Raw genomic sequence first — 57297 nt, 5'->3', positions numbered from 1 at the left:
CAGTTCGCCGTACGTCGCGGTCTTGCCGTTCGGCGCGGTCACGACGCCGCCCTTGACGATGAACCGTTCCGCGGTCCCGCCGAGCAGGATGGCCGCCGCTTCGAGCAGCTGCTGCTTGGCGATCGCGGCGGCGACGCGGATCGGCGTGTAGGTCGAGACCGTGGTGTTCGACCCGCCGGTGAGCTGGTTGAACAGCAGTTCCGGACGCGCCGGCGCGAGCGTGACGTGCACCTTCTCGACCGGGAGGTCCAGTTCCTCGGCGATGATCATCGCGGTCGAGGTGGTGATGCCCTGGCCGACCTCGGCGCGCGGGATCTCGAACGAGGCGCTGCCGTCCTTGTTGATGGTCACGGTGATGAGCTGCGACGTCGGGAGCGCCGCGTCGGTGAGCGCGTCGTTGAGGTCGTACAGCTCGGGCGGCTGCGGAGCGGAGGGCACGGCGGCGGACGCGGAGGAGGCGAGCCCGACGTCCGCGGCCACGACGAGGGTCCCGGCCGCGACGACGTACCCGAGGAAACCGCGCCGGGAAACGCCCGGGCGCTCCTTCCCGGTGTCCGGCTCGGAGTGACTGAGAGTCACGCTGATTCCCCTTTCGAGGTAAGGACCGCGTGCCGGATGGCAACACGTGCACGCGGGTGGTGGTGATGGACCACCTTGCCGGGTGAATCGGGGCTTGAGTGTTCAAGTTCTGTACAGCGTCAGCGGAGAGCGATGGTTATCCTGCTGCGCGTCACCAACGAAGGTGGAGATCGCGTGAGCTCGATGACGTCCTCGCGCAGCGTGGTGCTGCGGGAACCGATCGCCCAGTCCTGGCGGCGCGCCTCGCTCGCCGGTGTGCGCCCCGAAACCGCGCTGCTCGACCTGCGGTTCGACGAGGTCGACCCGGCCAGCAGGCTCCTGTCGGCGGCGGCGCCGGTGCTGGAGGACCTCGACGAGCGTCTCGCCGGGACCGCGATGTCCACTGTGCTCGTCGACCACGACGGCAGGCTCGTGCACCGCTGGAGCGCCGACCGCGCCGTCGAAGACTGCCTGGACCAGCTGGGCATCGGCGTCGGCACCTGCCTGCTGGAGGACGAGGTCGGGACCACCGGCCCGGGCACCGCGCTGGAAACCCGGTCGAGCATCGTGGTGCACGGGGAGGAGCACTACGCCGAGGCGCTGCGCGGGTTCAGCTGTTACGGGCACCCGATTTTCCACCCGGTCACGCGCAGGCTGGAGGGCGCGCTCGACATCACGCTGCTGGCCGCCGAGGCGAATCCGCTGCTCGCGCCGCTGGTCGCGAAGGCGGTGGAGGAGATCGAACGGCAGCTGCTGGAAGGCAGCCGGGTGTCGGAGCGGTCGCTGCTCGCCGCGTTCCAGTCGGCGTCCCGCCCGACCCGGCCGGTGGTCGCGATCGGCCCGGACCTGTTGCTGTGCAACCAAGCCGCCGCGGACCTGCTGGAAGGCGCGGACGTCGCGCTGCTGTGGAACCTGGCGGGCGAGGCGGCCGGACCGTCCGAAATGGAGACCGAACTGCGCTCCGGCCAGCGCGCCAGGGTCCGGGCCGAGCCGGTGCCCGGCGCCCGGGGCGGGATGCTGGTCGAGATCCGCCCGCTGAGCCCGTCCGAGGCCCGGCGGACGCGCCGCCGTGGTGCTGTCGCGCCCGGTCCGGTGGCCGGACACGTGCACATCTCGGGCCCGCCCGGGACCGGCCGCACCACTGAAGCCCGGCTGCGCGTGCCCGAGGAACCGTGCACCACGTTGACCGGCTCGGAAGCCGTGCTCGGCGGATCCGCAGCCTGGGCCGCGAGGTTCACCGCTGCGGTCGAGACCGGCTCCGGCAGCATTTGCGTGGACGGTGCGGATCTCTTGCCCGCTGAACTGGTCGACCTCGTCGCTAGGCATGCCGCTCGCGGTGTCGGCCCGCACCTCGTGCTGACGACCGGCCCGCGCGAGGGGCTGACCGGTCCGGAGCGGGCGCTGATCGCGTCGTGCGGGGAGAACGTCGAGCTCCTGCCGCTGGCGCACCGGCCGGACTTTCCCGAGGTCGCGGCCCGGATGCTGGCCGAACTCGGGGCCGCGCGCACGCACAACATCACGCCGGGCGCGCTGCGCATCCTCGGCTCGTACGACTGGCCGGGGAACCTGCCTGAACTGCGCGGCGTGCTGAGCCAGGCGATCCGCAAACGGTCGGTGGGCGCGATCGGCCCGGGGGATCTGCCGCCCGCGCTGGTGGCGGACGCTTCGGGGCACGAGCTGGCACCGATCGAACGGGCGGAACGGAACGCGATCGTCGCGGCGTTGCGGTCGGCCGGCGGGAACAAGGTGCGGGCGGCGAGCACGCTCGGGATTTCGCGGACGACGTTGTACGCGCGGATGCGGGCGTTGAAGGTGCCGGGTTAGCGGAAGTCTCCGGGCGATCGCCCGGTCCACCGGCGAAACGCTCGCCGGAAGGCGCTGGCTTCGGAGAAACCCAGTCGCTGCGCCAATTTCTCGATGGGTTCGTCGCCGCGGCCGAGACTGGCTATCGCGGCGTCCCGGCGGACCGCGTCCCGGATTTCGCTGATGGACGTTTTCTCCGCGCGCAACAACCGCCGCAGGTGCTGGGCGCTGATCCCGAGCCGTCCGGCGATGTCGTCCGGCGCGGTAGTGCCCTGCTCGACGACGGCGCGGACCTGGTCCGCGTGGGCCGAGCCGTAGTCGCGGGTGGCGAGCGAGGCGTCCGGCTGGTCGTCCAGGAACGCGGCCAGTTCGGCTTCGCCGCGGATCACCGGGGCGGACAGGAGCCCGCGGTCGAAGACGAGGACCAGCGAGTCCGCGTCGAACCGCGGATGGCGGCCGAAAACCGCCTCGTAGTGCGGCGCGTGGTCCGGTTCCGGCCACGGCAGCCGAAGTTCGCGCAGGGCGATGCGCTGTCCGGTGAGCCAGCTCAGCAGCCGGTGGACGACGATGGCGACCAGTTCCGCCGCGACGTGCTCCGGGTCGTCGAGCCCTCGGACGTCGATGTCCACCTCGACCAGCGGATCTGCCGCCCGAACCGCCACCGCGGGCATCCCGGGCAGGACCTCGGCGGCTTCCTCCAGGCGACGCAGCGCGGTGCGCAGGTCGGGTGCGGGGGCGACGGATCGGACCACCAGCCGGAACAGTCCGCGCGGGGCTCGCGGGCCGAGGGCGAAGAGTTCGTCGTCGGTCTGGAGCCACAGCTCGCGGGTGAGTTCCGAGACCTGCTGGCGGGTGACGCCGGTGCGGTCCGGCCGGATCCCGAGCCGGTGCAGCAGCGCGGGGACGTCGAGGTTCCGGCGTTCGCCGATCCGCGCCAGCCGCCGGGCCAAGGTGTCGAGAACGGCCGGGTCGTCCACGGTTCAAGGCTAGCGGGCGGTTAACGGGCGATTTTCTACCCGATCGGGTGACGGGGCTCGGTCGTGAATCGCGCGCCGAGCAGCCGTTCGGTCTCCGTCCACAGCCACGCGCCCAGCTCCGGATCCCGGCTCGTCGGCACCGGCTGCTGCACCTCCGCGGCGGCGCTCCGATGCGGACCGAGGTACTCGCCGCCGCGCAGGCCCGGCGAAGCGACAGCGGCCACGACCGGTCGAGCCGCCTGATCTTTTCCCAGCACGATCCCTCGGGCCACCGCGCGCAGCACCCGCGCGCCGGGCCGTCCCGGCGTGAGCGCCTCGATCGCCGAGCCGGGGTGGACCACAATCGACTGCGCTGAGATCTCAGCCAGCCGCCGCTGGGATTCGAACCCGAAGATCTCCACCGCGTGCTTGGACATCGCGTACGCGACCCGCGCCCGGTAATCCCTTTCGGACAGCCAATTCTCGCGGTCGAAGGGGATCTTGCGGGTCAGCGCGCTCCCGAGACTGACCACTCGCCGGACCGCGGGCAGCGCGCGGCGCAGCAGTTCCGCGTGCGCGAGATGGTTGATCCCGACGATCTCCTCCACGCCGAACGCCCCGATCCGGTGCGCTGGTCCCGGACTGAACGCTCCGGCGACGACACCCGCGTTCAGCACGAGCGCGTCCAGCCGCGGCAACGCGCCGAGCCGGTCGCCGGCCCGGCCGATCGACGTGCGGTCGGCGAGATCCAGCGGGACGAACTCGTGCAGTTGCGGGTCGGGGAGCGCGGAAACCGCCGCGCGGCCCCGGGTTTCCGACCGCCCGAGCACCAGCACTCGCGCGCCCAGTTCGGCGAGCTGCGCGGCAGCGAAGAAACCGATCCCGGAGGTGGCCCCGGTGATCGCGACGACCTGGCCGTCGATCCGTTCGGGTTGAGCTATTTTCGACACAGCCGCGACGTTAGGTTCGCCGCTGGTGTCCGCACCAGGACCGGGGTTCGCAGGTTTCGGGACCGTTCCGCGCATTCCACGCTCGTCACGGCCGTCCGGCGAGCGCGGCCAGCCGGTCGGCGATGCGGTCGATGTCGGCTTCGGTGGTGCGGTAGTTCGCGACGCACGCGCGGATCGCAGTCTGCCCGCGCAGCCGCGCCGGGCCCAGCAGTGCAGTACCTTCGTCGGCGAGCTGGGCCAGCAGTTCCGCGTATTCCTCGTCGCGACGGCCATCGATACGCACGCAGACGGCGGTCAGCGCGACCGGGTTCAGCAGCTCCAAACCGGGCTCGGCGGCGACGCGTTCCCCGAGTCGCGCGGCCAGTCGCAGGCAGCGTTCGGCGGCTTCGCGGAAGGCGTCAACGCCGAAGGTCCGCAGTGCGGCCCACACCTTCAATGCCTTGAAACTACGGGAAAGCTGCGGGCCGTAGTCCATGAAGTCGAGCATCAGGTCGTCCTCGGCGACGGTGAGATACGACGACGAGAACGCGAAGGCCGCCCGCAGTTTCGCAGCGTCTTTCACCACCAGCGCCCCGGCTTCGAGCGGCGTGAACAGCATCTTGTGCGGATCCAGCGCGATGGAATCCGCGCGGGACAGCGGGGCGAACGTCTCCCGCGCGGAGTCGGCGAGGACGAACAGCGCGCCGTACGCGCCATCCACGTGCAGCCAAAGGTTTTCTCGCTCGCACAGGTCGGCAATGGGGACGATGGGATCGATCGAGCCGCTGGTGACCGTGCCAGCGGTGGCGACGACGCAGAACGGCTCGAGCCCAGCGGCCCGGTCCGCGGCGATCGCGTCGGCGAGGAGGTCGACTCGCAGCCGGAATTCGTCGTCAGTCGGGATGTGCCGGACGTGGTCCAGTCCGATGCCGAGAGTGGCGGCAGCCTTGTCGACGCAGCGGTGCGCCTCCTCCGAGGTGTACAACACCAGCGGCGGAGCACCGGATTGCAGGCCGCGCTCGCGGAAATCCGGCCGGCGGTCGGTGAGGGCGGTGGTGATCGCGTCCTTGGTCGCGCCGGAACCGCCGTTCGTGAGAATGCCGCCCGCGCTGGGGCCGAGGTGGAAAAGACCGGCGAGCCACTGCACCACCGACCGTTCGACAACGCTCGCCGCGGGGGAGAGTTGCCAGAAGTTGCAGTTTTGGTTGAGCACCGCGGAAATCGCGTCGGCGTAGGGCGCGATCCCGTTGGGCGGACCCTGCACGTACGCGAGGAACCGCGGGTGCGCGATGGTGGTCGAGTTGGGCACGATGCGGTCGCGAAGGTCGGCGAAAAAACCTTCCACGCCAATGCCTTCCGCGGGAAACGGCTCGGCAAGAAGCTTCGCCAGAGTGTCGCGGTCGACGTCCGGCAGGATCGGCCTCGTGGGCAGGGATTCCTCGTAGCTGTCGACGAACCGGGCCAGTGCGTCGGCGGCTTGCGCGCGTTCCGCGGGGGAGAGGACGAGAGGGTGCACGGTGCTGCCTTCCGGGAGATCGAGTGCCGGAATCGACGGTAGTTCGGACAGCTGGGCAGCCGATGCTGAATATTGCGTTTTCTGGCGGTCTGATTAGCATCCTGTGCCATGGATAAGACTGATCACGCAATCGTCCGCCAGCTGATGGCCGACGGCCGGCTACCGAACAACGAACTCGCCGACCGCGTCGGACTGTCCCCGTCGCCGTGCCTCCGCCGGGTCCGCGCCCTCGAAGCGGCCGGGGTGATCACCGGGTACCACGCGTCAGTCGACCCAGCCGCGCTCGGCCGCGGGCTTGGAGTGCTGCTGCATGTCGAGATGGCGGATCAGCGCAGCGAGGTCATCGAGGCTTTCGAGAACACCGCTCTGGGGCTGGACGACGTGGTGTCGTGCCGCCGGATGTTCGGTGCGCCGGACTATCTGATGCAGATCGCGGTGCCTGATATGGCAGCGTATGAGCAGCTGTATATGACGGAGTTGACCCGGATGCCGGGCGTGGCGAGGACGAATTCGCAGTTCGCGATGAAGACGGTGAAGACGACGCCAGGTCATCATTGGTGATCCGCGGCCGACGCCGACCGCTCGGGCGCTGCTTTGACGACCGCCACCATGCCCGGCCCGAATCTCTGGGCTCTCGTCCAGGGCTGCCGCGATCCGGCCGGAACCGGGCCGTGGCAGGAGACCGCCGTCCACCTCATCGCCGCGACCCGAGCCGTCCGCCGTCGGTGAACGCCGAGAAGTCGTTCACCAGCCGAGCTGGTCCCCGAGCCGCAACCGCAGCCACAGCACCAGCCGCTCGTCCGGATCCGCCAGATCGAACCCGAAGATTTCCTCCGCCCGCGAAAGCCGGTACCGGATCGTGTTCGGGTGCACCGACAACCGCGTCGACGCGGCCGCGATGTCGCCGTTGGTGTCGAGGTAAGCGAGGATCGTCGGCGCGTACGTGGTCCCGTGCTCGACGTCGTGCGCCCGCACCGCCGGGCCCAAACGCCGCGGCAAAGACGTGTCACCGGCCAGCAACTGCGCCAGCACGGACAACGTCGCCCCGGCCCACACCTCCTCGATGGCCGCCACCTGGCACGGTTCCGGCGCGGTGCGCTGTTCCACCAGTGTCCGCAGGACGAGGTCCGCGTCGGCCCGCGAGGAAGCGATCGACCGGAGCCCGGGGACCGTCGACCCGAGCCCGGCCTGCACCGGCATCCGCAGCGCGCCGTGGGCTCGGCGGGCGATGTCGGCGACCAGTTCGCGGTGTGCGGGGCCCTTGGGGAGCAGCGCGTAGACCGTCCCGTCGATCAGCGCGCAGCCGTGCCTGCCGTAGTGCGCCTCGCAGTGCAGGCTCACCAAATCGGCCAGCCGCGTTGCCGCGTGGGCGGCCAGGACGTCTTCTGGATCGGCGACGGTGAACGCGGCGACCGCGACGGGCGCGTCCGGGTCCAAACCGAGCTGCGGGGCGACGGCGGTGACGCTGCTCGGGTCGGCGAGCAGGCGTTGCAGCAGGTCAGCGCGCCGCCGACGGACCACGTCGACCGCGGTGCGCGCGGCCAGCAGGTGCAGTGCGGCGATCTCGGCGGCGTCGAACAGGGCTTGCTCGGCGGTCTCGTCGAGGCTGTCGTCGGCGTCGACCATCCAGATCGACCCGAGCATCTCGCTGCCCGCCCGCACCGCGACGCCGAGCCGGGGCAGCCCGCCCGGCAGCGACGGGAACCGGCAGGTCCGGCGTGTCCGCGCGAGTTCGCGGTACTGGTCGTCGTAGAACACCGGCCCCTCCGGCACCTGCAGGCCGAGGATGCCCTGGCGGCGGCCGTCGTCGATGGGCTGGCCGGGCAGCGTCGAATACGCCAGGATCCGCCGGTTGGGGTCCTCGATCGTGGTCGCCCCGCCGACCATCCCGGCGATCGCGTTGGCCAGCGCGAACAGATCGCCGGCCGCGGGTGCGCCGGGCGTGCGCACGGCGGGCGCGAGCGCCGAGGAGATCATCGCTTCGAGGTGGTGCCACGGCACGGCCTCGTCGGCGGCGAGCAGCACCACCCCGGCGTCCTGCGCGGCGTCCGAAAGCTCGGTGAGGGGTTCGCCGAAGCTTTTCACCACCAGCGCCGCATATCCCACCTCCGCGTGGATGAGATCTTTCGCCTCGGCCGGATCCGCCCCGACCGCGAGCAGGATCGTGTCCTGCCCCGGCGGCGCACCGCCGCGGCGCTCGTGGATGAGCACGCCGGACACCGGCACCGGCCGGTCCGGCAGCGGGGTGACCGGCCGCAGCAGCGAAGCGCCGAGCGCGGCGAGGACCTGCCCGAGATCGGGCGCCACCGGATCGAGCATCGTCACCTCTTTAGCCAGACGCACAAAACATCCGCGGAATCTCTGGACCAGCACTGCACGCACCCGGACGATCCGGCCGCGAGGCTGTCAGCATGCACGTTCCACCAGGCGCACCAGCGACCGTACTCCCTCCGGCCCCGGACACAGCCGTCTCGACCGCCCTGCGCGCCGCGAACCGGGCGGGCGTCCGGGTCCGGCTCGCCGACGACGTCCGGACGCTCGAAGCGGTGTCGCGATTCCTCGCCCAGGTCTGGCAGACGCCGGAATCCCACGCCCCGTTCGGCGCGGACGCCCTGCGCGCCGTCGTCCACGCGGGCGGTGCGGTGCATTACGCGGCGGACGACGACGGCATTGTCGCCGCCTCCGGGCTGATTTTCTGCCCGCCGGTGACCCGCGCGGTCTACTCCCTGATCGCCGCCGCGCGCGCGAGCGACCGCGGCGTGGGTTTCGCGTTGAAGCAGGCGCAGCGGGTGTGGGCGCTCGATCAGGGTGCGGAAACCATGGTCTGGACCTTCGACCCGCTGGTGAGCCGCAACGCGCACTTCAACCTGGCGAAACTCGGCGCACGCGGAACCGAGTACACAGTGGACTTCTACGGCAAGATCGAAGACGGCGTCAACGCCGCGGACGAAACCGACCGCTTCACCGCGGTGTGGCCGCTGCGGGACCCGAATCCGGCCCAGCTTCCGGGTCCGGACTTGACCACTGTGGACGTCGACCCGCGCCGCGCCCCCGACGGCGAACCGTTCCTGGCCCGCGACGGTTCCGGCTATTGGTGCCGGGTCCCGTCCGACATCGTGGGCCTCCGCCGGTTGAACGCGCGCCTCGGCGCGGAGTGGCGCTACGCGATCCGCGAGGCGCTCGTCCCATTGTTCGCCGACGGTTACACAGCCACCGGGTTCAGCCGTTCCGGGTGGTACCACCTGACCGAAGGGAAGCGGGCGTGAAAATCGAACGGATCGATCTGATCGAAGTCAGCCTCCCCCTCGTCCGTCCATTCCGGACTTCGTGCTCAGTGGACACCGAACGCAACACACTCCTGCTGCACGTGGTGACCGACGTCAGCGAGGGCTGGGCAGAATTCGGCGGCGACCCGGAACCGGTGTACAGCCCGGAGTTCGCCGCTGGAGCCGAACAGATCCTGCGCGATCATCTCGTCCCGCGCGTCACCGCCCTGCCGCAGCTGACCGCCGCCCGGGTCGCGGGTGCGATGGCCCCGGTCAAGGGAAACCCGCTGGCGAAAGCCCTGCTCGAAACCGCCATCCTCGACGCGGAATGCCGCGCCTACGCGATGCCGTTGTCGACCTACCTCGGCGGCGTGCGCGACCGGATCCCGGCCGGAGTTTCCGTCGGAATCACCGACACCGTGCCGGAATTGATCGACACCGTCGCCGGTTATCTGGCCGAGGGATACGTCCGGATCAAGCTGAAGATCGAACCCGGCTGGGACCTCGAACCAATACGCGCCGTCCGCGCCGAGTTCGGCCCAGACCTGCTGCTGCAGGCCGACGCGAACACCGCCTACTCCCTGTCCGACGCGGACCATCTGCGCCGCCTGGACGAGTTCAGCCTGGTCCAGCTAGAACAACCACTCGCCGCGGACGACCTCGGCGGACACGTCGAACTCGCGAAACTCCTGCGGACCCCGATCTGCCTGGACGAGTCGATCTGCTCCGCCCGCGACGCCGCGTTCGCGATCCGGTTGGGAGCGTGCCGGATCATCAACATCAAACCCAGCCGCGTCGGCGGATACCTCGAAGCACGACGAATCCACGACGTGTGTGCCGCACACGGAATCCCGGTGTGGTGCGGCGGAATGCTGGAAACCGGCATCGGCCGCGCGCAGAACCTCGCCCTAGCCGCACTGCCGGGTTTCGTGCTGCCGAACGATATCTCAGCGTCGAGCCGTTACTACGCCACCGATCTCACTGCGCCGTTCGAGCTAGAAGACGGCTGTCTGTCCATTCCAGACGGCCCGGGCGGCGGCGTCGCTGTCGATCTGCTCGCGCTGCGCAAGCACACCGTGGCTTCGCAAACCCTCTTCGCAGGCTGACGATTCCAGCAGAAGGAGACGACATGCGAGCTTGGACCGCAACCTTGGCGGAGCACCCACCGCATCCGCCGCCGCGTGCTCCGCCAAACCCATCCAATCCCGCAAGATCACCATCCGGCGACTGCTGCAGCGAAACCACCAGCGGCCACGACTTCCGCAGCGCAGTGACGGAAAACGCTCGGTCATCGTGTTCAGTGACACAGCAGAATATTCGGCGGCCCAGTCAGACCGGATGGACGCGATCGTGGGCGCACTGGTCCGCGACCTCCGCTAGACCTCCGGGCGGTTGCGGCGTCCCCTGCGCGGCAACCGCCCGGACCCATCCGCCGAGCCTTGTCCCGCCTATCCGACCCCCGGCGCCGTAGCGCGTCGTTCGGTGGACCGGCGCTCAATCGCATCCGCAACGCCGTCGATCGCCTGGCGGATCATCGCGCCGTATCCGTCGTCGGCCAGTGCGTCCTGACATGCTCGCGCTGCGGCGAGCTGTTCCGCCGCTGCGGAGAACGAGCCCAGGCGGCGGAAGTTGTCGGCCAAGTTCAGGTGCAGTGACGGGTAGAAGCCCGCGATCCGGAGCCCGGCGTCGTGGGATTGGACGTGCTCGTCGGTGACCGTCGCGGCGGCGTCCAGGGCTCTGACATCCCAGACCAGTGCCTCTGCCGGGTCAGCGAACAGATCTGCTTGGTAGTGCGCGAGAACGCAGCGGTAGAACGGATCGCCGCCCGGGCCGAGTTCGTCCCACAGTTCCTGCAGACGCGCCCGCGCGGCATCCGGCGCGCCCGCTCGGCCTTGCGTGACTGCGGCGGTGATCTCGGCCATCGTGTCCGTCATTCGGCAGGTCCTTTCACTGGCATGGCGAGGGTGGTCAGGTCGCCGTCGTCGGCGGAGCGCACGACGACTGGCAGGTGCGAGCCCGCGACGTCCAGCATCACGTCCGGGCCGACGGCGGTGCTGATCGCCGGGTGCAGCGTGCTCACGGCGAACGAGAGCGAGATCGGCGGGCCGGTGACGTCCGCGGGGATTGCTTCGGTGCCGACTGTGACGGCGGTGGCGGAGAGGTCCAGTTGGATCTGCGGGGTGCATTGGCGCTCTAGACATGCCACGAGCGGGTTGCGAGATATCACCGCCCTCGTAAGGACTTCTGGCAATGACGCGAGCATCAGGCGGTAGTCGGGGAAGTCGTCGGTGAGCGTGCGGCACGTTCGTACGGCGTCGCCCTGGAAGGAGATCTCGTCGGCGTGGAGGCTCAGGTGGAGTTCGTGTTGCCGGCGCGTCCACGGCATTGCTACCCGCAGGTCGTCGGCGTCGACGGTCGCGGTCCAGGTGGAGGTGCTTGGTTCGGCTGGGACGAGGGTGCGGGTCGAGAGGCGGTACCGGTCGGTGGCGGTGAGCACGATCGCCTCTGGGGAGACCTCCAGGTGCACGCCATTCAGCACGGGGAGGTCCTGCGTCGTCGCGGTCAGCACCTGCTCGACGGCGGCGGTGAAGACCGGGCCGGTGAGCCGGACCGACGGTGCCGGTGCCGGGGTGCACAGCGTCGCCTTTACCGCCGCGGCGGTTTCCCGGGCCTGGTGCACCTGAGATACCAACCCGGCGACGTGGTCGTCGATGATCCGCGACGCTTCGGCCGGGTCGGCGGCGAGGACCGCGCTGACTCGCTCCAGCGGCAGGCCGATCTCCCGCAACCGCCGGACGAGCAGGGCGGCCGAGACCTGGCCGGGGGAGTAGTAGCGATAGCCGGATTCCTCGTCGACCCGGATCGGGCGCACGAGTCCGGAATCGGCGTAGAAGCGCAGCGCGCTGGCGGTGAGGCCGCAGCGGCGGGCGAACGCTCCGATGGTCAGCAGGTCGGGCACCCGCCCATCATCGGGGTTCAAGCAGCTTGAAGGTCAACCGCAGCACGGTGACCACGGGATCGTCCTAGTGCAGACGGGTGACTGGCCCGATCGAGGAGGCGGCGCTGTCCGGTGGGCGCGGTTACTCGGTCTGGCTGCTCGGCGACCAGCCAGCACAGGCTGAGGGGATGCCTGGCCGGATCGGCGTAGTCCTGGGTGGGTTTCCTTCGGCCTCCTTCAGCACGGTGGCGCCGATCGCGCTCAGACCCGGTCCAGAAGCTCGCGCAGCCGCACGATGTCCTCGGTTCGCGTGCGCCAACTGATGACGCACACCCGCAACGCCGGTCGTCCCGCGACGCGGACTGGGCTCACCCACGCGGAGCCGGTGGCGTTGACCCGGTCCGCGAGGTCGCTGTGCCACTGCCAGGATTCCGTCGGATCGGCGGGTGCGTCCGCGCGCGTCACGCAGACGATCGGCAGCGGAGTGTCGTTGATGGCGAGCCAACCCGCGCCCGTGAGCTGATCCCGCAACTCCTGCCCGAGCGCCGCGTCGTGTTCGATCTGGGTGCCGTAGCCGGAAACTCCGTATGCCAGCAGACTCAGCCACAGCTTCAGTCCGATGAACCGCCGCGACCATTGATTGCTCGTCGTGTACGGGTCGGCAGTGTCGTCGACTTGGCCCGGCATATACGAGGTCGACACGGTGAACGACGAATTCAGCTCGGCTCGGTCGCGGGTGAAGAACATCCCCGCGCCCATCGGCACTGACAGCCACTTATGCGCGTCGACGGTGATCGTGTCCGCGCGTTCGATGCCGGTCAGCACGCCGCGCAGCCGATCCGACAGGCAGACGGCTCCGCCCCAGGCCGCGTCTACATGGAACCGCAGCCCGGCGTCGTGTGCGAGATCGGCGATGCGCGGCAGCGGGTCGATCATTCCCGCCCCGGTGGTCCCGGCCGTGGCGACGACGAGGAACGGCGCCTTGCCGTCCCGCCGGTCTTCGGCGAGCAAGGCTTCGAGTGCGGCGACGTCCATCCGGCCGCTTGCGTCGGACGGCACCAGTCGGCACGCGTCGCGGCCGAGACCGGCGGCGTGGGCGATTTTCAGCCAGGCCAGATGGGAATCCGCACCGGCGTAGAACACTGGCGCGGCGTCGAGGGCACGCAGGCCGCCGGTGCTGTACTGGGGAAACGCGTGGGTGAGCGCGGTCAGCACCGCGGTCGCGTTGGCCTCCGCGCCGCCGCTCGTGAAATGGCCGCCCGCGGTGGCCGGGAGGCCGAGCCGCGCGGAGAACAGGTCGATGCACCGCTGTTCCGCCTCGACCGCGAACGGTGCGTGGCTCCACGCGGCAAGCTGCGGATTCACCGCCGCGGTGATGAGATCTCCGGTGACTGCTGCCCAGGTCGCGGACGGGTTGAACAGCCCGAAATACCCCGGGTGATCGGTGTGCACGGTCCAGCGATCGAGCGCGGCGAGCACCTCCGGGACGGCCTGTTCAAGGTCTTCCGGCCTCTCGAGCGGGTACTTGTCGAGCCAGGCGCGGATCTCCGCGGCGTCGGCGGTCACCGGGCTCGCCGGGTGCTTCGGCCGCGTGCGCCACCCCTCGACCAGCTGATCTACGACACCGTGCAGCAGCTTCGCCGCCGATTCCGCGTCCGTCGCCACCCCGCCGCGGTCCTGCTCGCTCGTCATCAGCCCTCTCCCCAGATTGTGCTAGCACGTAACAGGTTCTGTACTAGCTTGAGACGAGGCTAAGTGGACTCGAACGGTGCCGCAAGGAAGTAAATCCGGCCATTGCTGGCCCGATTCGTGCGCTAGGCCAGGGTGAGTGCGTCGTCGATGGTGGCGTCCAGGAACGCGAGCGTGTCGCGTCGCCGGGCCAGGGGGTTCCGGTAGCTTCGTCGACCTTCCGCACCACCAGTGCGCAGGCTCAAGCTCTCGGCGATGATGCGCTGCCAGCGAGGGTCGAGTTGCCTTGCTGCATAACGTCCTGCGCCAGTTTTGGAAGTCAGCTCCCCGGTGGCGACGAGATGGTGCAGACGGCTCACCCCGAGCACCGCCCACACCGGGAACAGCGGGCTCATCCCGAGCGCGAGCGACAACGCACTGGTGCGCCGGTTCTTCTCCCACCACGGCCGCCAGTAGCTGCTCAGGTTGTCGACAGTGAACGCGCGCAAGGCATCCTGATCCGCCCAAACGTCCACATCGGACGGCTCCGGTCCGCGCAGCGCGATCCCGCGCCTGGCGAGTTCGCAGAACGTCACCGGGTTGAGACCGTCTCGTCCCGCCTCGGTGAAACGGCTTTCCTGTGCGCACGGAACGTCCGGGCAGTCGTCGGGCCCGGCGGCGAGATCGGCCCAGGTGAGCACGGAGCCGTCGAAATGCGGCTTCGGAAACCGGGTGACTGTCGTGGCATGAGCCTGCGCCAGCGCTGAAATCTCAACCCGATCCGGACGTCGATCAGTGACCGCGACGAAATCGATGTCGCTGGCGGTGCTCAGCCGTCCGCGCCCGGCGCCGCGGGCGTGGAAGTCGCCGAAGCAGACCGAACCGACCAGGTAAAAACCCGTCACCAACCCGGGCGCGGCTAAGTCCACTGTGGACAGAAACAGTGTGGTGCTTCGGCGGACTTCCTCAGGTATCTCACTCGGCACGCCTGCCACGTTACCGAGTTACGCGAGTTCGGCGGCGGCCCTCGCCAGGTCGTCGACGCTGCCGGACATGACCGTGCGGACGTGCTTGGTGAGGTGGTCCAACGGCCAGTCCCACCACGCGATCGCCAACAGTCGTTCGACGTCCTCGTCGCGATACCGGCGGCGGATCAGCTTGGCCGGGTTGCCGCCGACGATGCCGTAGTCGGGCACGTCGTCGACCACGACCGCCCCGGACGCGACGATCGCGCCGTGTCCGATGCGGACGCCCGGCATGACCATCGCCCGGTAGCCGAGCCAGACGTCGTTGCCCAGCAGCGTGTCGCCGCGGCCGGGCAGGCCGGTGATGGCGTCGAAGTGCTCGGCCCAGTCGCCGCCCATGATCGGGAACGGGAACGTCGACGGCCCGTCCATCCGGTGGTTCGCGCCGTTCATGATGAACCGCACGCCCTCGCCGAGCGCGCAGTACTTGCCGATCACGAGCCTCTCCGGCCCGTAGTGGTACAGCACGTTGCGAGTCTCGAAGGCGGTCGGCTCGTCCGGGTCGTCGTAGTAGGAGAACTCGCCGACGTCAATCAGCGGCGACGTGACCAGCGGTTTCAGCAGCACCACTCGCGGCTGCTCGGGCATCGGGTGCAGGACGTTCGGATCGGGGGAAATGGGTTCTCTCCTCGCGGTGACAGGCTCGGCGGCGGGTTCAACGGCGGGCTCGGCAGGGGGCGGCGGGTTCAGCCGCGAGCGATGGCGGGTTCGGCGCTGGGCGGTGGGCTGGCTTAGCGGCGAGCAACGGCGGATTCAACGGCGGACAGCGGCAGATTCGGCAGCGGACGGTGGTGGATTCGGCGGTGGGCGGCGGGTTCAGCGGCGGACGGTGAGGGGCTCGGCAGTGGGCGGCGGCCCCGGCGGCGGGCGGTGGGCGGTGGCAGGTTCGACGGCGCGCTTAGCGGCGAACGGCGACGGGGTTCGGCGGTGGGCTGGCTTAGCTGCGAGCAGCGGCGGATTCATCGGCGGACGGTGGCAGGTTCGGCAGCGCGCGGTGACGGGTTCAGCGGCGAACAGCGGTGGGTTCGGCGGCGGACGGTGAGGGGCTCGGCGGTGGGCGGCGGGTTAGGCGTGGGCGGTGACAGGCTGAGATCGGCGGGTTCAGCGGCGAACAGCAGTGGGTTCGGCGGTGGACGATGGGTTCAGCGGCGGACGCTGCGAGGCTCGGCGGAGGGCTTAGCAGCGAACAGCGGTGGGTTCGGCGGAAGGCTCGGCAAGAGGCAACGGGCTCAGCAACGGGCGGCAGCAGACCCGAAACCCAGCCACGTGTGCCGGTTGCCCCACCAGCACCAGCCGACCTTCGGGGCGTTGCGGCGTTCGCTGCCGTCGCGGCCGGTGCCGTTGCTGATCCACAGTGCCGGCGTGCGGGCGTCGAATTTGCCGTTCTCCTTGCGCAGCCGGGAGCCGATGGTCATGAAGCAATGGTTGCGCTCGAGCGCCGACGGTTGCTGCAGCACCCAGTGAATCCCCTCGGTGAGCAGCAGTGGACTGCGCCCGGCCTTGGTGATCGCGGGCAGGGCTTCCTCGGGGCTCCAGTTGGCCATCTCGTCGCCGCGGTCGAGGCCGGTGACGAGGTACAGCGGTGCGTCGGGCAGGTCGATGTCGCGCGGCGCGAACTGGTCGACGTCCGGCATGTCGGTGACGACGAATCCGGCCTTTCCTTCGCGCCGGAGCAGCGGCGAGAGCGCCGACGCGGGTGCCCGGTCCGGGTGGACCGCCAGCAGCGCGCCGTCGGCGACGTGGTGCTCCGCGGCGAAAGCACGCAAGTCGTCGGCGGAAAGCTGGGCGATCTCGGGCACTCCCAGCGCGATGAGGTGGTCTGCCTGGTCCGCGAGCGACGGGAGGGCAGCGATCGACAAGTGGTTCTCCTTCGGGCTATATTTACGTCGGTAGTAAAAGTATGCCGAGTCTCCACATGGGTGTCAAGGTAAATTTACGTCGGAGGTAAGTTTTCGATGGATGTGGGCCTGCGGGAAGCCAAGAAGCAGGAGACGCGCCAGCTGATCTCCGACCACGCGACGCGGCTGTTCCTGGAGCAGGGCTTCGAGGAGACGACGATCGCGCAGGTCGCGGCGGCCGCGCGGGTCGCGAAGAAGACGGTGACCAACTACTTCGCCCGCAAGGAAGACCTGGTCCTCGACCATCAGGACGAGTTCGTCGCGACCCTGGCGGCGGCGGTGTGGGCGCGCGAACCGGGGGAGTCGGCGCTCGCGGCGCTGCGGCGGGCGTTCGAGGCGGCGGTCGCGACGAGGGACCCGGTCGTCGGGTTCGCCGGGCTGGAGTTCAGCCGGATGATCGCCGAGAGCCCGACGCTGTCCGCCTGCCTGCGCGGCCTGCACGAACAGCGGGAACGGGCGCTGGCCCAGGCACTGGCCGACGCAGTCGGCAGCCCCCGGACGGACATCACCGTCCGCACGGCAGCCGCGGTGCTGGGGGCCGTGCACCACAGCCTGTTCCAGCGGATCGAGGAGCTGACGCTGGCCGGACGGCCCGCCGACGAGGTCGCGGAGACGGTCGCGGCGGAGGCGGCGCGGGCGTTCGACCTGCTGGAACCTGCGCTGGGGGACTACGCGGTGGCCTGATCCGGGGAGCCTCCGCAGACAGTGTTCGAGCAGCCGCCTCCCCGCCGTCCGAAGAAGTTTTCCCGGTGATGTCGATCCGCGTGCACCCCGATCGTCGCTTCAGTGAGACGACTGGAAAGACACGCAGGGGAGACAGAAATGAGCGCCGGACGACGCGAGTGGCTGGGCCTGGCAGTACTGGCCTTGCCGACCGTGCTGTTGTCGCTGGACATGAGCGTGCTGCACCTCGCGGTTCCGCACCTCGCCGCGGATCTGCGGCCGTCCAGCACGCAATTGCTGTGGATCATCGATATTTACGGCTTCATGATCGCCGGATTCCTCGTCACGATGGGCACGCTCGGCGACCGGATCGGCAGGCGGAAGCTGCTGATGATCGGCGGCGGCGCATTCGGGCTCGCGTCGGTCGCGGCGGCGTTCTCGACCACTCCGGAGATGCTGATCGCGGCGCGGGCCGTGCTCGGGATCGCCGGGGCGACGCTCATGCCGTCGACGCTCGCGTTGATCAGCAACATGTTCCCGAACCCCAAACAGCGCGGCACCGCGATCGCGGTGTGGATGAGCTGTTTCATGGGCGGCATGGTGGTCGGCCCGGTCGCGGGCGGGTTCCTGCTGGAGCATTTCCGCTGGGGTTCGGTGTTCCTGATGGGCGTGCCGGTGATGGTCCTGCTGCTCGCGACCGCGCCGAAGCTGGTTCCCGAATACCGCGACAACGCCGCCGGGCGCCTCGACCTCGCCAGCGTCGCCCTGTCGCTCGCCGCGATCCTGCCGGTCATCTACGCGCTCAAGGAAATCGCCAAGAACGGCTTGTCCCTGACCGAAATCGTCGTGCTCGTCGCGGGGCTCGCGGTCGGCGTGGTGTTCGTCCGGCGGCAGCGGCGGCTCGAGCATCCGCTGCTGGACCTGCAGTTGTTCCGGGTGCGCGCGTTCAGTGCGGCGGTGGCGATCATGCTCGTCGGCGCGGTCACCATGGGCGGCGTGTTCATGCTGGTCAGCCAGTATCTGCAGATGGTCGCCGGGCTGAGCACGGTCGACGCGGGGCTGCTGCTGGTTCCGCAGGCGCTCGCGGTGGTCGCCGGGTCGATGATCGCGCCGCGGCTGGCGCGCCGGTTCCGGCCGGAATTCGTACTGGGCTTCGGAATGCTGATCGCGGCGGGCGGAATCCTGTTGTTCACGCTCGCCAATGGGGCAGGCGGGGTGGCTTTCGTGGTGCTGGGCATGTCGGTCGCCAGCTTCGGCATGGGGCCGCAGGGCGTGCTGTGCACCGAAATGGTGGTCGGCTCGGTCCCGCCGCAGCGGGCCGGCGCGGCTTCGGCGATGTCGGAGACCAGCGCGGAATTCGGGATCGCCATGGGGATCGCGGTGTTCGGCAGCGTCGCGACGGCGGTGTACCGCGACCAGATCGCGGTACCAGCCCACGTGCCCGCCGCGGCGGCCGCCCAGGCGACCGACAGCATGGCCGGTGCGATGGAGGCGTCGGCGACGCTGCCCGGCGCGACCGGCGAACAGCTGCTGGCCACGGCACGCGACGCGTTCAGCTCGGGACTGCACACGGTCGCCGGGATCGGCGCGGCGATCGTGGTGGTGTTCGCGGTGGTGGGGATGGTCGCGCTGCGGCGTTCGCCGGCGGCGGCGAAGGCAGCGGAACCGGTGCCGGTCGCGTCTTAACCTGTTGTGCGGTAACGGGTTTACCTGTGACAAGAGGGCCGGTGGTCCAGCCGAGCGTTCAGCCCGGCCGGACCACCGGCCCGCAGTCGTAAGATCTCAGGGTTTCCGCGCGACCCCGACCGCCACGATCCGCTGGGCGACCGTCGGCTCGCTGAGCAGCGGGCCGTCCGGCCACCATTCGACCACCGGCACGATTTCCGCGGGCTTGTTCGGCCCGCTCGGGATCAGTTCCATGCCGTGGAACAGTTCCTTGATCTCGGCGCGGGTGCGGGACGAGACGTCCTTCATCGACCCGTTGTGGATCGATTCGATGATGCCCTGCACGGCTTCGTCGTCCTCGGAACCGTCGTGCGGGTCGAGCAGGTGCGAGATCGCCACGTACGAACCGGACGGGAGCCGGTCGATGAATTCCTTCGTCACCTTCGCCGGGACCTCGCGGTCGCCGGTCTGGTGGTGCAGGGCGAGCAGGAACAGCACCGCGATCGGCTGGTTCCAGTCGAGGTGCTCGGTGACCGTCGGATGGTCGAGAATGCTCGGCGGGTCGAAGAAATCCGCCTGGATGTATTCGGTGAATTCGTTCTCGTCGAGCAGCGCTCGCCCGTGGCTGGCCACCACCGGGTCGTAGTCGACGTAGACGACCTTCGCGCCCGAATCCCCGCGCTGGACGATCTGGTGCACGTTTTCCGAGGTCGGCATGCCGGAACCGCAGTCGATGTACTGGCGGATGCCGGCGTGGAAGGCGAGGAACCGGCAGATCCGGGTCAGCAGGTGCCGGTTGACCCGCGCGGTTTCCGCAACGTCCGGCATCACCCGGGCGATTTCCCTGGCGACCTGCCGGTCGATCTCGTAATTGTCTTTCCCGCCCAGCAGATAGTCGTACACGCGGGCGGCGCTCGACTGGTTCGGGTTGACCCCCGGCGGTGCGTTGACAGCGTCGGTCACGACGCGTACCTCCCGCGTGTTGACACGGTGATAGATGCCACACCGAGAGTAGCGGACTTCGGGGACGCCGCGAAACCGGTGCGGCTAAGACTCCAGCAGGGCTCGTTTCAGCGCGCTGACCAGCTCCTCCAGCACGGGTTCCGGCGCGCCGAAGGTGAGCCGGACGTGCGTGTCCGGAGCATGCAGGTCGGCGCCGCGGATCGCGGTGACTCCGTTGCGCAGCAAGGCTCGGTCGATGTCTTCCGGGGCAGCGCCGAGCCGGCCGCAATCGGCGAGCAGGAACGCGCCGCCGCCGGGGCGCACTGGTGCGGGGAGCCCGCTGGCCGCGATGCCGTCGCACACGAGGTCGCGCTTCCGCTGGTACGTCACGAGTTCGCGGTCGAGCCACTCGCGCGGTCCGGTGAGGGCGGCGGCCGCCGCGTGCTGTGCGACCGCGCCGCAGCAGACGGCTTCCCATTGCAGGCGGCGTTCCATCGCGTCGATGATTTCCGGCGGGGCCAGCACATAGCCGATCCGCCAGGTCGCCAGCGCGTAGTACTTGCTGAGGCTGGTGACGGTGATCAGGTGCGGCCACTCCCCGGCCGCTCCCTCGATCGGATGGTGTTCGTTCCGGTCATAGGCGAAGTGCCGCCACGAATCGTCGGAGATCACGACAAGGCCGTGGCGGGCGGCGAGGCCGACCACCGCGGCGATGGTTGCGGCATTGGGGAGGTAGCCGGTGGGATTGACCGGATTGCACAGGAGAATGGCGCGGCTGCGCGGGGTGACCGCGGCGGCCATGCGGTCGAGATCGAAGGTCCAGTCCTCTCGGGAGGGGACGTACGCGGGCACGGCGCCGGATTCGCGGATCGCCCCGTCGAAGAAGTACGCCGGGGTCGGCACGATCACCTCGTCGCCCGGCTCGAGGACGGTGCGCAGCACAAGGGAAAGCCCGTGCTGCGCGCCGTGTGTCACCAGCAGCCTTCGTTCGGGATCGATGCCGGGACCGAGTTCCGCGGCGATGGCCGACCGGAGTTCGGGAAGGCCCCGGCTGTCGCGCGGGTCGGGTTTGTCCATCGCCAGCCGGACGGCCTCGCGGACGTGTTCGGGCATCGGCAGGACCGGGGCTCCCACGAGCGGGAGCATCCGGACGCCGGTGCGGCGGGCCCGGTCGCGAGCGCTCAGCGCGCCCAGTGCCGGGACATCGCGAGAGGCGGGGAGAGTCCAGGAGGTCGAACTGCTTCGCGGCATACGAGCAGCTTCGCACATTGAGATATCAGTATCAACGGTAGATATCTTTGGAGGTCTCTGAAGATGTACCCGTGCCATATCAACCAGCAATACTGGTATTCTGAGTGGGTGTCCGACATCCACGACGTTCTCACCGGCACGCCGCACATCCCCGCGCTGCTGCTGGTCGGCCAGGACGAATCCGGCCTCGACCGGACCAGCCAGGCGTACCGGGCGATCCGCCGGCAGATCATCGATCTGACGCTGCGTCCCGGCAGCAGTTTCACCGAGACCTCGCTCGCGCAGCAGTGGCAGATCAGCAAGACGCCGGTGCGCGAGGCGCTGGCCCGGCTGCGCCGAGACGGTCTGGTCAGCGCGCTTCCGCGCGCGGGCTACCTCGTCAGCTCGATCACGTTGCAGGACACCGACGATCTCTGCGGCCTGCGTACGCTGCTGGCCGCAGAGGCGGCTGCCGAAGCGGCCCGCAACGGCATCTCGGTGCCCGCGATCGAGCGGCTCGAAGTGCTGTCGAAAATCGCATCGGACTACGTCCCGGGCGAGACGGCGCTCGACGACTGGCTGCCGGTCGGGATCGAATTCGAGGCCATCATGGCCCACTTCAGCGGCAACAGCCGGCTCGTCAAATCGCTCGTCGACGTCCTCGACGAACTGGAACGGGTGCTGCGGATGGTGTTGATGATCGCTCCGGACGTCGCGAGCCCGCCGGGTGAACTGCACGCGATTTTCGAGAGCCTGCGCGACCGTGACGCGGAGGGTGCGCGCTTCTCGATGCGGGCCCGGTGCGAGCGGGTGCGCCGTGACGTGCTCCAAGTGCTGACCAAGAGCACTTCGGTCAGCAGGGCGAACATCGAAATACCGCTGAATTGACCGGTGCGGTCCGGGGAGCACGGTCTCCCCGGACCGCTCCGCTCAGACCGCGGTCGGGAAGTGCAGGCTCGCCTCCTCTGGCGCCTCCGGCCAGCGGCTGGTCACCGCCTTGGCGCGGGTGTAGAAGGCGACGCCCTCGGGGCCGTGCATGTGGTGCGCGCCGAACAGGGACTGTTTCCAGCCGCCGAACGAGTAGAACGCCATCGGCACAGGGATCGGGACGTTCACGCCGATCATCCCGACCTGCACCGACCGCTGGAACTGCCGCGCCGCCCGGCCGCTGCCGGTGAAAATCGCGGTGCCGTTGGCCCAGTCGCTCGCGTTGATCAGGTCGATCGCCTCGGTCAGCGAATCGACGCGCACGACCACGAGCACCGGGCCGAAGATCTCGTCGCGGTAGACGCTCATCTCGGGGGTCACGCCGTCGAAAAGCGTTGGCCCGACGAAGAATCCGCTGTCCTCGACGGTGATATCTCTCCCGTCGACGACGAGTTCGGCACCCGCCGCGACCCCGGCGTCGAGGTAGCCCCGGACGCGCTCGAGTGCTTCCGGCGACACGACAGGTCCCATCTCAGACCCTGGTGCCAGCCCCGGACCGACCTTGATCGCACGGGCCTTTTCGCCGATCAGCTTGACCAGCGGCTCGGCCACGTCACCGACCGCGACGGCCACCGAAATCGCCATGCACCGCTGGCCCGCAGATCCGTACGCGGCGGAAACCAGGTGCTCGGCCGCGTTTTCGAGATCGGCGTCGGGCAGGACGACGGCGTGGTTCTTCGCGCCGCCGAGCGCCTGCACGCGCTTGCCGTTCGCGGTCGCGCGCTCGTGCACGTACCGCGCGATCGGGGTCGAGCCGACGAACGACACCGCGGCGACGTCCGGATGGTCCAGCAACGCGTCCACCGCGACCTTGTCGCCGTGCACGACGTTGAAGACGCCGTCGGGCAAACCGGCCTCGGCGTAGAGTTCGGCGACGAAGTTGGCCGCGGAAGGGTCGCGTTCGGACGGTTTGAGCACGAACGTATTGCCGGTCGCGATGGCGATCGGATGCATCCACATCGGGACCATGGCGGGAAAGTTGAAGGGCGTGATGCCCGCGCACACGCCGAGCGGCTGCCGGAAGGAAAACAGGTCGACGCCGGTCGAGACCTGGTCGGAGTACTCGCCTTTGAGCAGCTGCGGGATCCCGCAGGCGAAATCGATCACCTCCAGGCCGCGGACGAGTTCGCCCTTCGCGTCCTCGAAAACCTTGCCGTGTTCGGCGGAAACGATCCGTGCCAGGTCGTCGAGTCGGCTTTCGACCAACGTGCGGAACGCGAACATGAGCCGCGCCCGGCGCATGACCGAGGTGTCGGCCCAGTCCGGCGCCGCGATGCGCGCGGCTCGCACCGCGGCGTTGACGTCGGCCGGCTCGGCGAGCAGGACGTCGGCTTGGCGCTCGCCGGTAGCCGGGTTCCACACCGGCGCGGTCCGGGTCGAATGACCGGTGGTTTCCCGGCCGCCGATGCGGTGTCGGATGGTAGGGTGCACGAGGGAACTCGCCTTCTGGTCAGGGTTTCGGGCAGCACCGGACCCCGGTGCTGTGATCTGGCAAGGGTTTTCGCCGCGGGAAAGCTCAGACGATGAGGTCGCCGCCGTTGATGTCGATCGCGGCGCCGGTGATGTAGGCCGCTCGGTCGGACGCGAGGAACGCGACGAGTTCCGCGACCTCCCAGGGCATCCCGGCGCGCGGCACCGGGAACGAGCGGGTGGCTTCGCCGAGCGCGGCGGCGGAAAGCAGGCCGCGGACCATCGGGGTGTCGATCAGGCCGGGACAGACGGCGTTGACCGTGATCCCGTCCGGCCCGTAGTTCTTCGCGAGGTGCCGGGTGAGGCCGAGGACGCCGTGCTTGGCCGTCGTGTAGTGCGCGCCGCCCGCGGTGCTGATCGTTTTTCCCGCGGTAGAAGAGAAATTGACGATCCTGCCCCAGCCGCCGGCTCGCATCGCGGGCAGCGCGCGCTGGCAGCACAGGAACGTGCCGTGCACGCTGACCGCGAGCACCCGATTCCACTCGGCCTCGGTGATATCTTCAAATGCCGTCGGTGGTGCGATACCCGCCGCGTTGACGAGGATGTCGAGCCGGGTTTGTTCGGCCAGCACCGCGTCGAAAGCGCGGCCGACCCGAGCGGCATCCGTGATGTCCACCGCGATCGACCGGATCCGCTCCGCCGGAACCGCCAACGTCGCCGCCAGTTCCTCGGCGGCTGGCGCGGCGGGGTCGAACACCGTGACGGTCGCGCCCCGGCTGGCCAGCGCGTGCACTGTGGCCAGACCCATGCCGCTCGCGCCGCCGGTCACGATCGCGACCCGTCCGGCGAGTTCCCGGCTGTCCGTGCTGGTAGGAGCGCGGAGATCCTCGACGGCGGTCATGCGGCCGCCAGCAGACCGCGGACCCGGCCGAAAGCCGCGGCCGCCTGTTCGAGGTGCTCCCGCGTGTGCGAGGCCGAGACCTGCACGCGGATCCGCTCTTCACCCGCCGGGACGACCGGATGCGAGAGCGCGAAGACCAGGACGCCTTCCCGTCGCAGTGCCGCTGCCATATCAACGGCGAGCGTTCCGCCTCGCAGCATCACCGGGACGATCGGATGTTCGCCGGGCAGCACCTCGTACCCGAGATCCCGCAAGGCGCTGCGCAGCCAGGAAGTGTTGGCGGCCAGGCGTTCTCGCAGTTCTGGGCGGTGAATAGCGAGCCGGATCGCAGTCAGTGCGGCGGCCGCGAGCGGAGGTGCCATCGCGTTGGTGAAGACGTACGGCCGCGAAACCTGGCGCAGGGTTTCGGTGACCGCGCGCGGCCCGGCGACGAAGCCTCCGGCCGCGCCGCCGAGTGCCTTGCCGAGTGTTCCGGTGACGAGGTCGACCTCACCGGCAAGGCCGAAGTGCTCGGCAGTGCCGCCGCCGAGCACCCCGGTCGCGTGCGAATCGTCGACCAGCAGCACCGCGTCGTACCGCCGCGCCAGCTCGGCGAGCCGGGGGAGCGCGGCGAGGTCGCCGTCCATGCTGAACACGCCGTCGGTCACGATCAACCGGTGCCGTGCCTCCGTGCTCTCGGTGAGATATCGCTCCAGCTCGTTGAGATCCGAGTGGGCGTAGACGCGCCGCTGGGCCTGCGACAGCCGGATGCCGTCGATCAGGCTGGCATGGTTGAGCGCGTCGCTGAAGATCACGTCGTCCGGGCCGAGCAGGGCGGCGAAGACACCGAGGTTCGCGTCGAAGCACGAGCCGTACAACACGGCGTCCTCGGTGCCGACCAGCTCGGCGATGGCCGTCTCGAGTGCACTGTGGACACTTCGGGTACCGCAGAGCACTCGGCCCGCGGCCACGCCGAGTCCTTGATCGCGCATCGCTTCCCGGGCCGCGGCAAGGACTTCCGGGGATCCGGCGAGGCCGAGATAGTCGTTCGAAGCGAGATTGACCAGGAGTTCGCCGTCCAAGCTCAACGTCGGTCCCTGCGCACCGGAGACCACTAGGTCGCGCCGAGGCGGGCGGCCCTCGAGTTCGGTGCGGAGCCGGTCCAGCAACGCCGTGTTCACGCGGTGTCTCCGATCCATCCGGCGCAGGACACGACCTCGAATCCTCGGCTGGGAAAGACTTTGTCCAGCAGGAAGTCGTTGACCGCCGGATCGCTGTCGGCGCATCCGTCGCGCAGCACGGTCACCGGGTAACCGCGATCCGCCGCGTCGTAGCACGTGGCGGTGACCATCGCGCTGGTCGCCACCCCGGCGACCGCCAGGTCACGGACGCCCCGAGCGCGGAGCACGAGGTCGAGGTCCGTGCCCGCGAACGCGCTGGCGCGGCGTTTCAGGACGACGACGTCCTCCTCGGACACCGGTAACGCCAGTTCGGTGCCCGGCGAGCCCTCGTGGAACGCATCGCCGGCGTCGAAGAACGACCGGTAGAGCGCGCCGTCGGGCAGGTCGGTCCCGTTGTCCCGCATGGCGAAGTGCACGAAGACGACGAGCGCCCCGGCTTTCCGGGCGCGCGGCAGCAGCCCGGTGAGCGGTGCCACGACCTGGCGGGCGAACGGGTAGCCGTCCGTGATGCCCCGCTGGATGTCGCCGACGATCAGTGCAGTGGTCATGAAAGGTTCCCGTCCAGTCGTTCCATCCGCCGCCCCGTGGTGAGCAGGGCGACCAGTCCTGCCGTCATGATGATCGCGATCGCCAGCAGCGCACAGGTGAAACTGCCGGTCGCCGACGCGACCGCGCCGGTGAAGTACGGCCCGATGAACCCGCTGAGGTTGCTGACCGAGTTGATCAGCGCGATCCCGGACGCTGCGGCCGCGCCGGTCAGCCCGATCGCCGGGATCCGCCAGAACTGCGGCATCGCGGTGAGAATCCCGGAAACGCTCAGGCAGACCGCGATGACGAACAGCGTGCCGCTGCTGGTCAACGTCGCCAGCAGCAGGCCGACAATACCGAGCGCCATTGGTATGGCAGTGGCCGTCACTGCTGTACGCCGGGCCGCGAAACGAGCCCATACCAGCAGCGCCAGCAACGCCACCGCGTAGGGAATCGCGGACAACAGCACGCTGCTGACGTCTCCCGCGCCGCCGATGCTGTGCGTGATGGACCGCAGCATCGTCGGCAGGAAGAACTGGAGCGGGTAGAGCCCGAACGCGATGGCGAACCAGGTCACGGCCATGATCCAGACCCGGCGGCTGGTCAGTGCCTCGCGCAGGCCGGAAAGCGCGCCGTGGGCCCGGTGTTCCTCGGCTTCCGCGGCCAGCGTCGCCTCGATCGCGGCCTTCTCGTCGTCGTCGAGCCAGCGCGCGGTCGCGGGGCGGTCGGGAAGGAAGACGAAGACCAGGATGCTGACCACCACCGTCAGCAGTCCCTCGACCAGGAACAACGACCGCCAGCCCGCGATGCCGAACAGTTGCTGGCCCCATTCGAGCAGCGCGGCGGCCAGCGGCGAGCCGATGATCGAGGACACCGGTGTCATCAGGAAGAACGCCGACAACGCCCAGGAACGCTGGCGGCGCGGGAACCACAACGTCAGGTAGAGCAGGATCCCGGCGGCGAGCCCGGCCTCGGCGAACCCGAGCAGCAGCCGGGCCAGATACAGCGTCGCGGCCGAGTTCACCGCCGAGGTGGCCGCGGTGACCAGGCCCCAGGTGATCATGATGCGCGCGATCCATTTGCGCGCGCCGAACCGCCGCAGCGCCAGGTTGCTCGGCACCTCGACCAGGATGTAGCCGATGAAGAACAGTCCGGCGGCGAGCCCGATCTGGCCGGTGCTCAAGTGCAGGTCGCGGGACATCGGGGCGGCGAGGTAGCCGACGTTGGCGCGGTCGATGTAGCTCGCCACGTAGGCGAGGCCGACCAGCGGGATGATCCGGATGCCCGCTTTCCGCCAGGTGCGCGGAGCGACGCTGCTCCGGCCGGCGGCGACATGGGAACTCATGGCGAAGTCCGATCTGTCGGGGAATGGGAGTGGTGGTGCGTCAGCGCGCCTTGCCGCGTGCGGCGGCGGTGGCGGCCAGGTCGATCCCCCCGTCGTCGATGACGACGCCGTAGTCCCGTTCGGCTCCCTCGCGGGTGACCTTGCCGTCCAGGACGTCTTCGAGCACCCGTTCCGGCTCACGGCCGAACGGGTGTCCGTGACCGCCCCCGCCTGCGGTCACGTGCCGGTGCCGGGTTCCGGCGGTCATGGCGAAATGCGGTTTGGACTCCAACACGCGTTCGCCCGGGCCGCCTTGGTCGAGGACGTTGAGCGACGGAGTCCCCGGCGCGCCGCCGGACAGCCCGTACGGCAGGAACTTCCGCCGGTCGGACCGGATCTGCACGCTGGCCTCGGGAGCCAGCAGCGTCATGTCGCGGAACGTCGCGAGGCCGCCGCGCCAGCGTCCCGCGCCGCCGCTGTCGGGCAGGTAGCCGTAGCCGTCGATGCGGAGATGGCCGGAGCGTTCGAGTTCCTCGACCGGGGTGTTGGTCAGGTTCGCGCCCAGCGAGCTGATCCCGTCGACGCCGTCGCGGTCGGGCCGGGCGCCCCACGCGCCGGCGAGCGGATCCCACAGCACCATGGATTCGCCGTCCGGGCCGACGAGTCCGATCGCGATGCCGTCCGGACCCCCCTCGCCCGCGGCGGGCACCCGGTCCGGGAACACCGGTGCGAGCGCGCCGAGCACCGCGTCGATGATCCGGAAGCCGACCAGTCCGCGTGCCCCGCGAGCGGCCGGGCGCTGTCCATTGAGGATGGACGCCGGCGGGATGACGAAACTGAACGGCCGATAGAAGCCGCTGTTCGCCGGGATGTCGGAGGCGAGGACGCCTTGCAGTGCGGCGTAGGCGGCGGAGCGGGTGAACGATTCGGTCGCGTTGAGCGCGGAGCCGACCTGCGGCGAGGAACCGGTGAAGTCGAGTTCGATTCCGGATTCCGACAGGGTCGCTTTGACGCGGATCGGGATCGGCCCGGAGCCGAGTCCGTCGTCGTCGATGTGATCGGTGAACTCGTACGTGCCGGGAACGGCTTCGGCGAGTGCGGCGCGCAGGAGGGTTTCGGAGTAGTCGAGCAGTTCGTCGATCAGCTCGGAGAGCCGGTCGACGCCGTGGCGAGCGGCGAGGGCGCGCAGTCCTTCGGCTCCGGTGTGGCAGGCGGCCAGCTGGGATTCCAGGTCGCCGCGCAGGAGTTCTGGTTCGCGGACGTTGCGCAGCAGCACGCGCAGGAAGGTTTCGTTCGTGGTGCCCGCGTCGATCAGCCGCGAGGGTGGGATCTGAATTCCCTCGGCAAAGATATTAGTGGACTGGACTGCCATCGACCCGGCCGCCCAGCCGCCGACATCGGTGTGGTTGACGACGGTGACCGCGAACCCGAGCAGCGTTTCCCCGCCGAACACCGGGGAAACCGCGAAGATGTCCGGCAGGTGCATGCCGCCGAGCGACGGGTCGTTGAGCAGGTAAAGGTCGCCGGGCGCCACCGAATCGCCGAACTCGGCGAGGATCGCTTCCATCGCGTCCGGAATGGACCCGAGGTGCACCGGAAGCGTGTTCGCCTGGGCGATCACCCGGCCGCGGGCGTCGCACAGCGCGGCGGAGAAGTCCATGCTGGACGCGACGAGCTGCGAATGCGCGGTGCGCAGGACGGTGATCGCCATTTCGTCGGCGATCCCGGTGACGGCGTTGCGGAAGACCTCGAACGTCACGGCGTCGCGGATCATGCGGCACTCCAGGTGATCACGATGTTGTTGAACCGGTCGCGGTGCGCCTGCGCACCGGGCGGGACGAGGGTGGTGGCGTCCATGTCCTCGATGATCATCGGTCCGGGCGCCGGGGTGGAGCCGAGCGCGGCGCGGGTGATGACAGGAGCGGAAACTGTTTCGGCGAAACGACATTCCCGGGTCGATGGTGCCTTGCTCTCGGACTCGGGGAGAGCCAGCACGTCCGAAATGGACACTGGAGTGGGCTGCCTTCCGCGCACCCGGAGGTTCACCGGCTCGACCAGGTCGTCGGTACCCGCTCGGCCGTAGGTGCGCTTGTGTTCGGCGTGGAACCGGACGCGGGTCTCGGCGAGCAGTTCCTCGGTGAGCTCGCCGTCGGGAACACGAATGCGTAGTTCGAAGCGCTGTCCGCGGTAGCGCATGTCCAGCAGGCGGTCCACGATCGCGTCCTCGCCGAGTTCCTCGCGGACCTTTTCGGACAGTCGCGCGAATTCCTCGGCGAGCGCTGGTATCTCAGCGAATTCGGCGCGGTACGGGGAGAGCTCGTGCCGTTCGGTGTCGGCGACGAGCAGGCCGAGGCTGCTGAAGAGTCCGGGGTGCACCGGCACGAGCACGGTGTCGATGCCCAGTTCGCGGGCCAGCGCGGCGGCGTACAGCGGGCCGGCGCCGCCGAACGCGACCATCGTGGCTTCGCGCGGATCCCTGCCGCGTTCGCTGGTGACCGCTTTGACCGCGGTTGTCATACTAGAGACGGCTACCTGATATGCCCCGCGTGCGGCCCCTGGGATGTCTTCGCCGAGCTGTTCGGCCACTGTGGACAGTGCTTTTTCGGCGAGGTCCGGATGGATCGCGACGCGCCCGCCTGCCAGGGACTGCGGGCTGAGATATCCGAGCGTGACGTTGGCATCCGTCAGGGTCGGCAGTTCGCCGCCCTGGCCGTAGCAGGCCGGCCCCGGCCGGGACCCGGCGCTCGCCGGTCCGACGTGGAGCGCACCCGCGGAGTCGACGGAGATGATGCTGCCGCCGCCGGACCCGACCTCGGCGATGTCGATCGACGGTGCCCGCACCGGGTAGCCCGCCCCGGAACTGAGCCCGCGTGCCACGTTCATCCCGCCGCCGACCTCGTAGTCCGCGGAGACGAACGGTTCCCCGTGCTCGATCAGCGAGGCCTTCGCCGTGGTGCCGCCCATGTCGAAGGCGACCACTGTGGACAGTCCGATCAGCTGCCCGAGCTTTTGCACCGCGGTGACCCCGGCGGCTGGGCCGGACTCGATGATCTGCACCGGCCGTCGCACGACCGAAGCCGCATCGAGCAGGCCCCCGCTGGACTGCATGACCAGCAGCGGCGCACGGACGTTCTCGGCGCGCAGTCCCGCTTCCAGCCTGGTGAGGTAACCGTGCACCGCCGGGCCCACGTAAGCGTTGACGGCCGCGGTGCTGGTGCGTTCGAATTCGTGTGGCTGCGGAGAAACGTCGACTGATGCGGTGACGTAGACCTCGGGCAGCTCGGTGCGCAGCAACTCGGCGACCCGCCGTTCCTCGTCCGGCCGGATGTAGGAATTGAGCAGGCACACGGCGACCGCTTCGATGCCGTCCGCGCGCAATCGCCCGGCCAGCGCACGGACCTCGTCCGCGTCGGCCGAGGGGGAGAGCTGCCCGTCGGCGGTGATGCGCTGGTCGAGTTCGTAGCGATTCCTCCGGCGCGCCAACGGTTCCGGCTTCGACCAGGACAGGTCGTAGAGCGACGGACGCCGCAGCCGCCCGATCTCCAGCACGTCGCGGAAGCCGCGGGTGGTGACCACCGCGGTCCGGACTCCGCTCATCGACAGGATCGCGTTGGTGGCCACCGTGGTGCCGTGCAGCATCGCGACGACCGACTCCGCCTCCGTCCCGGCGGCCGACAGCACCGCGGTCGTCGCCGTCACCACGCCCTCGCCGTACTCGGGCGGGGTCGACGGCACCTTCATCGGGACGACCTCGCCTGCCGGGCCCAGCGCGATGACGTCGGTGAACGTACCGCCGATGTCGGCGCCGACCCGCCAGCCGGCCGGTTGAGGATCGTGACTGCGAGGCACTGCGATCTCCTTCGTTCAGCGAGCGACTGGGATCACAGTAAGTGTGCGTTGAGATATCAGCAAGGAGCAGTTGCCATTTTTTAATTCAGAACTGGTAGTAGCAGGAGGCGGCGGGTCGGGGGTTGCGGTGCGGTTCAGTGCGTGGACCTGCGGGTTCGGCCGGGCGGGATGGTGCGGGAGAGGTGATGTCCGGGTTTCGGCCGCGGCAGTCGCCCGACGCGAGGTGCGGCGCGGCTGGGATGCGAGGGGGTTCGGCGGTGTGAGGTGGGGCCCGGCGAGGACGTGCGGTGGGGCTCGGCGGGGAAGCGAGGGGGTGCGGCGGGGATGCGGTGCGGAGGCGAGGTGGGGTGCGACGAGGTCGCGATGTGGCGTGCGGCGGGGAGGTGCGGTGGGGCGCGACAGGGATGTGAGGCGGGGTCGGACGGGGTGCGAGGTGCGGCTCGGCGGAGACCTGAGGGTGGGTTCGGTGGGTTGCGAGGTGGGTTCGGCGGGTTGCGAGGTGGGGTCGGGCGGGGTGGGAGGTGCGGCTCGGCGGGGACGCGAGGCGGCGTGCGGCGCGGAGGCGAGGCGGGGGGGCGAGGTGGGGGGCGAGGTGGGGTTCGGCGGGGTCGCGATGTGGCGTGCGGCGGGGAGGCGCGGTGGGGCGCGACAGGGATGTGAGGTGGGGTGCGGCGGGGGTCGCGAGGCGGGGCGCGGCGAGGTCGTCGGGTGCGACTCGGCGGGGCGCGAGGTGCGGCGCGATACGGCCGGGTAGCGCGGAGCTGGCGGAAGAATTCGGTCGGCGGAGGGCGTGCTCTGCCTGTGCTCTGCCTGTGCCGAGCGTGCTTCCGCGCGGCCTTGGTCGCGGGAGACTTTAGGGGGGTCGCCGGACGGTACGTGCCAGGCGGTGCACCACGCCGTTTCTTCCGCGGGGCCGTACTCGTTCGCCAGTCGCGCGGCGGGCATCTGCCGCCGGACGCGGCGCAAAGTGGGTCGGAGTTCTGGTTCCCCGCGGGTTGTCGTGGTTATGCGTCAAGGGCGAGCAGCGCGCCGAGCAGTTCCTCCGGCGTTTCGACCTGCGGCAAATGCCCGGTACGAGGAAGCACAGTAAAGGTCGAACCCGGGATCGCCGCGGCATAGGCCTCGCCGTACCCAGGATCGGCGATGCGGTCGCTTTCGCCCCACAGGACGTGGACGGGGATGTCCGCTTTGCCCAGTCGCTCGGCCAGTGTCGGGTCGGTCATCGCCGGGCCGGTGTAACCCACCAGTGCCAGCACGTCGGGGCTCGGGCCGGTGCTCCCGGCGGGCGGTACCGGGGCCTTTGACGGGTCGTGGAACGAGAACTGCTGGATTTCGGCGACGGTCTTGCCGCGGACGTCGGCCAGCGGGTGTCCGGCGGCTTCGATGCCGATGCCGTCCACGATCACTGCGCGGCTGACGCGCGGGCTGTGCAGCAGGGCGATTTCCGCGGCCAGCCAGCCGCCGAAGGAGTTGCCGAGCACGGTCACGTTCGAGGCGTCTAGGTGCTCTAGCAGGGCGACGTACGCCTTGGCCAGTGCGGTGACGTCGGTGAGTTCAGCCGCTTTCGGGGTGCCGTTGAAACCGGGGTGGGTGGGGAGCAGGACGCGCGAGTGGGTGCGTTCGGCCAGCAGGTCAGCGAAGCCGGTCATAGTCGCGACGCCGCCTCCGCCGTGTAGCAGCAGGAACGTCCGGGTGCGGTCGTGGACGGTGAGTTCGACCGGTCCGGCCGAGGCGATCTGGAGTGTCTCCGAGGAAGTCATATCAGGAACCTTATATAAGGAAACTTAGATAAGCAACCTGTTTCGGAACGGGGTAGGCTCCCCGGTCATGAGGTACCGCCACGCCGACGTCGCACTGGCCGTCAAGCGCCTGCAGCATCGCCATCACCGCGCGCTGAGTCAGGCGCTGCAGCCACTCGGGCTGTCGCTCGTGCAGTGGGACACCTTGCGGCACTTGGCGAATCACCCGGAGGCGTCGCTGCACGACCTTGCCGTGCTGACCTTCCAGACCGACCAGTCCTTCGGCACGCTGGCCGCGCGGATGGTCGAGCGCGGCCTGATCGAGCGGGTGCCGGGGCCGGGTCGCGCGGTGCGGCATCGGCTTACGGAGGAGGGCTCTGAGCTGCGGGCGGCGGGGCAGGAACTGGCGGACGTCGTGGTGAAGAAGTCGTTCAGCCGGCTTTCGGCGGCTCAGCTCAACGAGCTGGGTGCGTTGCTGGATGTCGCGCTGGAGGAGGATCCGGCGTAACCGGTCAGGCGGTCGGCTAGGGCGCGCATCTGGTCGCGGAGTGCGTCCGGCCGCTCGATGACGAACGGCCGGTCGAGTGCGGCGAGGCGCGGCGGGATCCAGTCGAGGCGTTCGGCCCGGATTCGCGCGCGGACCCACGGGTCGTCGGCTTCCAGAATGGCGATGGACGGCGGGAACATCGCGCGGATTTCTTCTGCGGTCGCGCGGATCCGCACTGCTACCTCGTGCTGGTGCGGTGCTTCGGCGATGCCGGTGAGCACCTGGTGGGCGGGGTCGAAATCCGTTGGGGCGCTGAAGGTTCCGTCCTGCGGCTCGGCCCGCTCGATGCGGTCGACGCGGAACGTGCGCACCTGTCCGGCATTTGAGTCGAAGCCGGTGAGATACCAACGGCCGGAATGTGCCACGACACCGTACGGCTCGACGACGCGTTCGCTGCTTCGGCCGTGCGCCGCTGTGTAGGCGAGTTTGACCGGACGCTGGTCGCGCGCTGCCTCGGCGACTGCGAGGAGTACCTCTGCCTCGGCGGTGAGCGCGGGGCGAGCGGGCGTGGTGAAGTCGGCGACCTCCAGCAACGCGTCGAGCCGGCGGCCGAGCGCCTCGGGCAGCACCCGGCGGACCTTCGCGACCGCGCTTTCCGCCGCCGCGACCGACGTGGTGACCAGCCCGGCGCGCCGTCCCGCGACCAGCCCCAGCAGCACCGCGAGCGCCTCCTCGTCGGTGAGCATCAGCGGCGGCATCCGGTAACCGGGGGCGAGCCGGTACCCGCCGTAGCGGCCGCGCACGGAGCGGACCGGGATGTCGAGGTCGAGCAGGTGCTCGACGTACCGGCGAACGGTGCGTTCGTCCACGTCCAGCCGCCCGGCGAGTTCGGCGACGGTCCGGGTGCCGCCGCCCTGCAGGATTTCCAGCAGCGCCAGCACGCGTGCGATCGGCCGGGTCATGCGGAGAATTCTCGCAATACCGGGCGGATCCTGTCCACTATTGCTTCTAGCGTGGCCACTGAGCAACCAGAAAGGAATGTGGCCGTGCAGTTGACTTCTGTCCGCATCATCACCGGTGACGTCGACCGTTTGACGTCCTTCTACGAGCAGGTGACCGGTCTCGTGGCGAGCCGTCCGGCGAAGCAGTTCGCCGAGTTCGTCGGCGCGACGGCGACGCTGGCGATCGGAGCCGCCGAGACGATGGCGCTGTTCAGCGCGGGTGCGGCGGTGCCGGAGGAGAACCGGACCGTCATCCTGGAATTCCAGGTCGAGGACGTCGACCGGGAGTTCGCGCGGCTGCGGCCGCTGCTCGCTGAGGTCGTGCAGGAGCCGACGACGATGCCGTGGGGCAACCGTTCGCTGCTGTTCCGCGACCCGGACGGCAACCTCGTCAACCTGTTCGCGCCGCAGACCGAGGAGGCCCGCGCCCGGCTCGCCAGGTGACGGGAAATCGGCTCGCCCGACCGCCCGGAGACCGGCCAGGATCACCGCATGACACGTGCGCTTCTGCTGGACCGCTTCCGCTGGGTCGACGGACATGCCGACCTCTGGCCGGTTTTCCGGGACGGCGCGGCGTTCGCCGAGGTGGTCAAGGCACTGGCCGACCCGTTCCGGGACGCGGGGGTGACCGCGGTGTGCGGGATCGAATCGCGCGGCTTCCTGCTCGGCGGGGCCGTCGCGCTGGAACTGGGCGTCGGGTTCGCCGCGGTCCGGAAGGCAGCCGGGCTGTTTCCCGGCGAGAAGCTGACCCGCGAAACGGACCCGGACTACCGGGGCTTCCGGCATGTCCTGCGGATGCAGCGGTCGGCGCTGTCGCCGGGCGATCGGCTGGTGCTGGTGGACGACTGGATCGAGACGGGCAGCCAGGCTTCGGCGGTGCGCGACCTGGTGCGCGAGGCGGGCGCTGAGCTGGTCGGCTGCGCGGTGCTGGTCGATCAGCTCGACCCGGCGCTGCGTTCGCGCTTCGGGCGGGTGCATTCGTTGCTGGCCAAGGACGAACTGCCGGAGGAGTGACTACCGCTGGGGCAGCAGTTCCGGCGGCAGGCCGTTCGTTTCCTTGCTGCCGCGGAGGATCTGCGCCCGTCCGGCACCGGGCCAGCTGTTGACCCAGCTCGAGCCGAGGATTCCCTTGGCCTGCTTCTTCAAGGGTGCCAGCAGCCGCGCGCTTTCGCGGTACGTACCCGTCGAGGAGCCGGTCTGGACGAGGCTCGCGAGGGAGAGCGTGACCGGCACCCCGTCGGCGGACCAGTCGTGGCCCAGGACGGCGTCGGCGAGGGCCGTGATGTCCTCGATGCCGCATACGACCAGGAAATCGTCGCCGCCGACGTGGCCGACGGTGACGTCGCCGAGCCGCCGGGCGTGGTCGGTCAGCGCTCGGCCGATGGCGCGGATGAGGTCGTCGCCCGCGGCGAACCCGGCGGTGTCGTTGAGCCGTTTGAAGTGGTCGATGTCCAGCCAGGCCACGACGAACGGCCGTCCGGCTCCGGCCCGGCGGGCGACGTCCTGGGCGATCGCGTCGCTGCCGGGCAGCCGGGTGAGCGGGTTGAGCGCGACCGCGGCCTCGACCTTCACCGCGGCCATCCGGCGCATCACCTCGTTCGGCCGCACCACGCCCTGGTACCGGCCGGACGCGTCGGTCACGACGAGGTCGTCGCCGCTGTTCTCGGCCCCGCCGTCGGCGATGAGCTCGAGCAGTTCGCGGGTGCCGGTGTCGATCCGGACCAGCCGCGGCGGCCCGGCCAGTTTCGCGGCGGGTTTCCCGGAGTACAGCGCGTGCCCGTACCGGCCGGTCACCGCGAGCAGGAAGCGCATCCGGTCGATCGTCCACTGTGGACGCGCTTGCTGGTCGAGCCCGACGATGGCCTTCGGCGCGTGTTCGGCGGACAGGATCGCGTGAACGTCGTCGCACGTCGCGTCATCCGGCAGGGTTTTGGCCTGGCGGAGGAATTCGGGGATCCGCAGTCCGGCGGCGGGCGAGACGGCCGCGGTGCCCGGCTGATCGCCGCGTTCGGCGGCGGGCAGCACTCGCTCGGGGGCGGCGGTGGCGAACAGATTCCCTTGCACCAGCCGGATTCCCGAGCGCCGGGCGAGGTCGAGTTCCGCGTCGTTCTCGATTCCCGTCGCGACGAGCCGCAGGTCGGTTTGCGCGGCGAACTGCACCAGGGCCTCGACGAGCGCGACCGTCGCCGCGTTCGCCGGGAGCCGGCGCAGCGTCGCGCGGTCCAGTTTGATCATCTCGATCGGCGCTTCGGCGAGCAGGTTCATCGGCAGGCCCGCCGCGCCGAGCCGGTCGAAGGCCAGCCGGAAGCCCAGGTCGCGCAGCCGGTGCAGGCCTCGCAGCAGGGTGCCCGGATTCGGGAGGGCGAGCGGGGCGGTGACCTCCAAGACGACGTCGGCTGGTCGGCGGCCGGTGCGTTCCAGGGTCTGGAGCAGCGGGATGAACCGCTCGGCGGGCGCGCCGGCGGTGCTGGCGCTCAGGTTGAGGTGCAGCGACACCCCGGTCGCGTTCGGCGGGACCACCGCGGCCGCGCGGGCGGCGAGGTCGAGGTCGGCGTCGATCAGCTGCGCCTGGTCGCCCGCCGCGTCGAGAAGGTCCGGGACCCAGCCGGCGCCCGGATGCCCGACCGCTTCGACTGCGACCGCCGAGCCGCTGTAGAGGCTGTACAGCGGCTCGAAAGCGAAACGAACCTGGTCGGCGGGGGCGAGCACACGCAGATCCTCGCCTGGAACGCACGGATCTCCATGAAACCGTTATCTTCCGTTGACCTGCCCGGGCGGCGGCCGAACCGGAAAACTCTTCGGGATCGACTGCTGTGCTTGGGATTCGCGCGCGCCGGGGACAAACCCTCGGTATGGCCCGTGACCACCATCACAAATCGGCTACGAACCACGTGTGACCAGGCGTGATGGCTCGACCACGAGCGATGCGCTAGCCCCGGGTGCCGGTGATGTACCGAAGGTCGCCCATGCGGAGATCGTCGTCCTGAAGCGGCGGCAGGCCGTTGGCCGCGAGCATTTCCCGGACCGTGCTTCCGCGCACCGTCCAGCCGAGCCCGCTCAGGTACGGAGCCGCTTCGTTGCGCTCGCCGAAGTAGCGCAGCCGCGTCATGTCGGTGTCGAAACCCTCGCCGCGCCACTGTTCGGAGATGCGGTCGAGGCGTTCCTTCGTCTTGTCCTCGTCGCCGGGACGCGGGTTGGGCCGGTTTTCGGTGGCGACCCGGCTTCCCGGCGCGCTGAGTTCGGTGATGGTGTCCAGCAAGCGATCCTGCGCTTCGGGCGGCAGGTATCCCAGCAGGCCTTCGGCGCTCCACGCGGTCGGCTGGGCCGGGTCGAAACCGGCGGCGCGCAGGGCAGCGGGCCAGTCGTCGCGCAGGTCGACGGCGACCGCCCGCCGGTCTGCGGTGGGCTCGGCGCCAAGGCGGGCCAGGGTGCGGGCCTTGAACTCGACCACTGGTTCCTGGTCGAGTTCGTACACCACGGTTCCGTCGGGCCAGGGCAGCCGGTAGGAGCGGGAGTCCAAACCGGACGCCAGGATCACCGCCTGTGCGATGCCCGCGGCGGACGCGTCGAGGAAGAACTCGTCGTAGAACTTGCCGCGGATCTTGGCCGCGTCGATCCAGATCTGCCCGACCAACGCGCCCGACTCTGCCTCGCCGGACGCCAGTTTGGCCAGCAGGTCGACGCCGACCGCCTGCACGAGCGGTTCGGCGAAGCGGTCCGAGAACAGTGTGCTGTCCTCGCGGGTCGCGATCGCCCGCGCCGCCGCGGCCATCGTCGCGGTCGCGCCGACGCTGGACGCCAGGTCCCAGGTGTCTCCGTCGTGCCGGGAAGAAGTCATTGGCCGCAACCTACTCCGATCCCCGACACCGTGTCGCACAGTCCGCCGGGTTTCTTCCGTCGCCGCGTCGGAGCGCCCGGGCCGGCGTGCTGCGTAACGTGCCGGGCATGACGGCTGCGGCGCGGTTGCTGGAAACCTTGGCGCAGTGGGGAGTCGAGCACGTCTTCTGCTGCCCCGGCACCAGTGAGATACCAGTGCTCGACGCTCTTGTCGCCCGCCGCGGCGGACCCGAGTTCGTGCTGACCACCCACGAGGCGATCTCGGTGTCCATGGCCGATGGCTACGCGCGCGCCTCCGGCCGGATCGGCGTCGCCTACCTGCACACGAACGTCGGGGTCGCGAATGGCTTGGCGCATCTGTACGCGGCGCAGGTCGCGCGCAGCAGCGTCGCGATTCTCGCGGGGATCAAGGGAACGGCGACGCTCCCGCACCGCGCGTTGACGACTTCGCCGCGGTTGCTCGAAACGGCCGCGCCGTATGTGGGTCATGCCTGGCAGAACCTCCGCGCCGAGGACCTGCTTGAAGATGTCAGTCGGACGCTGTGGCATACCACGGTCGTTCCGGAGCAACCGGCGATTCTCACCATCCCACAAGACCATCTGGCCGCTGAACCCGGTGTCGCGCCTCCAGTCCGCCGGGGTGCGCGGCAGGGCCCGGCCGCGGAGGCGGTCTGGCACGCGAGCGCGTTGCTCGACGCGGCGCGACGACCGGTGATCGTCGCGGGATCGGACGTCGCCCGGCGCAGGGCCGAGACGGACTTGGCGCGGTTGGCGGAGCGGCTCGGCGCGCCGGTGTTCGTGGAGTCCCGCCGCGACCTCGAACGATGGTCCTTCCGCACGGATCATCCGCTGTACGCCGGATTGTTCGAGCCTCGCGCGCCGATGCTGGCGGAAGCGGACCTGCTGGTGCTGGCGGGCATGCCGACCCCGCTGGAGTTCTCGGCGGAGGTCGCGGCGCTGCCGTCCGGCGTCCCGATCCTGCATCTCTCCGAGGACGCTGCCGAGCCCGGCCGTCGGTATGTCCCAGCCGGGGCGGTGGTCGGCGATACCGCGGCGGCGTTACGCGGATTGGCCGACGGAGGCCGCGCGCCTTCCCGGAGCGAATGGCCTGCCCGGGTGCTCCAGGACAGCGAAAACCGGCGCGCTCGCTGGGCAGCCGAAGTGCCGTTGGATGGGGAATTCAGCGCCGCGGTGGCGATGCGCACCGTCGCCGACGTTATCGGCGGGGAACGTCTGCTGGTCCTCGACGCGGTCACCTCGACGCTGCCGTTGCTGCGGTTTCTGCGGCGCACGCGGGCGGATTCGCTGTTCGCCACCGCGAGCGGTTCGCTCGGCTGGGGAATGGGTGCCGCGGCAGGTGTGGCGATGGCGCGACGCGAGCGCGTGCTCGCGGTGGTCGGCGACGGCGTGGTCCAGTTCGGCGTGCCCGCGTTCTGGACCGTGGCACGCTACCGGCTGCCGGTGACATATCTCGTGGTGAACAACGGAAAGTACCAAGCCGTGGTCGCCGGGATGCGGAACAGCAGCGGTGAGCGAGAGGAGTACCCGCTCACCGACATCAGCGGGGTGGAGATCGCCGCGCTGGCGACGTCGTTCGGCATCAAAGCGACGACGGTCGACGGAGCCGCCGGGTTGCGCGCCGCGCTCGCCGAGGACCCGGGGCCGGAGGCCGGACCCCGGTTGATCGAGGTCCGCGTGAACGACCAGCTGTGGCAGTAGCTTCCGACACCGTGTCCAGTCGCGCGCGCCGGATTTGCGTCGCCGAGGCGATGAAGCGAGGGCTCGCGCCGACCTAGCATCGCGGCGATCTCCGCACCCGCACCAGGATTGGCAGGCGACGCACATGGCCCTGTGGGATCTCAGCGAGGCAGACGGGCATATCTACTCCGGCGGCTGGCGTACCGGAGGCGGAGGCACGCAACCGGTGGTCTCGCCGGGCGACGGCGGGAAGGTAGGTCTGGCAGGCATCGCCGACCAGCACGACGTCGAGCGGGCCGGAGCACGTGCCGCGCAAGCGCAGGCGGAGTGGAGCCGCGCGTCGTACCGCGAGCGGGCCGACGTCCTCACCCGGGCCGCGGACGCGTTGCGCGACCTCCGCACCGACGTCGAGGACGTGCTCGTGCGCGAAAGCGGCTCGCTGCCCGCGAAGGCGAAGCACGAGGTCGACAAAGCGATCGACGAGCTGATCGCCGCGGCCGGACTGGTCACGATGTCGCAGGGCGATCTTCTGCCGGTGGAAGACCCGGCGACGCTGGGGCTGGCCCGGCGGATCCCGGTCGGCGTCGTCGGGGTGATCGCGCCCTGGAACGCGCCGTTGATGCTCGCCATGCGCTCGGTCGCCCCGGCGCTCGCGCTGGGCAATGCGGTGCTGGTCAAGCCGGACGTGAAGACCGCGTTCTCCGGCGGTGCGGTGCTCGCGCACATCTTCGAACAAGCCGGTCTGCCCGACGGCGTGCTGCACGTCCTGCCCGGCGGCGCGGCGACCGGCGAGGCGGTGGTGCGTTCGCCGCACACGAACGCGATCTCGTTCACCGGATCGTCCGCCGCCGGCCGCCGGGTCGGCGAGATCGCTGGCGGTCTGCTGAAACGGGTGGTGCTCGAACTCGGCGGCAACAACGCGTTCATCGTGCTGGCGGACGCGGATCTCGACCGCGCGGTGGCCGGTGGCGCCGGTGGAACTTTCCGGCATCAAGGCCAGATCTGCATGGCGACCGGACGGCATCTGGTCCACGAAAGCGTCGCCGACGAATACGTCGCGCGGCTCAAAGCGGCGGCGGAGAAACTGCGGCTCGGCGACCCGAAAGCACCCGGGACGACGCTCGGCCCGCTGATCACCACCGCGCAGGCCGAGCGGGTGCACGGCATCGTCGAGGCCGCGGTCGCCGACGGCGCGCAGGTCGTGCACGGGGCCACGCACGACGGCGCGTTCTACCAGCCGACCGTGCTCGACGGCGTGACAGTTGACAATGCAGCTTTCCGAAGTGAGATCTTTGGCCCAGTGGCACCGGTAACCCGCTTCTCGACCGAGGAGGAATCGCTCGAACTGGCCAACGCCACCGAATACGGCCTGTCCGCGGCGATCCACAGCCGCGACGTCGCGCGCGCCCTGGGTTTCGCCTCTCGCTTGCGCGCCGGGATGGTCGCGCTCAACGGCCAGACCATCTACGACGCCGCGCACATCCCGATGGGCGGCCTCGGCGCGTCCGGCAACGGCGGACGGCACGGCGGGCATTGGAATCTGGACGAGTTCACCTACTGGCAATGGGTGACGGTTCCGACGATCCAGTCCTGAGCGGTTCCGACACCGCGTCGGACTTTCCTACACGGTGTCGGACGCCCTCGGCGGAGATTCCCGCAGCGGACCGATTCTTCGGCACCGCGATTTCCGTAGCTTCGAATCGTCGCCCGGTGCGGGCCCGTCACAGACAAAGGAGTCGGAGTACATGGACATTTCCGGTGCCACCGGGGCGCTCACCGGCGAGCAGTACACAAAGAGCCTGAACGACGGCCGCGAGGCCTGGCTCGACGGCAAGCGCATCGAGAACGTCGCGGAGCACCCGGCGCTCAAGCCGACCGTCGACGAGTTCGCCCGGCTGCTGGACCTGCGGTTCGCCACTCCGGAGGGGCGGGCGGCGACCCTATTCAAGTCCGAGGAGACCGGCAACGAGGTCAGCTACGCGTTTTCGCTGCCGAAGACGCGGGAGGAATTGCGCGCCAAATTCGCCGCGTCGGAATGGTGGATGCGGGAAAGCCTCGGTCAGCTCGGCCGTTCGCCCGACTTCATGTCGAATGTCGCCGCCGGTCTCGCCGATTACGCCGACGAACTCGACCAGAACCGCGAAGGGTTCGGCCAGAACGCCCGGGATTACCGCCGGTTCGCGATGGAGCACGACCTCGTCCTGACCCACGCGCTCGGCGATCCGCAGATCGACCGCAGCGCCAGCCCGCTCGACGACCCGGACCTCGCGCTGCGCGTGGTGGAGGAGCGCGAGGACGGCATCATCCTGCGCGGTGCCAAGCAACTCGCCACCCTCGCACCGTTCTCCCACGAGGTGCTGGTGTACCTCAACGGCGTCACCGCAGCGCGCGGAGCGGAAGACTTCGTCATCTGGTTCGCGCTGCCGATGAACACGCCGGGCCTCAAGATCCTGCTGCGCGAACCGCTCGGCGCGGCCGACAGCGGGCACTCGCATCCGCTCGGGAACCGGTACGACGAGCAGGACGCGATGCTGTTCTTCGACGACGTCTTCCTGCCGCGCGAACGCATCTTCCTGCTCGGCGACTCCCTGCGCGCGCTCAAGGGCCTCGGCCGGATCAACGTGTGGAGCCTGCAGAGCACGCACATCCGCTTCCTCGCCCGGATGAAGTTCTTCACCTCGGTCGCGAAGAAACTCGCGCACTCCATCGGCGTGGACACCTTCCGCGGCATCCAGGAGCAACTGGGCGAACTCATCTCCTACGTCCAGACGCTCGAACTGGCGATCAAGGGCGCCGAGGCGGACGCCGTCGTGACGCCGGGCGGGCACCTCGCCCCGAGCAATACCAACGGCGTCGGCTTCTGGTCGGCTGACATCTCAGCGCGGATGGTTCAGATCTTGCGCCAGGTCGCCGCGTCCGGGCTCATCATGCAGCCGACCGAAGCGGACCTGGCCAACCCGGAACTGCGTCCGTTCCTGGACCTCTACATGCGGGGCCACGACATCGGCGCGGCCGAGAAGGCGCGGCTGTTCCGGCTCGGCTGGGAACTCGCCGGCTCGAGTTTCGGGATGCGCCAGGAACTGTACGAGTACCTGCACCGCGGCGACCCCGGCGCGGGCCGCACCCGCCTGCTGCGCTTCTACGACACGTCGGCGACGGACGCGCGCGTCGACGAACTCATCAGCAAGCCGCTCGTCTGAGACGCAAGGAGCATCCCGTGATCATCGACGTCCACGGCCACATGTCCGCGCCGGACGCCTACTACGCCTGGAAAGCCTCGCTGCTCTCGCACCGCGGCGCGCACGGCGGCAAACCCCCGGCCATCAGCGACGACGCGCTCGCCGCCGCGTATCACCACCCGCACCCGAGCTTCGGCGACATCTCGCATCTCGCGCACCTCGACGGCGCCGGGATCGACCTGCAGATGATCTCGCCCCGCCCGTTCCAGATGATGCACAGTGAACGGCCGGCGAAGCTCGTGCAGTGGTTCACCGAGGAGACCAACAACCTCATCCACCGCGCGACCGAGCTGTTCCCCGGCCGGTTCAAAGGCGTCGCCGGGCTGCCGCAAAGCCCGGATCTGACGCCGCGGGACTGGACCGCCGAGCTGCGCCGCACAGTGACCGAACTCGGCTTCGTCGGCGCGATGCTCAATACCGACCCCTACGAAGGCACGGAAACCCCGCTCGCGCTCGGCGACCGGTACTGGTACCCGGTGTACGAGGTGCTGTGCGAACTCGACGTCCCGGTGCTGCTGCACGCGGCCGGGTGCAAGCCGCCCGCGCGCGAGCCGTACAGCCTGCACTTCATCCAGGAAGAAACGGTCGCCGTGTGGAGCCTCGTGAACTCCACCGTGCTGAAGGATTTCCCCGATCTGAAGGTGATCGTCTCGCACGGCGGCGGCGCGATTCCGTACCAGGTGGGCCGGTTCCTGCCGTCGGTGGTGCGCACCGGAGTGTCCTATCTGGACAAACTGCGCCGGCTGCATTTCGACTCGTGCCTCTACACCCAGGACAGCCTGGAACTGCTGATGAAGGTCGTCGGCACCGACCGGGTGCTGTTCGGCTCGGAAAAACCGGGCACCGGCTCGCAGATCGACCCCGAGACCGGGCGCTGGTTCGACGACATCCACCTGCTCATCGACGACATCGCCTGGCTCGGCGAAAAGGAGCGCGCCGACGTCCTCGAGAACAACGCCCGCGCGCTCTTCCAGCTCTGAGGGGGAGATCATGACCGAGATCGTCGCCGGGATCGGCACCTCGCACGGACCGCAGCTGAAGGCGCCACCGCCGCAGGCCTGGGATACCAGAGGCACCGCGGACCGCGCCAGCAAAGGGCTGAAGTTCCGCGGCGAGACCTACAGTTACGAGGAACTGCGCGAGCTGCGGGAGGACTTCTCCCACGAGATCACTCCCGAGGTGATGGCGCGTCGCTGGGAAAGCTGCCAGCGGTCGATGGACCGGCTCGCGGACTTCATCCGCACCCAGGACGTCGACGTCCTCGTCATCGTTTCCAGCGACCACAAGGAAACCTACGGCGACGAATGGCTCGCCCCGTTCTCGGTGTTCTGGGGCGACGAGGTCGCGCACGTGCCGTTCACCCAGGCCCAGCTCGACGCGATGGCCCCCGGCCTGGCCGAGGCGGCGACCGGCGACGTCCCGGACCGCACGATCATGCGGCCCACGCACCGCGCGCTCGGCAAGCACATCATCCAGTCCACCCAGGCCGAGAATTTCGACACCGGCGCCACCGAGGTGATCCCGGCCGGACGGTATGAGAACCACACCATCCCGCACGGCTTCGGGTTCATCTACCAGCGATTCCTCGGGCAGGAGTCGACGCTGCCGATGGTGCCGATCTTCATCAACACCTTCTGGGAGCCGAATCCGCCGGGCGCGAAGCGCTGCTACGACTTCGGGCGCGCGGTGGGCCGGGCGATCCGGTCGTTCCCCGGGGACCTGCGGGTCGGCGTCGTCGCTTCGGGCGGGCTCAGCCACTTCGTGATCGACGAGAAGCTGGACCAGGAGTTTCTCGAGGCGCTGCGGAACCACGATGCCGACTACCTCTCGTCCGTTCCGGCTGCCGAGATGCGGTCCGGCGCGTCGGAGCTGCGGAACTGGATCGCGGTCGCCGGGATCGCCGACGAGGCCGGTCTCGCCGTGACGAGCGTGGACTACGAGCCGTGCTACCGGACGGAAGCCGGTACCGGCAACGCGATGGGTTTCCTTACCTGGGAACGGAAGTGAGCATGTCTCCCGAAGAGATCATCACCGCGCTGCGCGGGCTCGACAGCTGCGCGGTCTCCGACGCACTGGACACGCTCGGCCTGCCCGGCGCGGTCACCGCATTGAAACCGATGTGGCCCGTCGGCACCGTTCTGGCTGGCCGCGTGCGCACGGTCACCGCCGCGCCCAAAGCGACTGCGGGACCGGCGACGCACATCGCCACTCCGCTGGTCGGGATCACCGAGCCGGACGACGTCGTGGTGATCGACAACCACGGCCGCACGGACGTGTCCTGCTGGGGCGGTCTGCTCGCCGAGGCCGCGGTCCGGCGCGGCGTGGCTGGCGTCATCGTGGACGGTGCCTGCCGCGACGTCCAGGAGAGCGAAGCGCTGAAGCTCCCGGTTTTCGCGCGCACGGCCGTTCCGGTCAGTGCGCGGGGCCGAATCGTGCAGGCCGCGATGGATGAGCGGATCCAGATCGCTGGTATCTCAGTTGCCCCGCAAGACTTTGTGCTCGCGGACGTGAACGGCGTCGTCTTCGTCGCCGCGGGAGACGCCGAGCGCGTTGTCGAACTCGCGCAGCGGATCGCTGATCGGGAAGCCCGCATGGCGGAGGCGGTCCGGTCCGGCCGTGACGTGCAGGAAGTCATGCACGATTCCCAATTCCCCTCAGTCACTGTGGAGCAGCGCTGATGTCTCTCCTCGACCGCTTCTCCGCGCTCGGCACCGCGACGGTGTCCGACGCCCTCGACAAGCTCAAGCGCCCGGGCAGCCTACTCGGGCTCGCCCCGCTCGCGGACGGACAGTGCATGGTCGGCCGCGCGTTCACCGTGCGCTACGTCAGCGCGCAGGTCCCGGCCGGCACTGTCGGCGACTTCATCGACCAGGTCGAACCGGGGCAGGTGATCGTGCTCGACAACGACGGCCGGGTCGACTGCACGGTGTGGGGCGACATCCTGACCGCAGTAGCGCACCAGCGTGGTATCTCAGGCACGGTCATTGAAGGCGTCTGCCGCGACACGCACCGTGCGCTCTCCATCGGCTACCCGATCTACAGCCGCGGTCGCTTCATGCGCACCGGCAAGGACCGGGTCGAGGTGGCCGAGGAACGCGGGCCGGTGACCATCGGCGGCGTGACGGTGCGCCACGGCGACATCCTGCTCGGCGACTCGGACGGAGTCGTGGCGATCCCGCGGGATTGCGAGGACGACGTGCTGGAGGTCGCCGAGATGATCCAGGCGCGGGAGGAAGCGATCCTCACCGCTGCGCTCGGCGGCGCGACGATCGCCGAAGCACGCGCGAAGTACGGCTACCACGACCTGCAGCGGGCGGACGCATGACCACGTTGGCGGAAGACACCAAGGAACTGCTGACGCTCGGTACAGCCACGCTGTACGAGGCTTCCGGTCTCGACTGCTTCCTGGACCCCGCGTTCCGGCCAGCCTGGGACGGTGCGCAGATGGTCGGCCGCGCGGTGCCGGTGTCGGCGCAGCTCGGCGACAACCTCGCACTGCACCACGGCATTGAAGCAGCTGGACCGGGTGACGTGCTCGTCGTCGACGCTGGTGGCGCGCCGTTCGGGTACTGGGGCGAGGTGATGGCGGTCGCGGCGCAGGCACGTGGCATCAACGGCCTGGTGATCGACGGCGGCGTCCGCGACACCCAGCAGCTCGCGTCGCTCGGGTTCCCGGCGTTCAGCACGGCGATCTCGATCCGCGGCACGATCAAGAACTGGCCGGGAACCGTCGGCCGCCCGATCACGTTGCGCGGCCGGGTGGTGCGCCGAGGCGACGTCGTCGTGGCCGACCGGGACGGGATCGTCGTGTTCCCGGCGGAGGAGTACGACCGGGTTCTCGCCGCGTCCCGGGCTCGTGCCGAGAAAGAAGCGTCCTATCTGGACCGTCTTCGCGCCGGAGAGACCACTTTGGACGTCTACGACTTCCGCCAGCTCGGCGTTCCGGACGAGACGAGGTGAATCCCATGACCTCCGACCAGCAACGGATCGACAGTTTCCGCCAGGCCGCCGGACGGTTCGCTTCCGGGGTCACGGTGGTGACGACCGCGCTCGACGGGCACCTTTACGGGATCACCGCGACCTCGTTCGTTTCCCTTTCGCTGAATCCGCTTTTGGTGACGGTCTCGATCAATTCGCACAGTCCGATCCTTGACGAGATCCGCGCGAGCGGGGTCTTCGCGATCAACGTGCTCGGCCGTCATCAGCAGGACGTCTCCGCGTGTTTCGCGCGACGTGGACGCGGCCGGAGCAAGGAACGGTTCGACGAGGTCGAGACGCACACCGAGGCCACCGGCGCGCCAGTCGTCACCGGCGCGCTGAGCTGGTTCGACTGCACGGTGCACACGATGCTCGGCGGCGGTGACCACATCATTCTCGTCGGCGAAGTCGTTTCCGCGGGCGGTGGAACCGGGCAGCCGTTGCTGTACTGGTCCGGCGAATACCGTGAACTCAGCACGGCGGAAGAAGCCGAGGCGGACATCGGCCGGATCGCGGATTCGCTGTCCATTCAACTGCATTTGCACGGGATGCGAACCGAACAGCTGCTGGAAGCGCAGCACGCGGTCGAACCCGCTGCCGCCGCGCTCGCCGCGCGTGCCGCGGCTGACGACCAAGTCGCGCAATTGCGAGCGCTGGTCGAGGAATCGGAGAAACACGTCCACGACGCCAGCCGCTACAACCCGCTGTCGCTGGAATTCCATGCGCGGCTCGGTTTGCTCAGCGGGAATCCGGCGATCGCGGCGTCGGTCGGTGCGTTGAACCGTCCTCGGGAGAGTGTGTATGCCGTGCACACCAACGCTGAACGGGCTTCCCGTGCTGTCGACGCGCACCGCCGCATCCTTCAGGCCATTGAGGACCGTGACGAGGATGCGGCCCGCCGGTTGATGACCGAGCACCTTGGCGTGGTGGCACAAGGAATGCCGTGCTGAACGGAGAAACCATGGACGCAGACGTCCTCATCGTCGGCGCGGGTCCGGTCGGGCTGGTCGCCGCTTTAGACCTCAGCAGCCGCGGCGTGTCGGTGATTGTCGTCGAGGAACGGGAGTTCCTGGAACCGCCGAACGTCAAGTGCAACCACGTCGCCTCGCGCACCATGGAGAGTTTCCGGCGGCTCGGGATCGCGGCCGAGGTGCGCGCCGCCGGGTTGCCGCGCGACTACCCGCAGGACGTCGCGTTCCGGACCTCGCTGACCGGACGGGAACTGTCGCGCATCCCGATCCCGGCGAGCGGGGAGCGGTACACCTCCCGCGTCGGCCCCGACACGAGCTGGGCGACGCCGGAACCGCCGCACCGGATCAACCAGACGTTCCTGGAACCGATCCTCGCCCGGAACGCCGCTGCCGCACCCGGCGTGAACCTGCTCAACCGCACCCGGTTCCACTCGGTGAACCAGGACGAATCGTCCGTCTCGGCAGTCGTGTCCGACGGTTCGGGTGAACGCACCCTGCGCGCTCGGTACTTCATCGGCGCGGACGGCGGCCGTTCAGCGGTGCGCAAGCAGATCGGCGCGAAGCTCAGCGGTGATCCGGTGCTCCAACACGTGCAGTCCACCTGCATTCGCGCGCCGAAGCTGTACTCGCTGATGTCCGCCGACGAACCGCGGGCGTGGGGCTACTACACGTTCAACTCACGCCGCGTCGGGCACGTGTATGCGATCGACGGCACGGAAACCTTCCTTGTGCACACCTACCTTGCGTCGGAAGACGAGGCGGTCGACCGAGACGAAGCGATCCGCGCGATCCTCGGTGTGGACGAGTCGTTCGAGTACGAGGTCCTGTCCAAAGAGGACTGGGTCGCCCGCCGGCTGCTCGCCGACCGGTTCCGCGACCGGCGGGTGTTCCTCGCCGGCGACGCTTCGCACCTGTGGGTCCCGTTCGCCGGATTCGGGATGAACGCGGGCATCGCGGACGTGCTCAACCTGACCTGGCTGCTCGGCGCGCATCTCGCCGGCTGGGCGGAGGAAGGGATCCTGGCCGCCTACGAGGCCGAGCGACGGCCGATCACCGAACAGGTGTCGCACTTCGCGATGAACCACCAGCGGAAGCTCGCCCGCCCGGGACTTCCCGCCGAACTCGAAGACGACACCCCCGCCGGTGCGGTCGCACGTGCGTCGTTCGGTGCCGCGGTACGGGAGTTGAACGAGCCGCAGTTCGCCGCCGCAGGGCTGAATTACGGTTACGCGTACCACGATTCGCCGATCATCTCTTACGACGGCGAGGAAGCGCCCGGTTACACGATGGGCAGCTACACACCGTCCACTGTGCCCGGTTGCCGTGCCCCGCACTTCACGCTGGCGGACGGATCCTCGCTGTACGACCATTTCTCGCCCGGCTACACGGTGATTGCTAGGCAAGGAGTTGATATCTCAGTGCTGACCGGTGAAGCGGCACGGCGAGGTATCCCAATCGCGGCCGTTGAAGTGGACACGCTCCCGGACGAATATGTTTGCCCCCTCACGGTAGTGCGTCAGGATCAAACCGTGGTGTGGCGAGGTGCTCCGCCTGACCGGGCGGCTGCGGCCGAGTTGTGGGAAAAGCTTCGCGGCGCTTGACCCCCGGCCCACAGTGAAGGCCTCCTCGAGGAAATCCCTCAAGGAGGCCTTCACTGGTTTCACCGGCGGATGATTTTGCTGGCTGCCATGGCTTTCAGGCCTTCTACGCCGAACTCCAGCCCGTAGCCGGACGACTTCGTGCCGCCGAAGGGGATCGCCGGATCGACGCCGCCGTGCTGGTTGATCCAGACGGTGCCCGCCTCCAGTCGCTGCGCCACCGCGTCGACCTCGTTCGCGTCCGCACCCCACACCGAAGCGCCCAGCCCCTGGTCGGTGCCGTTAGCGCGGCGCACCGCGGCGTCCACTTCGGAGTACCGGATCACCGGCAGCACCGGTCCGAACTGCTCCTCGTCGACGACCGCGGCACCGTCCTCGACGTCCGCGATGATCGTCGGCCGGTAGAACAGTGGCCCCAGTTCCGTCGCCGGGGTGCCACCGGTGACGACGCGGGCGCCGCGTGCCCGGGCCTCCTCGACCAGTCGGGAGACGATCTCGAACTGCGCGGGATTCTGCACCGGCCCGAGCCGGTTCGCTTTGTCCTGCCCCGGTCCCATCGGTGCCTTCTCCGCGCGTTCGGCCAGCGCGGACACGACGTCGTCGTAGATCGATTCGTGCACGTAAAGCCGTTTGAGCGCGGCGCACACCTGGCCAGTGTTCATGAAGGCCGCCCAGAACAGCTTGTCCGCGACGGCGTCGACGTCCGTGCCGGGCAGCACGATCGCCGCGTCGTTCCCGCCCAGTTCCAGGGTGAGCCGGGCGAGGTTGCCTGCCGAGCTTTCGACGATCCGGCGGCCGGTCGCGGTCGAACCGGTGAACACGATCTTGGCGATCCGCGGATGCGCGGCCAGCGCGGCACCGACCTCGCGATCGCCGGAAACCGCGGTCAGCACGTCCGCGGGGAGGTGACGGCGGAAGATCTCCGCCAGCGCGAGCACGCTCAACGGCGTGTTCTCGGAAGGCTTCAGCACCACCGTGTTTCCCATGCGCAGCGCCGGCGCGACGTGCCACACCGCGATCATCACCGGGAAGTTCCACGGACCAATCGACGCTACGACGCCGAGCGGAACGTAATGCTGTTCCGCGCCGTCCGGCAGCGACTGCGGTTCGAGCACCGTGTCCGCCGCGGACCGGAGCCAGTGCGCGGCACCGTGCGCCTCGCCGGCACCACCGGCTTTGCCTTGCTCCGCAGTGATGATCTCGCCGAGTTCCTCGGCGTGCGCGTCGATGTCGTCCGCGATGACGTGCAGGATGCGCGACCGTTCAGCGTGTCCCAGCGCCGCCCAGGACGGTTGTGCCTCGGCCGCGGCGGCGATCGCGGCGTTGAGCTGGTCGACCGTGTGCACCGGTGCGTGGCCGACGACTTCCCGGGTCGCGGCGTCCAGGATCGGCCGTCCGCGGTCGTCGGCGACCGAGACGGTGGTCAGCAGTGCGTTCATGCGGGACCCTTCCGTAAAAGTTCACATTGAATATAGTCAATTGGACGCGGGGCGGCTAGCGAAGACCGGCCAGCGTCGCGATCCGCAGTCCCGCGTGGAGTTCGCGGCGCACCTTCCCGTCGGCGAGATCGACGTCGGCGACCGCGCGTACGCGATCCAGCCGGTAGTAGAGGGTGCTGCGGTGGACGTGCAGGGTCTGCGCGGTGCGCTGGGCGTCGCAGCCGCAGTCGAGGTAGGTCTCCAGGGTCTGCGCGAGGTCTGGCCCGGACTGCGCGTCGAGCAGCCGTCGTACGGCATCCGGGAGGTCTGAGATATCAAGGTCCTCGAGAGGGAGCTGCAGCAGCAGCCGGTCCAATCCCAACTCCGACCAGTGCGCCACGCAGCCGGCGTCGCCGCCGCGCAAGGCGATCCGGGCTTCCCGCAGGGACCGGTGTACACCGGACAGCGGCGCGTGCGCACCGCCGACCCCGGCGTGCAGGCCGGAGAAGGCGGGCTGCGCAAGGAGAGCTGACAGTCGTGCGGTGTCGATTTCGTAGGGCACCAGCAAGACAGCTTCGCTGCCGAGCACCGCGCCGACGGCTTTCAAGGTGGGGAAGACCGGGATGCTCGACAGCGCCCGGTCCAGTACGAGGCGGAGGGTTGCCGAACTGGGCTCGGCGCGCGGCGGGGTCGCGATCGAGATGACCGTGTAGTGCGGGACAGGGGAGAGCAGACCGCTGGCGAGCAGTTCGTCGGCGGCTCGGACGCGCTGGTCGTCGGTGCCTTCGAGGAGCGCGGCGAGCAGGCGTCGCGCGCGGTCCTCGTCTTCCCGGTTGCCGAGTGCCATCGCGGCCAGCAGCAATCCGATCTGCGCCCGGCGTTCGCGCAGCTCGTCGTCGTCCTCGTAAGCGGACTCGTCGTCCTCGGGGATCGTGGAGGAGAGGTAGCCGACGAGCCGTCCCTCGTGCCGGACCGGCGCGACGAGCCGGGACTGGCCGCCGTCGAGCGGCGGGATCCGGACCGGGTCCTGCGCCTGGCCCACCCGGTAGTCCCGGATGGACTCCCGGGCGCGCGAAGATCCTTTGTGGGACAAGATGATCGCCAGCCGGGCGTGGTCGACGTCCTGGTCGTGCACGCTGAACGCGATCACCGTGAAGTCGACGTCGAACACGATGATCGGCCGCCCGAGCCGGTCGGCGTAGGCCTGCACCTGTCCTTCGAGAGTCATGCTCGCCTCTTCCGTTGCCAGCTGCCCGAGATTTGATCTATATTCATTATAGACATTTGACGAGAGGGATCCGCATGGCACAGATGACAGGCGGTGACGCGCTCGCCAGCGCGCTCATCAGCGAGGGCGTCGACACGGTCTTCGGCATTCCCGGGGTCCAGCTGGACGGGCTCACCGACGGCATGTACCGCAAGCGCGACGAGCTGGAACTGGTCGTTCCGCGGCACGAGCAGGCGACCAGCTACATGGCGGACGGCTACTACCGCACTTCCGGCCGTCCCGGGGTGGCGATGGTCGTGCCGGGCCCTGGAGTGCTGAACGCCGGCGCTGGGATGGCAACGGCGTACGCCTGTTCGTCGCAGGTGATGCTGCTGGCGGGGACGATTCCGTCGCCGCTCGTGGGGTCCGGGCTCGGGGCGCTGCACGAGATTCCCCGGCAGACGGACACGGTTCAGGGGCTGACCAAGTGGTCGGCGCGGCCCAAGCGGGTCGAGGAGATCCCGGATCTGGTGCACGAGGGGTTCCGGCAGATGCGGACTGGACGGCCTCGTCCGGTCGCGCTGGAGCTGGGGCCGGATCTGTTGCACGCGGTCGCGGATCTCAACCCGGGGGAGCCGTTCGGGGTGCGGGAGCCGGAGGCACCGGAGCGGGACGTTGTCGAACTCGTGCGGCTGCTGGCGGCGTCCGAGCGGCCGGTGATCCATGTCGGCGGGGGGATGCGGGATCCGCGGGCGTTCAAGTTGCTGGCCCGGCTTGCTGAGCTGCTGGACGCGCCGGTGGTGATGAGCGAGAACGGGCGGGGGGCGATTGATGCTCGGGATCCGCATGCGTTGCCTGCCTTTGCTTTGTGGGAACTGCGGGCTACGGCGGATCTTGTGGTTTCGTTCGGTAGCCGGTTTCTGACGCCGTTTGGGCAGCAGTTGAATATTGGGGATGCTCGGCTGGCGTTGGTGAATATCGATGCGGCTGATCTTCGCGCGCCGCGCCGGCCGGATCTTGCGGTCAATGCTGATGCTGTTGCGGTGTTGGAGGCGTTGGTTGGGCGGCTGTCGCCTCGGGCTGGTTGGGGGGCTGAGCTGGTTCGGTTGCGGGAGAACTGTGCTGCGCGGATTCGGGCGCAGGCTGGGCCGCAGATGGAGTTCGTGGACGCTATTCGGGCTGTGTTGCCGGAGGACGGGGTTTTTGTCAATGAGCTGACGCAGATCGGGTATGTGTCTACGTACGGGTTTCCGGTGCAGGCGCCTCGGTCTTATGTGTGGCCTGGGTATCAGGGGACTCTCGGGTATGCGATGCCTACTGCGCTGGGGGCCGCGGTGGGGGCTGGGGGGCGGCCGGTGGTCGCGGTCACCGGGGATGGCGGGATCGGGTGGTCTTTGCAGGAGTTCGCTACTGCTAAGAAGTATGGGATTCCGTTGGTTACTGTGTTGTTTGAGGATTCTCGGTTTGGGAATGTTTGGCGGATTCAGCGGGATACTTACGGTGGGCGGTTTATTGGGTCTGAGTTGACTAATCCTGATTTTGAGCTGCTGACTCGGGCGTTTGGGCTGGATTTTGCGCTGGCTGAGGATGCTGGGGCGGTGGAGAAGCAGGTCGGGGCGGCTATTGCGGCGGGGCGGCCTGCGGTGGTTAAGGTGCCGGTGGGGGTGTTTCCTTCTCCTTGGCCGTTGATTCACGAGAAGCATTGAGGGATGGTTCGGGCCTCGTCGCCGGGCGGCGACATTGGCCTCTTGGTTGCGTGGGGCACCCCGAAGGTTGATTGTGCTGACGGTCTGGGGGTGCTTGTCAAGGCGGGAAAGATGCCTTGACAAGCACCCCCAGACCGCAGGGAGGCTTCGTATCGGGGTGCGGGGGAGGGGCTGGGTGCCTCGATGGGTGGGTGCACCGGTGCGGTTTTTAGGGTCGTAGGTGGCTTAGGGCTAGTGCTGTTAGTGCTGTTGCTTGGTCGCCGAGCACGTTGTCGTCGAAGATTGCGCGCGGGGAGTGGTTCATTTCTGCGGTGTCTGGGTCGATTCCTTCTGGTGTGGTGCCTAGGAAGATGAAGGCGCCTGGGACCTCGTTGAGTACCGCGGAGAAGCTTTCCGATGCCATGATCGGGTGTTCCAGTGGTACGGCTCGTTCTGTGCCGAACAGGTCGGCTAGCACGGTTAGCGCGTGTGTTGCTGCTTTCGGGTCGTTCGCGGTTACTGGGTAGACCGACCGGAACTCCGTCTCTGCTTGGCAGCCGAAGGCTGATGCGATTCCGGTTGCTAGTGAAGGTAGTTCGCGGGCCAGGATTTCTACGCTCTCTGCGGACAGTGCGCGGATCGTCGCGGCTAGTGTTGCCTCGTCTGGGATTGCGTTGATGATGTCGCTTGCCTGCATTTTGGTCACTGACAGCACAACTGGGTCGAAGACCGGGAACCGGCGGGTGACGTAGGTGTGCAGGGCCGAGATGATCTGGGCTGCGGCTGGGACTGGGTCCACCGCTTGGTGCGGTCGTGAGCCGTGGCCGCTGCGGCCCCGTACTCGGACCGTCAGGCTGCTGGCTCCGGCCATGATCGAGCCGGGGCGGGTGGTGAATACGCCGGAGCGGCCTGGCAGGACGTGAATGCCGTATGCGGCCTCGACGCCTGCGAGGATTCCCTCGTCGATCAGGCGTTGTGCGCCGCCGCCGGCTTCTTCGCCTGGTTCGAACATGAAGACAACCGAGCCGGCGATCTCGTCTCGGTGGGCGTTCAGGAGTTTTGCTGCGCCGACGAGTGCGGCTGTGTGCAGGTCGTGGCCGCAGGCGTGCATCAACCCGGGCGTCTGAGATGCGAACGGCAGGTCGGTTTCCTCCGTGACGCGCAGGGCGTCCATGTCTGCGCGCAAGAGGACCGAGGGGCCGGGGCGGGCACCGCGCAGTACTGCGACGATTGAGGTGAAGTCGGGTGGGCCTGGGGTTACTTCCAGGTCCAGTCCAGACAGTGCGGACAGTACGGTTCGCTGGGTGTGCGGGAGGGCGAACCCGGCTTCGGGGTGGGTGTGGAGGGTGCGGCGGAGTGCGACCAGTTCTGAGTGAAGGGCAGCGGGGGCGGAAACCGGCATGGGGGCTCCTTAGGCAACGGTGCGTGCCGCGCTGGTGACGCATGCGTCTAATGTCTACAATCAATATAGACGATGCCGGGTGTTCGGGGTTCCGGTGCGCCTCTAATCTGTCACTACGCGTGACCCGCGTCGGCGACGTCACCGGACCGAGTACTTCGGAGGACCCTTGCCGCAGATCACGAACACCGCCGCTGCCGTCCAGGTCGCTCGCGCGCTCGAGGACGAGATCGTCTCGGAGGGCTGGAGCGCCGGGCACTTCGTCGGGCGCCGTCAGGAGCTGATGGCGCGCTTCGGGGTCGCTCCGGCGACGTTGAGCGAGGCGATTCAACTGCTGCGCGCCCGCGGCATCGTCGATGCCAAGCCGGGGCCGGGCGGCGGGATCTTCGTCGCGACGCGTTCGCCCTTCACGCACCTGAGCGATCAGCTGCTCCAGCTGCGCGAGGGTAAGGCGACCGTGGAGAACTGCCTGCGCGTGCTGGACGCGCTCGACGGTTCGGTGCTGCACGACGCGGTCGAGAACGCTAGCGACGAGGACATCGCTGATATCTCAGCGTGCGCCGACACGTTGAAGGCGGCCTGGGATTCCGCCGAGGCTCCGACGGCGATCTGGGCGCTGCACGCGCGCATCGCGCAGGTGTCGCCGAACGAGCTTTTGCGCAGCCTGTATACGAATCTCGTCGACTACATCATTGCCGCGAAGCTCGAGGGCGTCACCGCGCCGACCACGAAGGAGCGGTTGCGCACGCACCTCGACTTCGCCGAGGCGGTCATGAAGCGCGACCACGAACTGGCGGAGTCGGCGATTTCGCGGCACCGCCGACCTGCCGTGGCAGCTCGGCCTTCCTGAGATCTTGATCCGGGCGAACTTGATGGATGTACACGCGCTCAGAATTATGTATATTCATTACAGTTAATCGTCCGGCTTGAGGAGGATGCATGCTGCTGGAGCTCCGCAGTGTGGTCGACCGCGTGCTCGCCGCCCCCGATCGCTCGTCCCGCGGTGCGCAGCCGCCGATCCGCTTGTCCCAGAACGAAATGCCGTGGGCACCCGCGGACGTCATCGTCGCCGCGATGACCGAAGCGGCCCGGAATGCCCACCGCTACCCCGATTACCACCGTGCCGCGGCACGCGCCGCGGTCGCCGAGGCGATGGGTCTGGACGCGGGGCGCATCGCGATCGACAACGGATCCGGCACGCTGCTGCACGCGCTCGCCCGCCTGGTCTGCGAACCCGGCGTGCACGGCGTGCGCCCGGCGCCGTCCTTCGAGGCGTACGCGGCGGCGCTTTCGCTCGCCGGCGCGGAGTCCACAGAGGTCGGTCTCGACGCGAACGGCGCGATGGATCTCGACGCGATGCTCGCCGCGGTCGGCCCGGAAACCCGCATTGTCTACCTCTGCAATCCCAACAACCCGACGGGCGGGCTGCGCGGGGTCGAGGATATCCGCGACTTCCTGAAAAGCGTCCCGTCGCGCGTGCTGGTTGTTGTCGACGAGGCGTACCGCGAGTTCGTGTCTGCCGAACCGGTGGACGCGACTGTCGGATTGCTCGACGAGTTCGAGAATCTCGTGCTGCTGCGGACACTGTCCAAAGCACACGGTTTGGCGGGCATCCGCGTCGGTTATGCCGCTGCCGCACCGCGGATCGCGGAGGCACTGCGCCGCACGTCTGTCGGCTTCGCGCTCAACAGCGTGGCCGAGGCAGCGGTCATCGCGGCGTTGAGCGCGGAAGGATTGGCTGTGGCGAAGGAAAGAACCGCCGTCATCGTCTCCGAACGCGCCCGGATCGAGGCCACGCTGACCGCGGCGAACGTCGCGTTCGTG

At 69.2% G+C, this 57297-nt stretch carries 50 protein-coding genes (2 of these 50 running past the window's edge); 23 read left to right on the top strand and 27 right to left on the bottom strand.

What is annotated here, in order from left to right; genetic code table 11:
- Positions 1–579, bottom strand: the 5' portion of a protein-coding gene (locus EIZ44_RS13355) for a molybdopterin cofactor-binding domain-containing protein (RefSeq protein WP_134728825.1). Its footprint begins 1758 nt before the window's first position; 579 of the gene's 2337 nt are visible here — the first part of the coding sequence; its start codon is at positions 577–579; its stop codon lies off the left edge, out of view.
- 183 nt (positions 580–762) lie between these two features.
- Between EIZ44_RS13355 and EIZ44_RS13350 the strand changes: the two genes are divergently transcribed.
- On the top strand, positions 763–2382 hold the full coding sequence (locus EIZ44_RS13350; protein ID WP_240691294.1) for a sigma-54-dependent Fis family transcriptional regulator: 1620 nt from the start codon (positions 763–765) through the stop codon (positions 2380–2382).
- Here EIZ44_RS13350 and EIZ44_RS13345 read toward each other — a convergent pair.
- From EIZ44_RS13345 to EIZ44_RS13335, 3 genes are all read right to left on the bottom strand, one after another.
- A complete protein-coding gene (locus tag EIZ44_RS13345; protein ID WP_134728823.1) occupies positions 2379–3338 on the bottom strand; it encodes an AraC family transcriptional regulator in 960 nt (319 codons plus the stop codon). The two genes, EIZ44_RS13350 and EIZ44_RS13345, sit on opposite strands and share 4 nt — an antisense overlap.
- A gap of 35 nt (positions 3339–3373) precedes the next feature.
- The gene (locus EIZ44_RS13340) at positions 3374–4267 is read right to left on the bottom strand and encodes an SDR family NAD(P)-dependent oxidoreductase (protein WP_167754112.1); all 894 of its coding nucleotides are present in this window, start codon (positions 4265–4267) and stop codon (positions 3374–3376) included.
- A gap of 85 nt (positions 4268–4352) precedes the next feature.
- Entirely contained in the window at positions 4353–5762 is a 1410-nt protein-coding gene (locus EIZ44_RS13335; RefSeq protein ID WP_167754111.1) for a pyridoxal phosphate-dependent decarboxylase family protein, read from the bottom strand.
- Positions 5763–5870: 108 nt separating this feature from the next.
- Between EIZ44_RS13335 and EIZ44_RS13330 the strand changes: the two genes are divergently transcribed.
- Complete coding sequence (locus EIZ44_RS13330) at positions 5871–6323, top strand: Lrp/AsnC family transcriptional regulator (RefSeq protein ID WP_037817843.1); 453 nt, start codon at positions 5871–5873, stop codon at positions 6321–6323.
- Between the two features lie 183 nt (positions 6324–6506).
- Here the strand turns inward: EIZ44_RS13330 and EIZ44_RS13325 are convergent, their stop codons facing one another.
- Positions 6507–8081 carry a PucR family transcriptional regulator gene (locus EIZ44_RS13325; RefSeq protein WP_134728819.1) on the bottom strand — a complete coding sequence of 525 codons (1575 nt, stop codon included), beginning with the start codon at positions 8079–8081 and terminating at the stop codon, positions 6507–6509.
- A gap of 92 nt (positions 8082–8173) precedes the next feature.
- On the opposite strand from EIZ44_RS13325, the gene EIZ44_RS13320 reads away from it, so the two are divergent.
- Both EIZ44_RS13320 and menC read left to right on the top strand, forming a co-directional pair.
- The gene (locus tag EIZ44_RS13320; protein ID WP_134728817.1) at positions 8174–9028 is read left to right on the top strand and encodes a hypothetical protein; all 855 of its coding nucleotides are present in this window, start codon (positions 8174–8176) and stop codon (positions 9026–9028) included.
- Positions 9025–10134, top strand: coding sequence for an o-succinylbenzoate synthase (gene menC, locus EIZ44_RS13315; RefSeq protein ID WP_134728815.1), 1110 nt, complete (start codon positions 9025–9027; stop codon positions 10132–10134). Before EIZ44_RS13320 ends, menC begins: the two co-directional genes overlap by 4 nt.
- Before the next feature lie 342 nt (positions 10135–10476).
- Here menC and EIZ44_RS13310 read toward each other — a convergent pair whose 3' ends face one another.
- From EIZ44_RS13310 to EIZ44_RS13285, 6 genes are all read right to left on the bottom strand, one after another.
- Positions 10477–10962, bottom strand: a complete 486-nt coding sequence (locus tag EIZ44_RS13310) for a hypothetical protein (protein ID WP_134728813.1) — start codon at positions 10960–10962, stop codon at positions 10477–10479.
- A complete protein-coding gene (locus EIZ44_RS13305) occupies positions 10959–11987 on the bottom strand; it encodes a DNA polymerase III subunit beta family protein (RefSeq protein ID WP_205670034.1) in 1029 nt (342 codons plus the stop codon). The genes EIZ44_RS13310 and EIZ44_RS13305 overlap by 4 nt, the downstream gene beginning before the upstream one ends.
- Positions 11988–12227: 240 nt before the next feature.
- The gene (locus EIZ44_RS13300) at positions 12228–13658 is read right to left on the bottom strand and encodes a pyridoxal phosphate-dependent decarboxylase family protein (RefSeq protein WP_134728812.1); all 1431 of its coding nucleotides are present in this window, start codon (positions 13656–13658) and stop codon (positions 12228–12230) included.
- A 122-nt stretch (positions 13659–13780) separates the two neighbouring features.
- Positions 13781–14620 carry an aminoglycoside adenylyltransferase domain-containing protein gene (locus EIZ44_RS13295; protein ID WP_134664857.1) on the bottom strand — a complete coding sequence of 280 codons (840 nt, stop codon included), beginning with the start codon at positions 14618–14620 and terminating at the stop codon, positions 13781–13783.
- Positions 14621–14638: 18 nt separating this feature from the next.
- On the bottom strand, positions 14639–15277 hold the full coding sequence (locus EIZ44_RS13290) for a CatB-related O-acetyltransferase (RefSeq protein WP_439098595.1): 639 nt from the start codon (positions 15275–15277) through the stop codon (positions 14639–14641).
- Between the two features lie 611 nt (positions 15278–15888).
- Complete coding sequence (locus EIZ44_RS13285; RefSeq protein WP_134664853.1) at positions 15889–16518, bottom strand: DUF5701 family protein; 630 nt, start codon at positions 16516–16518, stop codon at positions 15889–15891.
- A 96-nt stretch (positions 16519–16614) separates the two neighbouring features.
- Between EIZ44_RS13285 and EIZ44_RS13280 the strand changes: the two genes are divergently transcribed.
- A complete protein-coding gene (locus tag EIZ44_RS13280) occupies positions 16615–17241 on the top strand; it encodes a TetR/AcrR family transcriptional regulator (RefSeq protein WP_134664851.1) in 627 nt (208 codons plus the stop codon).
- 138 nt (positions 17242–17379) lie between these two features.
- On the top strand, positions 17380–18906 hold the full coding sequence (locus EIZ44_RS13275; protein WP_134664849.1) for an MFS transporter: 1527 nt from the start codon (positions 17380–17382) through the stop codon (positions 18904–18906).
- Between the two features lie 96 nt (positions 18907–19002).
- Here the strand turns inward: EIZ44_RS13275 and EIZ44_RS13270 are convergent, their stop codons facing one another.
- Entirely contained in the window at positions 19003–19848 is an 846-nt protein-coding gene (locus EIZ44_RS13270; protein WP_134664847.1) for an SAM-dependent methyltransferase, read from the bottom strand.
- Positions 19849–19932: 84 nt separating this feature from the next.
- Positions 19933–21078, bottom strand: coding sequence for a pyridoxal phosphate-dependent aminotransferase (locus EIZ44_RS13265; protein ID WP_037817856.1), 1146 nt, complete (start codon positions 21076–21078; stop codon positions 19933–19935).
- 108 nt (positions 21079–21186) lie between these two features.
- On the opposite strand from EIZ44_RS13265, the gene EIZ44_RS13260 reads away from it, so the two are divergent.
- Positions 21187–21945, top strand: a complete 759-nt coding sequence (locus EIZ44_RS13260; protein ID WP_037817858.1) for a GntR family transcriptional regulator — start codon at positions 21187–21189, stop codon at positions 21943–21945.
- 42 nt (positions 21946–21987) lie between these two features.
- Here the strand turns inward: EIZ44_RS13260 and EIZ44_RS13255 are convergent, their stop codons facing one another.
- From EIZ44_RS13255 to EIZ44_RS13220, 8 genes are all read right to left on the bottom strand, one after another.
- The gene (locus EIZ44_RS13255; RefSeq protein WP_037817860.1) at positions 21988–23475 is read right to left on the bottom strand and encodes a CoA-acylating methylmalonate-semialdehyde dehydrogenase; all 1488 of its coding nucleotides are present in this window, start codon (positions 23473–23475) and stop codon (positions 21988–21990) included.
- 85 nt (positions 23476–23560) lie between these two features.
- On the bottom strand, positions 23561–24355 hold the full coding sequence (locus tag EIZ44_RS13250) for an SDR family oxidoreductase (protein WP_134728809.1): 795 nt from the start codon (positions 24353–24355) through the stop codon (positions 23561–23563).
- Positions 24352–25533, bottom strand: coding sequence for a glycine C-acetyltransferase (locus tag EIZ44_RS13245; protein WP_240691286.1), 1182 nt, complete (start codon positions 25531–25533; stop codon positions 24352–24354). Before EIZ44_RS13245 ends, EIZ44_RS13250 begins: the two co-directional genes overlap by 4 nt.
- A complete protein-coding gene (locus EIZ44_RS13240) occupies positions 25512–26063 on the bottom strand; it encodes a cysteine hydrolase family protein (protein WP_134728807.1) in 552 nt (183 codons plus the stop codon). Before EIZ44_RS13240 ends, EIZ44_RS13245 begins: the two co-directional genes overlap by 22 nt.
- A complete protein-coding gene (locus EIZ44_RS13235; protein WP_134728805.1) occupies positions 26060–27388 on the bottom strand; it encodes an MFS transporter in 1329 nt (442 codons plus the stop codon). The genes EIZ44_RS13240 and EIZ44_RS13235 overlap by 4 nt, the downstream gene beginning before the upstream one ends.
- 40 nt (positions 27389–27428) lie before the next feature.
- Positions 27429–29141: a hydantoinase B/oxoprolinase family protein gene (locus tag EIZ44_RS13230; protein ID WP_134728803.1), complete on the bottom strand. Its 1713-nt coding sequence runs from the start codon at positions 29139–29141 to the stop codon at positions 27429–27431.
- Complete coding sequence (locus tag EIZ44_RS13225; protein WP_134728801.1) at positions 29138–31216, bottom strand: hydantoinase/oxoprolinase family protein; 2079 nt, start codon at positions 31214–31216, stop codon at positions 29138–29140. Before EIZ44_RS13225 ends, EIZ44_RS13230 begins: the two co-directional genes overlap by 4 nt.
- 1004 nt (positions 31217–32220) lie before the next feature.
- The gene (locus EIZ44_RS13220; RefSeq protein WP_134664841.1) at positions 32221–32976 is read right to left on the bottom strand and encodes an alpha/beta fold hydrolase; all 756 of its coding nucleotides are present in this window, start codon (positions 32974–32976) and stop codon (positions 32221–32223) included.
- A gap of 67 nt (positions 32977–33043) precedes the next feature.
- Between EIZ44_RS13220 and EIZ44_RS13215 the strand changes: the two genes are divergently transcribed.
- The gene (locus tag EIZ44_RS13215; RefSeq protein WP_134664839.1) at positions 33044–33463 is read left to right on the top strand and encodes a MarR family winged helix-turn-helix transcriptional regulator; all 420 of its coding nucleotides are present in this window, start codon (positions 33044–33046) and stop codon (positions 33461–33463) included.
- Here the strand turns inward: EIZ44_RS13215 and EIZ44_RS13210 are convergent.
- Positions 33406–34404, bottom strand: coding sequence for a helix-turn-helix transcriptional regulator (locus tag EIZ44_RS13210; RefSeq protein WP_134728799.1), 999 nt, complete (start codon positions 34402–34404; stop codon positions 33406–33408). The two genes, EIZ44_RS13215 and EIZ44_RS13210, sit on opposite strands and share 58 nt — an antisense overlap.
- A gap of 84 nt (positions 34405–34488) precedes the next feature.
- Between EIZ44_RS13210 and EIZ44_RS13205 the strand changes: the two genes are divergently transcribed.
- Positions 34489–34887 carry a VOC family protein gene (locus EIZ44_RS13205; RefSeq protein ID WP_134664835.1) on the top strand — a complete coding sequence of 133 codons (399 nt, stop codon included), beginning with the start codon at positions 34489–34491 and terminating at the stop codon, positions 34885–34887.
- Positions 34888–34935: 48 nt separating this feature from the next.
- Complete coding sequence (locus tag EIZ44_RS13200) at positions 34936–35457, top strand: phosphoribosyltransferase family protein (RefSeq protein ID WP_134664833.1); 522 nt, start codon at positions 34936–34938, stop codon at positions 35455–35457.
- Here the strand turns inward: EIZ44_RS13200 and EIZ44_RS13195 are convergent, their stop codons facing one another.
- Together EIZ44_RS13195 and EIZ44_RS13190 are read right to left on the bottom strand one after the other, a co-directional pair.
- The gene (locus tag EIZ44_RS13195) at positions 35458–37152 is read right to left on the bottom strand and encodes a bifunctional diguanylate cyclase/phosphodiesterase (protein WP_167754110.1); all 1695 of its coding nucleotides are present in this window, start codon (positions 37150–37152) and stop codon (positions 35458–35460) included.
- A 220-nt stretch (positions 37153–37372) separates the two neighbouring features.
- A complete protein-coding gene (locus tag EIZ44_RS13190; protein WP_134664829.1) occupies positions 37373–38281 on the bottom strand; it encodes an SAM-dependent methyltransferase in 909 nt (302 codons plus the stop codon).
- Between the two features lie 107 nt (positions 38282–38388).
- On the opposite strand from EIZ44_RS13190, the gene EIZ44_RS13185 reads away from it, so the two are divergent.
- The 10 genes from EIZ44_RS13185 to EIZ44_RS13140 all read left to right on the top strand — a co-directional run bounded on the left by EIZ44_RS13185 (position 38389) and on the right by EIZ44_RS13140 (position 49767).
- Complete coding sequence (locus tag EIZ44_RS13185; protein ID WP_134728796.1) at positions 38389–39999, top strand: thiamine pyrophosphate-binding protein; 1611 nt, start codon at positions 38389–38391, stop codon at positions 39997–39999.
- 124 nt (positions 40000–40123) lie between these two features.
- Positions 40124–41572, top strand: coding sequence for an aldehyde dehydrogenase family protein (locus EIZ44_RS13180; RefSeq protein ID WP_134664825.1), 1449 nt, complete (start codon positions 40124–40126; stop codon positions 41570–41572).
- 151 nt (positions 41573–41723) lie between these two features.
- The gene (locus tag EIZ44_RS13175) at positions 41724–43178 is read left to right on the top strand and encodes a 4-hydroxyphenylacetate 3-hydroxylase family protein (RefSeq protein ID WP_134728794.1); all 1455 of its coding nucleotides are present in this window, start codon (positions 41724–41726) and stop codon (positions 43176–43178) included.
- Between the two features lie 17 nt (positions 43179–43195).
- The gene (locus tag EIZ44_RS13170; RefSeq protein WP_134664821.1) at positions 43196–44197 is read left to right on the top strand and encodes an amidohydrolase family protein; all 1002 of its coding nucleotides are present in this window, start codon (positions 43196–43198) and stop codon (positions 44195–44197) included.
- A gap of 10 nt (positions 44198–44207) precedes the next feature.
- Positions 44208–45224 carry a DODA-type extradiol aromatic ring-opening family dioxygenase gene (locus EIZ44_RS13165; protein ID WP_134728792.1) on the top strand — a complete coding sequence of 339 codons (1017 nt, stop codon included), beginning with the start codon at positions 44208–44210 and terminating at the stop codon, positions 45222–45224.
- 2 nt (positions 45225–45226) lie between these two features.
- Entirely contained in the window at positions 45227–45895 is a 669-nt protein-coding gene (locus tag EIZ44_RS13160; protein WP_037817900.1) for an RraA family protein, read from the top strand.
- The gene (locus EIZ44_RS13155) at positions 45895–46542 is read left to right on the top strand and encodes an RraA family protein (protein WP_037817901.1); all 648 of its coding nucleotides are present in this window, start codon (positions 45895–45897) and stop codon (positions 46540–46542) included. The genes EIZ44_RS13160 and EIZ44_RS13155 overlap by 1 nt, the downstream gene beginning before the upstream one ends.
- Complete coding sequence (locus tag EIZ44_RS13150; RefSeq protein WP_134728791.1) at positions 46539–47177, top strand: 4-carboxy-4-hydroxy-2-oxoadipate aldolase/oxaloacetate decarboxylase; 639 nt, start codon at positions 46539–46541, stop codon at positions 47175–47177. The genes EIZ44_RS13155 and EIZ44_RS13150 overlap by 4 nt, the downstream gene beginning before the upstream one ends.
- A 5-nt stretch (positions 47178–47182) precedes the next feature.
- Positions 47183–48145: a flavin reductase gene (locus tag EIZ44_RS13145; protein WP_134728790.1), complete on the top strand. Its 963-nt coding sequence runs from the start codon at positions 47183–47185 to the stop codon at positions 48143–48145.
- 11 nt (positions 48146–48156) lie between these two features.
- Positions 48157–49767 carry an FAD-dependent monooxygenase gene (locus tag EIZ44_RS13140; RefSeq protein WP_240691285.1) on the top strand — a complete coding sequence of 537 codons (1611 nt, stop codon included), beginning with the start codon at positions 48157–48159 and terminating at the stop codon, positions 49765–49767.
- A gap of 59 nt (positions 49768–49826) precedes the next feature.
- Here EIZ44_RS13140 and EIZ44_RS13135 read toward each other — a convergent pair whose 3' ends face one another.
- Both EIZ44_RS13135 and EIZ44_RS13130 read right to left on the bottom strand, forming a co-directional pair.
- Entirely contained in the window at positions 49827–51203 is a 1377-nt protein-coding gene (locus EIZ44_RS13135; RefSeq protein WP_134728787.1) for an aldehyde dehydrogenase family protein, read from the bottom strand.
- 55 nt (positions 51204–51258) lie between these two features.
- Positions 51259–52410 carry a PucR family transcriptional regulator gene (locus tag EIZ44_RS13130; protein WP_205670031.1) on the bottom strand — a complete coding sequence of 384 codons (1152 nt, stop codon included), beginning with the start codon at positions 52408–52410 and terminating at the stop codon, positions 51259–51261.
- A gap of 74 nt (positions 52411–52484) precedes the next feature.
- Between EIZ44_RS13130 and EIZ44_RS13125 the strand changes: the two genes are divergently transcribed.
- Positions 52485–54095 (top strand): thiamine pyrophosphate-binding protein, encoded by a 1611-nt coding sequence (locus EIZ44_RS13125; protein WP_134664807.1) that lies wholly within the window; start codon positions 52485–52487, stop codon positions 54093–54095.
- A gap of 208 nt (positions 54096–54303) precedes the next feature.
- Here the strand turns inward: EIZ44_RS13125 and EIZ44_RS13120 are convergent, their stop codons facing one another.
- A complete protein-coding gene (locus EIZ44_RS13120; protein ID WP_134728785.1) occupies positions 54304–55476 on the bottom strand; it encodes a M20 metallopeptidase family protein in 1173 nt (390 codons plus the stop codon).
- Positions 55477–55642: 166 nt separating this feature from the next.
- Between EIZ44_RS13120 and EIZ44_RS13115 the strand changes: the two genes are divergently transcribed.
- The gene (locus EIZ44_RS13115) at positions 55643–56323 is read left to right on the top strand and encodes a FadR/GntR family transcriptional regulator (RefSeq protein ID WP_037817913.1); all 681 of its coding nucleotides are present in this window, start codon (positions 55643–55645) and stop codon (positions 56321–56323) included.
- A gap of 89 nt (positions 56324–56412) precedes the next feature.
- Positions 56413–57297: the 5' portion of a pyridoxal phosphate-dependent aminotransferase gene (locus EIZ44_RS13110; RefSeq protein ID WP_037817914.1), read on the top strand. Its footprint extends 165 nt past the window's final position; only the first 885 of its 1050 coding nucleotides appear in the window; it begins with the start codon at positions 56413–56415; its stop codon lies beyond the right edge, outside the window.

This window comes from Amycolatopsis nivea (assembly GCF_004522235.1).
In the GTDB taxonomy this organism is placed as follows: Bacteria; Actinomycetota; Actinomycetes; order Mycobacteriales; family Pseudonocardiaceae; genus Amycolatopsis; species Amycolatopsis nivea.
This window is presented reverse-complemented; position numbering and strand designations above follow the sequence as displayed.

What these genes read in the sequence shown, in the direction of transcription:
- EIZ44_RS13125 (WP_134664807.1), top strand. Translation starts at nt 52,485, where the DNA reads ATGGCACAGATGACAGGCGGTGACGCGCTCGCCAGCGCGCTCATCAGC.
- EIZ44_RS13175 (WP_134728794.1), top strand. Translation starts at nt 41,724, where the DNA reads ATGGACATTTCCGGTGCCACCGGGGCGCTCACCGGCGAGCAGTACACA.
- EIZ44_RS13185 (WP_134728796.1), top strand. Translation starts at nt 38,389, where the DNA reads ATGACGGCTGCGGCGCGGTTGCTGGAAACCTTGGCGCAGTGGGGAGTC.
- EIZ44_RS13330 (WP_037817843.1), top strand. Translation starts at nt 5,871, where the DNA reads ATGGATAAGACTGATCACGCAATCGTCCGCCAGCTGATGGCCGACGGC.
- EIZ44_RS13140 (WP_240691285.1), top strand. Translation starts at nt 48,157, where the DNA reads ATGGACGCAGACGTCCTCATCGTCGGCGCGGGTCCGGTCGGGCTGGTC.
- EIZ44_RS13265 (WP_037817856.1), bottom strand. Translation starts at nt 21,078, where the DNA reads ATGCCGCGAAGCAGTTCGACCTCCTGGACTCTCCCCGCCTCTCGCGAT.
- EIZ44_RS13135 (WP_134728787.1), bottom strand. Translation starts at nt 51,203, where the DNA reads ATGAACGCACTGCTGACCACCGTCTCGGTCGCCGACGACCGCGGACGG.
- EIZ44_RS13200 (WP_134664833.1), top strand. Translation starts at nt 34,936, where the DNA reads ATGACACGTGCGCTTCTGCTGGACCGCTTCCGCTGGGTCGACGGACAT.
- EIZ44_RS13220 (WP_134664841.1), bottom strand. Translation starts at nt 32,976, where the DNA reads ATGACTTCCTCGGAGACACTCCAGATCGCCTCGGCCGGACCGGTCGAA.
- EIZ44_RS13275 (WP_134664849.1), top strand. Translation starts at nt 17,380, where the DNA reads ATGAGCGCCGGACGACGCGAGTGGCTGGGCCTGGCAGTACTGGCCTTG.
- EIZ44_RS13300 (WP_134728812.1), bottom strand. Translation starts at nt 13,658, where the DNA reads ATGACGAGCGAGCAGGACCGCGGCGGGGTGGCGACGGACGCGGAATCG.
- EIZ44_RS13350 (WP_240691294.1), top strand. Translation starts at nt 763, where the DNA reads ATGACGTCCTCGCGCAGCGTGGTGCTGCGGGAACCGATCGCCCAGTCC.
- EIZ44_RS13160 (WP_037817900.1), top strand. Translation starts at nt 45,227, where the DNA reads ATGTCTCCCGAAGAGATCATCACCGCGCTGCGCGGGCTCGACAGCTGC.
- EIZ44_RS13310 (WP_134728813.1), bottom strand. Translation starts at nt 10,962, where the DNA reads ATGACGGACACGATGGCCGAGATCACCGCCGCAGTCACGCAAGGCCGA.
- EIZ44_RS13190 (WP_134664829.1), bottom strand. Translation starts at nt 38,281, where the DNA reads ATGACTTCTTCCCGGCACGACGGAGACACCTGGGACCTGGCGTCCAGC.
- EIZ44_RS13145 (WP_134728790.1), top strand. Translation starts at nt 47,183, where the DNA reads ATGACCTCCGACCAGCAACGGATCGACAGTTTCCGCCAGGCCGCCGGA.
- EIZ44_RS13180 (WP_134664825.1), top strand. Translation starts at nt 40,124, where the DNA reads ATGGCCCTGTGGGATCTCAGCGAGGCAGACGGGCATATCTACTCCGGC.
- EIZ44_RS13155 (WP_037817901.1), top strand. Translation starts at nt 45,895, where the DNA reads ATGTCTCTCCTCGACCGCTTCTCCGCGCTCGGCACCGCGACGGTGTCC.
- EIZ44_RS13150 (WP_134728791.1), top strand. Translation starts at nt 46,539, where the DNA reads ATGACCACGTTGGCGGAAGACACCAAGGAACTGCTGACGCTCGGTACA.
- EIZ44_RS13230 (WP_134728803.1), bottom strand. Translation starts at nt 29,141, where the DNA reads ATGATCCGCGACGCCGTGACGTTCGAGGTCTTCCGCAACGCCGTCACC.
- EIZ44_RS13240 (WP_134728807.1), bottom strand. Translation starts at nt 26,063, where the DNA reads ATGACCACTGCACTGATCGTCGGCGACATCCAGCGGGGCATCACGGAC.
- EIZ44_RS13215 (WP_134664839.1), top strand. Translation starts at nt 33,044, where the DNA reads ATGAGGTACCGCCACGCCGACGTCGCACTGGCCGTCAAGCGCCTGCAG.
- EIZ44_RS13280 (WP_134664851.1), top strand. Translation starts at nt 16,615, where the DNA reads ATGGATGTGGGCCTGCGGGAAGCCAAGAAGCAGGAGACGCGCCAGCTG.
- EIZ44_RS13245 (WP_240691286.1), bottom strand. Translation starts at nt 25,533, where the DNA reads ATGGATCGGAGACACCGCGTGAACACGGCGTTGCTGGACCGGCTCCGC.
- EIZ44_RS13130 (WP_205670031.1), bottom strand. Translation starts at nt 52,410, where the DNA reads ATGACTCTCGAAGGACAGGTGCAGGCCTACGCCGACCGGCTCGGGCGG.
- EIZ44_RS13165 (WP_134728792.1), top strand. Translation starts at nt 44,208, where the DNA reads ATGACCGAGATCGTCGCCGGGATCGGCACCTCGCACGGACCGCAGCTG.
- EIZ44_RS13120 (WP_134728785.1), bottom strand. Translation starts at nt 55,476, where the DNA reads ATGCCGGTTTCCGCCCCCGCTGCCCTTCACTCAGAACTGGTCGCACTC.
- EIZ44_RS13210 (WP_134728799.1), bottom strand. Translation starts at nt 34,404, where the DNA reads ATGACCCGGCCGATCGCACGCGTGCTGGCGCTGCTGGAAATCCTGCAG.
- EIZ44_RS13250 (WP_134728809.1), bottom strand. Translation starts at nt 24,355, where the DNA reads ATGACCGCCGTCGAGGATCTCCGCGCTCCTACCAGCACGGACAGCCGG.
- EIZ44_RS13235 (WP_134728805.1), bottom strand. Translation starts at nt 27,388, where the DNA reads ATGAGTTCCCATGTCGCCGCCGGCCGGAGCAGCGTCGCTCCGCGCACC.
- EIZ44_RS13325 (WP_134728819.1), bottom strand. Translation starts at nt 8,081, where the DNA reads ATGCTCGATCCGGTGGCGCCCGATCTCGGGCAGGTCCTCGCCGCGCTC.
- EIZ44_RS13320 (WP_134728817.1), top strand. Translation starts at nt 8,174, where the DNA reads ATGCACGTTCCACCAGGCGCACCAGCGACCGTACTCCCTCCGGCCCCG.